This is a genomic window from Collinsella aerofaciens (assembly GCF_902501475.1).
GTDB lineage: Bacteria > Actinomycetota > Coriobacteriia > Coriobacteriales > Coriobacteriaceae > Collinsella > Collinsella aerofaciens_AL.
Genome location: NZ_CABWIF010000052.1, coordinates 57,672 through 115,342 on the forward strand (window position 1 = coordinate 57,672; position 57,671 = coordinate 115,342).

At 59.1% G+C, this 57,671-nt stretch carries 51 protein-coding genes and 1 riboswitch (2 of these 52 cut by a window edge); of the genes, 22 read left to right on the plus strand and 29 right to left on the minus strand.

Annotated elements, in window-relative coordinates; genetic code table 11:
* The 6 genes from GDJ93_RS08005 to GDJ93_RS08030 form a co-directional block, all read right to left on the minus strand.
* Nucleotides 1-1,364: the 5' portion of a DUF2130 domain-containing protein gene (locus GDJ93_RS08005; protein ID WP_152068391.1), read on the minus strand. The gene continues 394 nt to the left of window position 1, outside the view; only the first 1,364 of its 1,758 coding nucleotides appear in the window; its start codon is at nt 1,362-1,364; the stop codon falls past the left edge of the window.
* A 140-nt stretch (nt 1,365-1,504) separates the two neighbouring features.
* On the minus strand, nt 1,505-2,050 hold the full coding sequence (locus GDJ93_RS08010; protein WP_152068392.1) for a metallophosphoesterase: 546 nt from the start codon (nt 2,048-2,050) through the stop codon (nt 1,505-1,507).
* A 66-nt stretch (nt 2,051-2,116) separates the two neighbouring features.
* Nucleotides 2,117-2,296 (minus strand): hypothetical protein, encoded by a 180-nt coding sequence (locus GDJ93_RS08015; RefSeq protein ID WP_152068393.1) that lies wholly within the window; start codon nt 2,294-2,296, stop codon nt 2,117-2,119.
* 18 nt (nt 2,297-2,314) lie between these two features.
* Nucleotides 2,315-2,641: an HIRAN domain-containing protein gene (locus tag GDJ93_RS08020; RefSeq protein WP_152068394.1), complete on the minus strand. Its 327-nt coding sequence runs from the start codon at nt 2,639-2,641 to the stop codon at nt 2,315-2,317.
* Nucleotides 2,642-3,066: 425 nt separating this feature from the next.
* Nucleotides 3,067-4,446 carry an aldehyde dehydrogenase gene (locus GDJ93_RS08025; protein WP_152068395.1) on the minus strand — a complete coding sequence of 460 codons (1,380 nt, stop codon included), beginning with the start codon at nt 4,444-4,446 and terminating at the stop codon, nt 3,067-3,069.
* Between the two features lie 8 nt (nt 4,447-4,454).
* Entirely contained in the window at nt 4,455-5,675 is a 1,221-nt protein-coding gene (locus GDJ93_RS08030; protein WP_152068396.1) for an iron-containing alcohol dehydrogenase, read from the minus strand.
* 256 nt (nt 5,676-5,931) lie between these two features.
* On the opposite strand from GDJ93_RS08030, the gene GDJ93_RS08035 reads away from it, so the two are divergent.
* Nucleotides 5,932-6,492: a ferritin family protein gene (locus GDJ93_RS08035; protein ID WP_022094328.1), complete on the plus strand. Its 561-nt coding sequence runs from the start codon at nt 5,932-5,934 to the stop codon at nt 6,490-6,492.
* 242 nt (nt 6,493-6,734) lie between these two features.
* Here GDJ93_RS08035 and GDJ93_RS08040 read toward each other — a convergent pair whose 3' ends face one another.
* On the minus strand, nt 6,735-7,616 hold the full coding sequence (locus GDJ93_RS08040) for a hypothetical protein (RefSeq protein ID WP_152068397.1): 882 nt from the start codon (nt 7,614-7,616) through the stop codon (nt 6,735-6,737).
* A gap of 539 nt (nt 7,617-8,155) precedes the next feature.
* Nucleotides 8,156-9,595 carry a MocR-like pyridoxine biosynthesis transcription factor PdxR gene (gene pdxR / locus GDJ93_RS08045; protein WP_152068398.1) on the minus strand — a complete coding sequence of 480 codons (1,440 nt, stop codon included), beginning with the start codon at nt 9,593-9,595 and terminating at the stop codon, nt 8,156-8,158.
* Between the two features lie 145 nt (nt 9,596-9,740).
* Here pdxR and pdxS point away from each other — a divergent pair, with 145 nt between their 5' ends.
* Together pdxS and pdxT are read left to right on the plus strand one after the other, a co-directional pair.
* Nucleotides 9,741-10,631 carry a pyridoxal 5'-phosphate synthase lyase subunit PdxS gene (gene pdxS / locus GDJ93_RS08050; protein WP_022094325.1) on the plus strand — a complete coding sequence of 297 codons (891 nt, stop codon included), beginning with the start codon at nt 9,741-9,743 and terminating at the stop codon, nt 10,629-10,631.
* A gap of 20 nt (nt 10,632-10,651) precedes the next feature.
* The gene (gene pdxT, locus GDJ93_RS08055) at nt 10,652-11,239 is read left to right on the plus strand and encodes a pyridoxal 5'-phosphate synthase glutaminase subunit PdxT (protein WP_152068399.1); all 588 of its coding nucleotides are present in this window, start codon (nt 10,652-10,654) and stop codon (nt 11,237-11,239) included.
* 349 nt (nt 11,240-11,588) lie between these two features.
* Here pdxT and GDJ93_RS08060 read toward each other — a convergent pair whose 3' ends face one another.
* Nucleotides 11,589-12,500: a hypothetical protein gene (locus GDJ93_RS08060; protein WP_035137032.1), complete on the minus strand. Its 912-nt coding sequence runs from the start codon at nt 12,498-12,500 to the stop codon at nt 11,589-11,591.
* Between the two features lie 152 nt (nt 12,501-12,652).
* The gene (locus GDJ93_RS08065) at nt 12,653-14,068 is read right to left on the minus strand and encodes an MFS transporter (protein ID WP_152068400.1); all 1,416 of its coding nucleotides are present in this window, start codon (nt 14,066-14,068) and stop codon (nt 12,653-12,655) included.
* A gap of 205 nt (nt 14,069-14,273) precedes the next feature.
* Here GDJ93_RS08065 and GDJ93_RS08070 point away from each other — a divergent pair, with 205 nt between their 5' ends.
* Both GDJ93_RS08070 and GDJ93_RS08075 read left to right on the plus strand, forming a co-directional pair.
* Nucleotides 14,274-14,684, plus strand: coding sequence for a peptide deformylase (locus tag GDJ93_RS08070; RefSeq protein ID WP_035137030.1), 411 nt, complete (start codon nt 14,274-14,276; stop codon nt 14,682-14,684).
* A gap of 36 nt (nt 14,685-14,720) precedes the next feature.
* Complete coding sequence (locus GDJ93_RS08075; RefSeq protein WP_152068401.1) at nt 14,721-15,644, plus strand: LysR family transcriptional regulator; 924 nt, start codon at nt 14,721-14,723, stop codon at nt 15,642-15,644.
* Nucleotides 15,645-15,766: 122 nt separating this feature from the next.
* Here GDJ93_RS08075 and GDJ93_RS08080 read toward each other — a convergent pair whose 3' ends face one another.
* The 6 genes from GDJ93_RS08080 to GDJ93_RS08105 all read right to left on the minus strand — a co-directional run bounded on the left by GDJ93_RS08080 (nt 15,767) and on the right by GDJ93_RS08105 (nt 23,615).
* On the minus strand, nt 15,767-17,209 hold the full coding sequence (locus GDJ93_RS08080) for a PTS transporter subunit EIIC (protein WP_152068402.1): 1,443 nt from the start codon (nt 17,207-17,209) through the stop codon (nt 15,767-15,769).
* Between the two features lie 193 nt (nt 17,210-17,402).
* A complete protein-coding gene (locus GDJ93_RS08085) occupies nt 17,403-18,521 on the minus strand; it encodes a neutral/alkaline non-lysosomal ceramidase N-terminal domain-containing protein (protein WP_152068403.1) in 1,119 nt (372 codons plus the stop codon).
* 18 nt (nt 18,522-18,539) lie between these two features.
* Entirely contained in the window at nt 18,540-19,787 is a 1,248-nt protein-coding gene (locus tag GDJ93_RS08090; RefSeq protein WP_152068404.1) for a hypothetical protein, read from the minus strand.
* Nucleotides 19,788-19,813: 26 nt separating this feature from the next.
* Nucleotides 19,814-20,848, minus strand: a complete 1,035-nt coding sequence (locus GDJ93_RS08095; protein ID WP_152068405.1) for an amidohydrolase family protein — start codon at nt 20,846-20,848, stop codon at nt 19,814-19,816.
* Between the two features lie 226 nt (nt 20,849-21,074).
* Entirely contained in the window at nt 21,075-22,556 is a 1,482-nt protein-coding gene (locus tag GDJ93_RS08100; protein ID WP_152068440.1) for an aminotransferase class I/II-fold pyridoxal phosphate-dependent enzyme, read from the minus strand.
* Between the two features lie 201 nt (nt 22,557-22,757).
* On the minus strand, nt 22,758-23,615 hold the full coding sequence (locus tag GDJ93_RS08105) for a LysR family transcriptional regulator (protein ID WP_226812551.1): 858 nt from the start codon (nt 23,613-23,615) through the stop codon (nt 22,758-22,760).
* A gap of 118 nt (nt 23,616-23,733) precedes the next feature.
* Here GDJ93_RS08105 and GDJ93_RS08110 point away from each other — a divergent pair, with 118 nt between their 5' ends.
* Together GDJ93_RS08110 and GDJ93_RS08115 are read left to right on the plus strand one after the other, a co-directional pair.
* Complete coding sequence (locus GDJ93_RS08110) at nt 23,734-24,645, plus strand: DMT family transporter (RefSeq protein WP_152068407.1); 912 nt, start codon at nt 23,734-23,736, stop codon at nt 24,643-24,645.
* Nucleotides 24,646-24,784: 139 nt separating this feature from the next.
* Nucleotides 24,785-27,034, plus strand: coding sequence for a KUP/HAK/KT family potassium transporter (locus GDJ93_RS08115; protein ID WP_152068408.1), 2,250 nt, complete (start codon nt 24,785-24,787; stop codon nt 27,032-27,034).
* 79 nt (nt 27,035-27,113) lie between these two features.
* Here the strand turns inward: GDJ93_RS08115 and bsh are convergent, their stop codons facing one another.
* Together bsh and GDJ93_RS08125 are read right to left on the minus strand one after the other, a co-directional pair.
* Entirely contained in the window at nt 27,114-28,079 is a 966-nt protein-coding gene (gene bsh, locus GDJ93_RS08120; protein ID WP_035137018.1) for a choloylglycine hydrolase, read from the minus strand.
* 244 nt (nt 28,080-28,323) lie between these two features.
* On the minus strand, nt 28,324-28,743 hold the full coding sequence (locus GDJ93_RS08125; RefSeq protein ID WP_035137017.1) for a peptide deformylase: 420 nt from the start codon (nt 28,741-28,743) through the stop codon (nt 28,324-28,326).
* 193 nt (nt 28,744-28,936) lie between these two features.
* Here GDJ93_RS08125 and GDJ93_RS08130 point away from each other — a divergent pair, with 193 nt between their 5' ends.
* Both GDJ93_RS08130 and GDJ93_RS08135 read left to right on the plus strand, forming a co-directional pair.
* On the plus strand, nt 28,937-30,247 hold the full coding sequence (locus GDJ93_RS08130; protein ID WP_152068409.1) for an NCS2 family permease: 1,311 nt from the start codon (nt 28,937-28,939) through the stop codon (nt 30,245-30,247).
* Between the two features lie 137 nt (nt 30,248-30,384).
* Nucleotides 30,385-31,050 carry an alpha/beta hydrolase gene (locus GDJ93_RS08135; protein WP_152068410.1) on the plus strand — a complete coding sequence of 222 codons (666 nt, stop codon included), beginning with the start codon at nt 30,385-30,387 and terminating at the stop codon, nt 31,048-31,050.
* A 237-nt stretch (nt 31,051-31,287) separates the two neighbouring features.
* On the opposite strand, the gene GDJ93_RS08140 is transcribed toward GDJ93_RS08135, so the two are convergent.
* The 3 genes from GDJ93_RS08140 to GDJ93_RS08150 form a co-directional block, all read right to left on the minus strand.
* Complete coding sequence (locus tag GDJ93_RS08140) at nt 31,288-32,421, minus strand: 5-methyltetrahydropteroyltriglutamate--homocysteine S-methyltransferase (RefSeq protein WP_226812552.1); 1,134 nt, start codon at nt 32,419-32,421, stop codon at nt 31,288-31,290.
* Nucleotides 32,422-32,576: 155 nt separating this feature from the next.
* Complete coding sequence (locus tag GDJ93_RS08145) at nt 32,577-33,473, minus strand: LysR family transcriptional regulator (RefSeq protein WP_055286633.1); 897 nt, start codon at nt 33,471-33,473, stop codon at nt 32,577-32,579.
* Nucleotides 33,474-33,483: 10 nt separating this feature from the next.
* Nucleotides 33,484-34,392 carry an HAD-IIB family hydrolase gene (locus GDJ93_RS08150; RefSeq protein ID WP_152068412.1) on the minus strand — a complete coding sequence of 303 codons (909 nt, stop codon included), beginning with the start codon at nt 34,390-34,392 and terminating at the stop codon, nt 33,484-33,486.
* A gap of 61 nt (nt 34,393-34,453) precedes the next feature.
* Nucleotides 34,454-34,564, plus strand: a riboswitch (TPP riboswitch).
* Nucleotides 34,565-34,615: 51 nt separating this feature from the next.
* Between GDJ93_RS08150 and thiM the strand changes: the two genes are divergently transcribed.
* From thiM to GDJ93_RS08165, 3 genes are read left to right on the plus strand one after another with little or no spacing between them, the layout of a single operon-like run.
* The gene (thiM, locus tag GDJ93_RS08155) at nt 34,616-35,455 is read left to right on the plus strand and encodes a hydroxyethylthiazole kinase (RefSeq protein ID WP_055310018.1); all 840 of its coding nucleotides are present in this window, start codon (nt 34,616-34,618) and stop codon (nt 35,453-35,455) included.
* Between the two features lie 3 nt (nt 35,456-35,458).
* Complete coding sequence (locus tag GDJ93_RS08160; protein WP_225093307.1) at nt 35,459-35,800, plus strand: thiamine-binding protein; 342 nt, start codon at nt 35,459-35,461, stop codon at nt 35,798-35,800.
* Nucleotides 35,797-36,492, plus strand: a complete 696-nt coding sequence (locus GDJ93_RS08165; protein WP_006234517.1) for a thiamine phosphate synthase — start codon at nt 35,797-35,799, stop codon at nt 36,490-36,492. The genes GDJ93_RS08160 and GDJ93_RS08165 overlap by 4 nt, the downstream gene beginning before the upstream one ends.
* A 101-nt stretch (nt 36,493-36,593) precedes the next feature.
* Here the strand turns inward: GDJ93_RS08165 and GDJ93_RS08170 are convergent, their stop codons facing one another.
* Nucleotides 36,594-37,463 (minus strand): patatin-like phospholipase family protein, encoded by an 870-nt coding sequence (locus GDJ93_RS08170; protein WP_193221499.1) that lies wholly within the window; start codon nt 37,461-37,463, stop codon nt 36,594-36,596.
* 324 nt (nt 37,464-37,787) lie between these two features.
* On the opposite strand from GDJ93_RS08170, the gene GDJ93_RS08175 reads away from it, so the two are divergent.
* The 7 genes from GDJ93_RS08175 to GDJ93_RS08205 all read left to right on the plus strand — a co-directional run bounded on the left by GDJ93_RS08175 (nt 37,788) and on the right by GDJ93_RS08205 (nt 46,370).
* Complete coding sequence (locus tag GDJ93_RS08175; RefSeq protein WP_152068413.1) at nt 37,788-40,505, plus strand: bifunctional diguanylate cyclase/phosphodiesterase; 2,718 nt, start codon at nt 37,788-37,790, stop codon at nt 40,503-40,505.
* 127 nt (nt 40,506-40,632) lie between these two features.
* Complete coding sequence (locus GDJ93_RS08180; RefSeq protein WP_152068414.1) at nt 40,633-42,162, plus strand: diguanylate cyclase domain-containing protein; 1,530 nt, start codon at nt 40,633-40,635, stop codon at nt 42,160-42,162.
* A 74-nt stretch (nt 42,163-42,236) separates the two neighbouring features.
* Entirely contained in the window at nt 42,237-42,860 is a 624-nt protein-coding gene (locus GDJ93_RS08185) for a flavodoxin family protein (RefSeq protein ID WP_152068415.1), read from the plus strand.
* A gap of 11 nt (nt 42,861-42,871) precedes the next feature.
* Nucleotides 42,872-43,213 carry an arsenate reductase family protein gene (locus GDJ93_RS08190; RefSeq protein WP_117746163.1) on the plus strand — a complete coding sequence of 114 codons (342 nt, stop codon included), beginning with the start codon at nt 42,872-42,874 and terminating at the stop codon, nt 43,211-43,213.
* An 86-nt stretch (nt 43,214-43,299) separates the two neighbouring features.
* Nucleotides 43,300-44,430: a GTP-binding protein gene (locus GDJ93_RS08195; protein ID WP_152068416.1), complete on the plus strand. Its 1,131-nt coding sequence runs from the start codon at nt 43,300-43,302 to the stop codon at nt 44,428-44,430.
* Between the two features lie 95 nt (nt 44,431-44,525).
* Complete coding sequence (locus GDJ93_RS08200) at nt 44,526-45,125, plus strand: tRNA (cytidine(34)-2'-O)-methyltransferase (protein ID WP_152068417.1); 600 nt, start codon at nt 44,526-44,528, stop codon at nt 45,123-45,125.
* A gap of 144 nt (nt 45,126-45,269) precedes the next feature.
* Entirely contained in the window at nt 45,270-46,370 is a 1,101-nt protein-coding gene (locus tag GDJ93_RS08205) for a DUF8462 domain-containing protein (RefSeq protein ID WP_152068418.1), read from the plus strand.
* 40 nt (nt 46,371-46,410) lie between these two features.
* Here GDJ93_RS08205 and GDJ93_RS08210 read toward each other — a convergent pair whose 3' ends face one another.
* From GDJ93_RS08210 to GDJ93_RS08225, 4 genes are all read right to left on the minus strand, one after another.
* Complete coding sequence (locus GDJ93_RS08210) at nt 46,411-48,924, minus strand: excinuclease ABC subunit UvrA (RefSeq protein WP_193221500.1); 2,514 nt, start codon at nt 48,922-48,924, stop codon at nt 46,411-46,413.
* Nucleotides 48,917-50,035, minus strand: a complete 1,119-nt coding sequence (locus tag GDJ93_RS08215) for an ATP-binding protein (protein ID WP_152068419.1) — start codon at nt 50,033-50,035, stop codon at nt 48,917-48,919. Before GDJ93_RS08215 ends, GDJ93_RS08210 begins: the two co-directional genes overlap by 8 nt.
* A 93-nt stretch (nt 50,036-50,128) precedes the next feature.
* Nucleotides 50,129-52,132, minus strand: coding sequence for a GTP-binding protein (locus GDJ93_RS08220; protein WP_152068420.1), 2,004 nt, complete (start codon nt 52,130-52,132; stop codon nt 50,129-50,131).
* Between the two features lie 253 nt (nt 52,133-52,385).
* Nucleotides 52,386-52,874: a GNAT family N-acetyltransferase gene (locus tag GDJ93_RS08225; RefSeq protein ID WP_152068421.1), complete on the minus strand. Its 489-nt coding sequence runs from the start codon at nt 52,872-52,874 to the stop codon at nt 52,386-52,388.
* A gap of 77 nt (nt 52,875-52,951) precedes the next feature.
* Here GDJ93_RS08225 and GDJ93_RS08230 point away from each other — a divergent pair, with 77 nt between their 5' ends.
* Nucleotides 52,952-53,248 (plus strand): hypothetical protein, encoded by a 297-nt coding sequence (locus tag GDJ93_RS08230; RefSeq protein ID WP_006234539.1) that lies wholly within the window; start codon nt 52,952-52,954, stop codon nt 53,246-53,248.
* Nucleotides 53,249-53,296: 48 nt separating this feature from the next.
* Here the strand turns inward: GDJ93_RS08230 and GDJ93_RS08235 are convergent, their stop codons facing one another.
* Nucleotides 53,297-54,001: a class I SAM-dependent methyltransferase gene (locus GDJ93_RS08235; protein WP_152068422.1), complete on the minus strand. Its 705-nt coding sequence runs from the start codon at nt 53,999-54,001 to the stop codon at nt 53,297-53,299.
* Nucleotides 54,002-54,436: 435 nt separating this feature from the next.
* On the opposite strand from GDJ93_RS08235, the gene GDJ93_RS08240 reads away from it, so the two are divergent.
* Nucleotides 54,437-54,838, plus strand: a complete 402-nt coding sequence (locus tag GDJ93_RS08240) for a hypothetical protein (RefSeq protein ID WP_152068423.1) — start codon at nt 54,437-54,439, stop codon at nt 54,836-54,838.
* Nucleotides 54,839-54,963: 125 nt separating this feature from the next.
* Here the strand turns inward: GDJ93_RS08240 and GDJ93_RS08245 are convergent, their stop codons facing one another.
* Nucleotides 54,964-55,776, minus strand: coding sequence for a putative RNA methyltransferase (locus GDJ93_RS08245; RefSeq protein WP_152068424.1), 813 nt, complete (start codon nt 55,774-55,776; stop codon nt 54,964-54,966).
* 216 nt (nt 55,777-55,992) lie between these two features.
* Between GDJ93_RS08245 and GDJ93_RS08250 the strand changes: the two genes are divergently transcribed.
* Complete coding sequence (locus tag GDJ93_RS08250) at nt 55,993-57,375, plus strand: MATE family efflux transporter (RefSeq protein WP_152068425.1); 1,383 nt, start codon at nt 55,993-55,995, stop codon at nt 57,373-57,375.
* 27 nt (nt 57,376-57,402) lie between these two features.
* Here the strand turns inward: GDJ93_RS08250 and GDJ93_RS08255 are convergent, their stop codons facing one another.
* A protein-coding gene (locus tag GDJ93_RS08255) for a LysR family transcriptional regulator (RefSeq protein WP_118065642.1) crosses the window boundary here: on the minus strand, nt 57,403-57,671 show its 3' end. Its footprint extends 598 nt past the window's final position; only the last 269 of its 867 coding nucleotides appear in the window; its start codon lies off the right edge, out of view; its stop codon occupies nt 57,403-57,405.

Here is a 57,671-nt window from a genome sequence, read left to right on the forward strand (position 1 = left end):
AGCGTGATCATGGGAATAAAGAACTGTGGGCGAATCACGTACATCTTCTCGTAGCGATAGCTCACGTCCACGATGCCGGCGTTGTAAAGCTCGCTCTCGGGTTCGAGCAACGTGCAGAGCACCGCGTACTCACAGCCTTTCTGGCGACGATCGTGATCGAGTTTCTTAAAGAAGTCCTCGTTTTTATGCTTGGTCGCAGTCTCGTCGTTCTCGTTTTTCATCTCGAACATAATCGAAATGACCTCGTTGCCGCTCGCGTCGCACTCGCGGAAGATAAAGTCGCCCTTGGTGCCCTCGGACGCATCGTTATCTTTCTCGAAGTACGCGTTAGGAAACGCCGTCATGCGCAGACGGTTAAACTCGGTCTCGCAGTGCTGCTCGAGCGACTCGCCCACCATCTTGGTGGACAGGCGGACCTTCATGTCCTTAAGGCGCTCAATCTCTTCGTCCTTGTAGCGAATCAGGTCATCGCTCGCGCGCTTGGCCTGCGCAAGCTCGAGCTCGTGTGCCGCCTTGACCTGTTCCTCGCGAGAATCGCGCACCGCCAGCTCACTCGTCAGTTTGGCACGCGCCTCATCGCGCTCTCGCTCCGCCGCGGCGACCGCCTTCGACAGCTCCATTTTTGCAGAAAGTTCTTGCTCACGAAGCTGTGCACGAAGGCCCTCGGCCTCGCGCTCGGACTGAGTCTTAGCATTCGAGAACTTCTCACGCACTTCTGTCTGGTAATCGGAAAGCTTACGATTCGCTTCGTTTTGCGCAGCCTCGAGCTTACGCTGCGCCTCGGCCGCAGCAGTTGCGAGTGCCATTTCTTGAGCCTTATCTGCGGCGGCAAGCTTTGCCTGCAACCCCGCAATCTGAGCATCGCGCGCGGCGAGGTCATTTTGAGTCGCATTGCGTGCCGCCGCCTCGGCGAGTTTGGCTTCGTCATCCTTGCGCCCCAGCTGCGCACGCAAGTTGTCGATCTCGCGCTGCAGCTCGGCATTCTCCTTTTGAGCATCGGCGCGGGCCTCAACCGCCGCGCGCTGGCTTGCACTCTCGCGCTCTGCGGCAGCGCCCTCGAGCTTGGCGCGCAGCTCGGCAAGCTCGGCATCGCGCTTGGCAACCTCTTGTGCCAACTCCTGCGCCGCAGCGTTCTTCTGCTCGACAAGCTGAGCGTCGCGTTGAGACTCCGCCTCCTGCAGGGCAGACGCCGAACGCGAACGCTCAAGCTCCAGCGCCTGCTCGCCCTCGCGCTGGACTGCCTTCACACGCTCATCCAGGTCGCGCGAAAACTCGGCATCGCGTACTTGCTTGACGATATCCGCATAGCCAGACGCATCGACCTTAAACACTTCGCCGCAATGCGGGCACTTGATCTCGTTCATAGCAGCTCCTCGATGGACGCAAATTTCAACCGCCTACACTCTACCGCGCCGCACGGACAAAAAAGGCGCCGCCGCCATAATGGCAACGGCGCCAGAACCACCACAAAGGTGCCTGTCCCCTTTGTGGTGGTTCTGGCGCCCTATAACCCAAAGAAGCTAAGAATCTGATCGCGGCTTACGGGCTTGTACTCGTTGGCATCGAGACCGACATCGTAGCGAAAGATAGGGCGCTCGCGATCGCGGTTGCGCGCGTTGGTGCGGTCTCCCCTGCTGTGGATATGCCCGTGCAGCATGATGGCGCCACGCGCCTTGCCATTCCAGCTGAGCATGGGATAATGGCTCAACACCAGTCGATGGCCCTTGGCATAGCCGGGAGCAATCTCCAGGTAATCGCGCACGTCTTCCCAAATCTGCGGTACGTCGGGATCTTCCCAGTCGCCGTCATGGTTACCACGAATGAGCGTCACGTTCTGACATTCGATACGCTCGCGCAGGCGCACCGCCTCCGCCAGGGGCAAACGATAGGTAAAGTCTCCCAAGATATAGAGACGGTCGTCCGCCGCTACGCACTCATTGACGGCATCGATGACCTTGCGGTTCATCTCCTCGACCGAATCAAACGGCCGATCCATATCGTGCAAGATATTCGTATCGCCCAGGTGCAGGTCGGCGGTAAACCACATCATCGTCTATGTCCTCATTTCGCAACGTGTTCAACTCGTGCTAAGTATACAGACGTAGCGATGCGGCGGTTATCCAAAGAGCCCACCGAACAGTCCGCGGCGGCGCTTGTCTCGCTTTTTCGAAGCGTCACTCTGAGTTTTCTTGTCCTGCCGTTTCCTACGGTCCTGCTCCAACTCATCGTCATCGAGTAGCATATCCCACTCAAACGGATCATCTGTCAGATCGAACAGGTCATCGTCATCAAACATGGCAGCCTCCATTGCCGACTAGTGAGCATCCACCACATAGAGCCCAACGCGCACCTGATGCCACGGGCTGCGCTCGGGAGCAACCTGTTGCACACGGGCCTCAAATACGTCCTCGTGGCCGTAATACATCATCAGGGACAGTGGGCCGACCTCGTTTCCCGGAACGTAGCCAAGTTTGGTCTTGCCATAGTAGATCGCAACTGCCTCGGGGTCATGGGGATTATCGCGCTCGGCACACAGCGTCAGTTTATCGCCCGCTTTAAGATCGCCTAGGACCAAAGCGCCGTCGGCATATTGAAATCCTGCGATATGAAACGACAGAAGAACACGCGAAGGCTCGTACATAGCAGCTCCTCTAACGGCCGGATAAACCGGTGTGTAACCTTATTGAGAAGTCTACGGTCCCGTGCGGACACAAATACATCCTGTCTGCGTCCTTCAATCGTTTGCCTCAACGCTTGCGCGACAGAACGCTTGCAGATAAGATAGGAACACGGATGGCACCCGTTGCCGCGGGTCTTGCCAACTCCGATACACGTTTTCATCGTGAGAAGTGGCCGTCTTCGCTTACGCGGGGGCGGCTATTTCATTCGGCCGATAAACAGACCGAGTTCGATAGCCGCAATCAACAACGCCAATAACGAAATAACATCGCTTACGTTCATACCAAATCCCTTCTAAAGGGAGTTGGCCCATCCGTGCTCCATAACAGTAGTCTAACGCAAAATGCAGGTAATAGGAACACTTGTTCGTATTACCTGCGCCCTTTTCTAATGCACAAACATGCGCACGAACTTGTGCTTCCAGCTTGCGTAGGGCGCATACCGAAACGGCACGTCCAGCCAAGTTGCCTTGTTCACGATACTCTTCTTGTGGCTAAACGTATCGAAGCTCTCGCGTCCATGGTACTGCCCCATACCGCTCGCGCCCATGCCGCCAAAGCCCATATGGCTCGTAGCCAAGTGCATGATCGTGTCGTTGACACAGCCACCGCCAAAGGGCACGTAACGCACGAAGCGCTGCTGAACTGCGCGGTCCTGACTAAAGATATACAGGGCCAGCGGCGTCGGACGATCCGTAATAAACGCTTCGGCCTCGTCTAGGCTCTCAAACGTCAGCACCGGCAAGATGGGACCGAAGATCTCCTCCTGCATCACGGCGTCATCGGGGGTCACGCCGTCTAGGATCGTCGGCTCAATCTTGAGCGACGACTCGCGCGCCGTGCCTCCCAGCACGACCTTATCGGGATCGATCAGCCCGCGCACGCGCGCAAAATGCTTAGCATTGACGATATGCCCGTAATCCTCGTTATCGAGCGGATGCTCGCCAAACATACGGCGGACCTCTTCCTTGATGAGGCCCAGCAGCTCGTCGTGCACGCGCGTATCGACCAGCAGGTAGTCGGGCGCCACGCAGGTCTGCCCCACGTTGAGCCATTTGCCAAAGGCGATACGCCGTGCCGCGACCTTCAAATTTGCCGTCGCATCCACGATGCAGGGGCTCTTGCCGCCCAGCTCAAGCGTCACGGGCGTGAGGTTTTTGCTCGCGCGCTCCATAACGAGCTTGCCGACCGAAACGCTACCGGTAAAGAAGATCTTGTCCCAGCACTCATCGAGCAGCGCTTCGTTTTCGGCGCGCCCGCCCTCGACAACCGTCACCAGGCACGGATCAAATGCCTCTTCACAGATTTGCTTGAGCACCGCGCTCGATGCCGGAGCATAGGCACTCGGCTTGATGACCACGGTATTGCCCGCGGCAAGGGCGCCGGCGAGCGGCTCGAGTGTTAGCAAAAACGGGTAGTTCCACGGAGCCATGATGAGTGTGACGCCATAGGGCACGGCTTGCGTTTTGCACACGCTCACGGCGTTAGCGAGATCGCACGGACGCAGGCGCGGACGACTCCACCGAGCCACGTGAGCGATCTGATGTCGAATCTCGGAAAGCGACGTACCAATCTCGCACATATAGGCCTCGTCATGCGACTTCCCCAAATCGGTCTTGAGCGCATGGGCGATATCGGCCTCGTGGGCCCGCACCGCATCGCGTAAACTCACGAGCGCGCGACGTCGAACATCGACATCAAACGTGGCGTGCGTCTTAAAGTAGGCGCGCTGATCGCCGACGATGCGCGCAATTTCCTCGGTGTTCATGGACCCTCCTAATTCTCGTCCTCAAACATACCACCCGCAACGACTTCGTACATATGCTCGAGCTCCAAGCGGTCCATTAGAAGCGGAACGGGGTATAGCGGATTGGCCTCGGCATCGGCATGGGCCGCCATTTGCGGAATATCGGAGCGGCGAATACCCGAGACATATTTGGGGATTCCCAGGGCCTCGTTCATGCGGTCGACCCAATCGATAAAGGCCTCGGCCGCCAAGTTGTCTTGCGCGTTAGCCGGCGCGATACCGGCCATGCGGGCAAGATCGGCGAGCTTAGGAGCAGCAGCTTCGCCATAGGCGCGAAGCATATGCGGCAGGATGATAGCGTTGGCCAAGCCGTGCGGAATCCCGTAACGCCCACCCAAGCTGTGTGCGATGGCGTGAACGTATCCAACATAGGAGCGCGTAAAGGCAACACCCGCCTTATACGCCGCCGAAAGCATATTGCGACGAGCGTGCATGTCGTCGCCATGCTCATAGGCCTCGAGCAAATTGTCATGGATGAGCTGAACCGCCTGTCGCGCCATCTTACGTGTATAGGGCGTGGTGCTTCGCCCGATAAACGCCTCGACGGCATGCGTCAGGGCATCCATGCCCGTCTGCCCCGTAATGGAAGCGGGCAAGCCGCACGTAAACTCGGGGTCGTGCACCGCAAAGCGCGGGATGAGCACAAAGTCGTTAATGGGGTACTTGTAGTGCGTCTCGTCATCGGTGATAACCGCCGCGAGCGTGACTTCGCTTCCCGTACCGGCGGTAGTGGGAACCGCAATAAGCAGCGGTAGGCGACGATGAATCCTCAACAGGCCGCGCATCTTGTTGATGGGCTTGTTTGGCTGCGCGATGCGTGCGCCCACGCCCTTGGCGCAGTCCATGGCTGATCCTCCGCCAAAGCCGATAATGGCCCGGCAGTCGTTCTCGCGATACAGCGCCGCCGCTTCCTCCACGTTTGAGACCGTGGGGTTCGCACGCGTTTCGGCATAGACCGTAACGCCAATCCCCCTGGATGCGAGCGCCGTCTCGAGCGGTGCCGTGAGCCCCAGACGGGCAATGCCGGGATCCGTCACGATAAGGACCTTCTGGATCGAGCGCTTTTGAAGCACCGCGGGCACATCCTCGGCATGCTCTAAAATGCGCGGCTCGGTATAGGGCAGGATCGGCAATGCAATGCGAAAAACCGTCTGATATGTTCGGCACCAGGCACGACGGGCTAGATGCATAAAGGAAACTCCTTCATTTGTTGATAGGTCAACATTTGCTCGCCCGATTGTACGCAGCGGCGGTCAAAGACGGCCTGCCAATCGTTAATCAATCAACATCTTCATATCTCAAAATTGTTTTATTAAAAATCATTCCTAATAGGCTTCACATTTGGTTGCATTTATGGATAATAGAACTCGTCAAGACGCACGTCCGGAGAGGGCCCTTACGGGACCGGACGAGCGCGCAATCGCCATCGATCGAAAGGATCGAATCATGAAGTTTGTTTGCCCCGTTTGCGGTTATGTGGAAGAGTTCGACGGCGACCAGCTGCCCGAGGATTTTAAGTGCCCCCAGTGCGGCGTTCCCGGTTCTCGTTTCCTGAAGCAGGAGGAGGGCCAGCTCGAGTGGGCCGCCGAGCACGTCGTGGGCGTCGCCAAGATGGAGGGTGTCTCTGAGGACATCGTTGCCGACCTGCGCGCCAACTTTGAGGGCGAGTGCTCTGAGGTCGGTATGTACCTGGCCATGGCTCGCGTCGCTCATCGCGAGGGCTATCCCGAGATCGGCCTGTACTGGGAAAAGGCTGCCCACGAGGAGGCCGAGCATGCCGCCAAGTTCGCCGAGCTCCTGGGCGAGGTCGTGACCGACTCCACCAAGAAGAACCTCGAGATGCGCGTTGAGGCCGAGAACGGCGCCACCGCCGGCAAGACCGATCTTGCCAAGCGTGCCAAGGCCGCCGGCCTCGATGCCATCCACGACACCGTGCACGAGATGGCTCGCGACGAGGCCCGCCACGGCAAGGCTTTCGCCGGCCTGCTCAAGCGCTACTTTGGCTAAGCCAACCGCCTGAGACATAACCTCAAGCTCGATGAGGCCCGGACCGTATTGGTTCGGGCCTTTTTCGTGCCTCACGAACTTGTTAACGCCCTGAAATAGGACCGCCTTCGGCATCGGCTTCTCGTCAAAAACTAAGTGAGTAGACTTTTTGGAACTTGCCGAGCAGACCATCCATATCACTTTATAAAGCCGCAGGTAAATGCCTTGTTGCAAAACGACCTAGTCGCCAAAGTGCCAAAAGTCTACTCACTTAGATTCGCAGCCGTCCACGATCGAGCCATTTTGTGTCTAACGGGCATCTTTCCGTCGATTACTCCCAATTTTGTCCAGTCAATGAATAGTTCAGACCGGAGTAATGCCTCAGCCCTTTGCTCATCCGAGCTTTTATCACGATATTCAGCATCGAGCATCCTGCATACGGCCTTAACGATCGCGCGGAATCTATCCTCATCCGATATCTGTCTGTGTGTAAGGAGAAGCACATCGTAGCCCATGGCCTGAAGGGCCGTCATGCGGTCAGCGTCACGCAAGCCATCCCCTGCGCGTCCGTGCGAGGCCTTTCCCTGACATTCAATGGCCACCTGTCGCCTACCGTCCGGCGAAGAAAGAAGTAGGTCGATATATACACGGGACTTTCCCACAATCGCTCGAGCACTTGTGCTTAGTATCACTTCAACATTAAGCTCTATGCCACAAAAACCTTCGCCTCCCAGGGACCGCGGCAGTGCAAGCAACAAATTCGCCTCGACCTCAAAAGGCGATGCGGCACCCAATGGAACGAGTTGCGACACCTCCCTAAATCTATTGCCGTAACGTATCCCGCAAACATCTGAACAAAAACGGTGAAGGTCTCCGCCCAAAACCAAAGCGTCTCGACGCCATAAATTTGAGGCGGTGCCGTCCTCGGACGGACAGCGCACCCAACCGAACGTTGTCGAAATCGCGCCCGAATCAATTGCACGCGAAAGCTCCGCCTCAAGTGCCGCCGGCAGGGCACACACCGCAAACAAGCCACACATCTCCGCCAATACCAAAAGAAGCTGAAGATCCGTCAGATGCCGCGACATGATGAATGCCGTCAGTAGAGGAGACGTAATCAAAAACCCATGCTCCGTTTCCAGCACGGATTCCCTGGGAAGCTCACCAAGGAACAGCCGCTGCCTAATGCTGGCAGGACAAGTCCGTTTGTTTCTCGTCCGAACCAATGTATACAACGGAAAACCGAGCGCGACCGCAGCCGTCGGGTTGCGGGCGAGATCATATCGCTGCCGGTCTTCTTCCGGTCGTGGAAGCGGCGGACACAAAGCGCGGACTTGAGGAGGCAAACGCCAGTACCTAAAAGCCGATATGTCACAAAGTAGATCCTTCATAGGCACAGGAGAACACGAATTTCAACCCAGTCAGTCACGCATTGGCGCGAACGCACCAAAAATGGCGCCGAACGGACTGCCAAGTTTTCAACAGCCCTCCCCAACTGGCCAAAAGCTTGTCGAGAGCTGGACGAAGCCCTGTTGAAAACCCCATTTTTTTTCTCATGCAGAAGCTTTACGCGGCAAGTGAGTAGACTTTTTCGAACTTGCCGCGCAGGCCAGTCATCCTGCTTCTCAAAACCACAGGTAGATAGCTTGTTTCAAAACGACCCGGTCGCCAAAGCGCCAAAAGCCTACTCACTTAGATTGCAGAGCGCCCCCATTAGCTGCAATTCCAAGGTATTAAGCACTTCCGGACTCAGGTCGTCATACTGGACAAGAATTTGAGTTGAGTTTTCAGGGACAGATGCGCCATCGGCACACCAATAACAGTCGCTGATATCGATAAACGGAATACCCGAGCGCGTGAGAGCCTGCGCAAAAGAGCTTCCGCCCGTTCCACGCTCCGCAACCACGATACAGTAAAGGCCCGCGTCTGCATGCTCGATCGAGACCTCTCCTGCCGGAAATACCTTCCGCACAAGCGCCATCAGGCCATCACGCGCCTCGCGAGCACGAACGCGCACGCGGTTCACATGTCGCTCGTAATCACCCGATTCCAGCAAACGCGCCAAAGCGACCTGATCAACAGAGCTCACCGACGAGGCGTAGAAACCAAGGTTGCGCCTAAACCGCTCCATTAACTCATCGGGCAACACCATGTACGCCAAACGCAACGCCGATGAAAGGCTCTTCGAAAACGTGTTGGTGTAGATAACCGACTGGGCGGCATCGATCGACGCGAGCGCGGGAATCGGCTTCCCGGCAAGGCGAAACTCACAATCAAAGTCATCTTCGATGAGATACCGACCTGATCGCTCGGCGGCCCAGCTCAGCAACGCATAGCGACGCGCAATGCTCGTCACAAGACCGGTGGGATACTGATGGGACGGCATAAGGTGAAGGACATCGGTCCCAGCTTTCTGCAGAGCGCTCAGGTCCACGCCGTCATCATCCAACGGGATATGTCGAACTTTGCAACCCATAGCCTGATAGATGCGCGTCAGACGCAAATAGCCCGGATCCTCAACCGCATACACCTTGTCCGCGCCAAGCAACTGAACCAACATGGTATCGAGCAGCTGGGCGCCCGCACCGATAACGATGTTGTTGGGGTCGATATTCATACCCCTTGTCCCGTGCAGATGGTGAGCAATTGCGCGTCGCAGCCGAGCAGTGCCCTGCGCCGGTGCGGGCGAAAAGATTTCGCGCTCGTCTTCGGATGCCAGCGTCGCCCGTAGCGCGCTTTGCCAAAGCCGCGCCGCCTCCAAAGCGGAAGGAGAAAGTGCGTCGAATTGCTCGACCCGCCCGCGGACATCATGCGCGCTGGGGTCCACAGAGACGGCATCTCGGTCGATGCCCTCCGAAGCCAAAGGCAAAACCGGTGCATCCGGAAGCTTGCAAGCGTAGTAGCCACGCCGCGGCTTTGAGCAAATATAGCCCTCGGCAAGTAGCTGGCTATATGCATTCTCGATAGTAATGACACTGATTCCCAGATGACTGGCAAAGGCGCGCTTAGACGGCAGATGCTCCCCCGCCGCAATACGGCCAGCAACAATATCATCTCGAATTTGCTGGTAAACATACTCATAGAGCGATGCTTCGCCGCGTTTTTCCAAATTGTAGTCAAGCATGAGTTTATCACCTGACCTTATTAAGCCATTCAATCTGGTATTAGTCTGACCTTGTTATTATCTCGAAAACTGAGTATTTTGCCATACCCAGCTCCCCGATAGGATGTTCCGTCAAGCAATGCACATGCCAACCAAGGGAGCAACCATGGCAGAACAGACCAGCAAGGCAGATCGCGTCAAACTCAATCGCGAGCTCGCGCAGATGCTCAAGGGCGGCGTCATCATGGACGTCACCACGCCCGAGCAGGCACGCATCGCCGAGGAGGCAGGCGCCTGCGCCGTCATGGCTCTCGAGCGCATCCCGGCCGACATCCGTGCCGCGGGCGGCGTCTCGCGCATGAGCGACCCCAAGATGATCAAGGGCATCCAAGAGGCCGTCTCCATCCCTGTTATGGCCAAGTGCCGCATCGGTCACATCGTCGAGGCGCAGGTCCTTCAGGCTATCGAGATCGACTACATCGACGAGTCCGAGGTTCTCTCCCCCGCCGATGACGTCTATCACATCGACAAGACCCAGTTTGACGTGCCGTTTGTCTGCGGCGCCCGCGATCTGGGCGAGGCGCTGCGCCGTGTTGCCGAGGGCGCCACGATGATCCGCACCAAGGGCGAGCCGGGCACGGGCGACGTCGTTCAGGCCGTGCGTCACATGCGCAAAATCCAAAAGCAGATCCGCGACGTTGTTGCCCTGCGCGACGACGAGCTCTTTGAGGCAGCCAAGCAACTGCAGGTTCCGGTCGAGCTGGTGCGCGAGGTCCATGCCACGGGTAAGCTTCCCGTCGTGAACTTTGCCGCCGGCGGCGTAGCGACCCCCGCCGACGCCGCGCTGATGATGCAGCTGGGCGCCGAAGGCGTCTTTGTCGGCTCGGGCATCTTTAAGAGCGGCGACCCCGCCAAGCGCGCAGCCGCCATCGTCAAGGCCGTGGCAAACTTCACCGATGCCAAACTCATTGCCGAGCTTTCGGAGGACCTGGGCGAGGCTATGGTGGGCATCAACGCCGACGAGATCGAGATCATCATGGAAGAGCGCGGACGCTAGTCCAGCAGAAAGGATCGCACATGAGCGATTACGCAGACCAGACGGTCGCCGTGCTGGCGGTCCAAGGTGCTTTTGCCGAGCACGAGGCGAGGCTGTCCGAGCTGGGCGCACACTGTATTGAGCTGAGGCAGGCGGCTGATTTGAAGCAGGACTTTGACCGTCTGGTACTTCCCGGCGGTGAGTCTACCGTTCAAGGGAAGCTGCTTGATGAGTTGGGCATGCTCGAGGAGCTTCGCACCCGCATTGTTGAAGGCATGCCCGTCCTGGGCACCTGCGCCGGCCTGATTCTGCTGGCTCACGACCTTGCCGCCCATGACGATAAGGGCACGCCGCGCCTGGCAACCATGGATGTGCTCGTTGAGCGCAATGCCTACGGCAGGCAGCTCGGCAGTTTTCGAACCAAGGGGCAGGTAGCTGGCATCGACGGTGAAGTGCCGCTGACGTTTATCCGCGCGCCCCGCATCGTCGAGGTCCACGGCGATGCCAAGGCCCTGGCCGAAGTCGATGGCCGCATCGTCGCCGCCCGCCAGGGCAACCAGCTCGGCGTAACCTTCCACCCCGAACTCGACGAAGACACCCGCCTCCACGAAATGTTTCTACAAATGTAGGCATCGAAATCAACAAACGAAACGAGAGTGGATAATCTCCCACTTTAAGCTTGAATGCAGGCTCAAACTGGGAGATTATCCACTCTCATGCTATGTAGTCGTTGGGGACGTTCTTAAACGACTAGTCAAACAAGAACGTCCCCAACGACTATCTTTTAGCAGGTCTGGATCAAGGCAATGCCGATGTTTTGGCACCGGCAGCGAGCGCCCACCAGAGCGAACAAATTGACATGAAAAGAGGACGGCATAGACCTTCTGGTCATGCCGTCCTCTTTGAATGACAAGTTGTCGCTCTGGTGGGCGCGCAGCGTCAACTAGTTACGCGGTTTGGTAAAACCGCGTAACCCAACTAGAAGCGGTTGCCGCGGAAGCCGCCGCCGTTGCGGCCGCCACGATCGCCACCGCGACCGCCGCGGTCGTTACCACGGTTGCCGCCAAAGCCGCCACGGTTGCCACCGCGATCGCCATAGCCACCACGGTTGCCGCCAAAGCCGCCGCGACCGCCACGGTCGCCGCCACGGTCACCAAAGCCGCCACGGCCGCCACGATCGCCACCGCGACCGCCGCGGTCGCCACCACGGCCACCACGATCGCCAAAGCCGCCGCGACCGCCACGGTCGCCGCCACGGCCACCGCGATCGTCACGACCGCCGCGAGGACCGCGATCCTCGTCCAGACCCATGGCGACGAGCGGAGCGATAACCTTATCGAGAGCGGCCATCAGCTCGGTGGCCTCCTCGTAAGAAAGCTCGGGCAGGAGCTTCTCCTTCTTGTTGGCAAGCTCGACCAGGCCCTCAGCGGCATCCTCGGCAGCGAAGACAACGATCTTGCGCATATCGCCCTCGGCGTCGTCGATGCGGCCGACCAGATCGGCAGCCTCGGCCTCGGCCATCAGGCCATCGAGCTCACGAAGGCGCATGCCCAGCAGGTCGGACATTTCCTTCTGCTCCATCTTGGGCTTGAGGTCAAGAAGCTTGATGGCGCGCTCGATGTTCGCCATGCGCTCGGCCTTGGCCTCCTCCTCCTTAGAAATAGCAAAGCGACGGCTACGCAGCAGGCGGGCGGCCTTCTGCATCTTGTCCATCAGCTCTTCGTCATCGTAATCAACGGCGGCCTCGACAACCTCGGCCTCCTCCTCGGCGGAAACCTCGTCAGCAGCCTCAACCTCGGCAGCTTCGGTCTCCACGGTCTCGACTGCCTCGACCTCAGCAGCCATGGTCTCGTTCTCGGTCTCGTTCATGATCTCTTCGTTCTCGGACATGAGACTCCTTCTTAGCCCTCTCGGGCATCATCGCCCCATTCGCGGGGCCCGTCGCGCACTCTTTGCGCTTTAAACATTCATGCCTCTCGGCAAAACGTCCATTAGTTTATGGTGTCGCCATCCAATCTAGCTGCAGAATCTATGTGCACACATTAATGCGACATGTGTGACACGCGACGAGCGTACACCAGCGACGCCACGAACCCGACCACGGCAATTGCAGCCGCCACACGCACGGCAGCTGCAAATCCAATCGCCTGGGCAACGTCCGTCGCAGCGCCAGCGGCGCCGGCGGTCGCAGCAGAACTCGAGAGCAGGCCGATAAACAGCGACGGGCCAAACGATGCGGCAATCATATTCCACGTGTTAAGCAATGCCGTTCCGTGAGGATGTTCAGCGGCGGGTAGCGTCTCCAAGCCGGCCGTTTGCGAGGGGCTCAGCACCAAACCGACTCCGGCATACACCACAACGGTCAGCGCCACGACGATGCCGATGTTCATGCTTGCCGCCGTCATCGAGATGGCAGTCTGCCCCACGGCAATCAGGGCAAAGCCGACCGGCAGCAGCGGCCATGCGCCACGGGCGTCCATCACACGTCCGCCTACAATCGAGGTCACGGCGTTGCAGGCAATCGCCGGCAAAATGAGTAAGCCCGCAATAAGTGCGGTCATGCCGTATGCGCCCTCAAAATAGAGCGGCAACAAAACACTCATCGAGAACGTTGTCATCATCGACACCACCACAAGCAGGCACGCAGGCCAAAAACGAACGCTCGTCATGGGGCGCACGTTGAGCACCGGATGCTCGAGCTTGAGCTGGCGGACCGCAAACAGGCCGAGCAGCACAATGGCGGCGAAGAGCGTCACGATGCCGGCAATCAGATTGGTCGAGAACTCGCCTACGGAATACACAAATGCCGTAATACCGGCAGCGAGCAAAACAACCGACAGAATATCAAGCGTGGCGTTCAAACGCTCTCCGACATTCTGAACAAGCTTTACGCCCGCCGCAGCGACCACAATGCCGCCCACCAGCGGCACTACGAACACCGCCCTCCAGCCAAACAACGTGCACATAAGACCGCTGATCACGGGTCCAAACGCCGGCCCCAGCGTAATGCAGGCACCGCCCAGGCTCAGATACAGACCAAGCTTCTCGCGCGGGGCGCAAGACAGCACCACGTTCATCATGAGCGGGAACAAAATGCCCGATCCTGCAGCCTGCAAAATACGGCTTGGCAGCAAAACGCTAAATGACGGAGCGAACAGGCACAGGACTTCGCCGGCGACCATGCATCCGCATGCGAAAAACAGCAGCTTGCGCGTCGAGAAACGGCCGGACAGGAAGGCCATGATGGCCGTAAAGATCGACGTCACGATCATGTAGCCCGAGACGAGCCACTGTGCCGTGGTGGCACTCACCGAAAAGGCTGCCATAATGTCGTGCAACGCCACGTTAATGATGTTCTCGTTAAACGCGGCAACAAAGGCTGCAATATACATTACGACGAGAATCGCCGCAGAGGCCGATGGCGTTACTTGAACTTGTTGCTGAGATTTGCTCCCCATGCATTTCCTTCCTCTTGGAACGACAGTCGCATCGCCCCAGAGGAACGGTCCAGGGCGAAAAATGAGCCCTAGACTTACGCCAGACGCCGTACACGACGAATCTGGCAACATGGTCCAACATCGAAAGATTGTAACGCGGACGCACAGCTTTCCTTCCGCGCTATTATTAAAAGTCCACGAAAGCATAAGACATGAGGAGCCCGCCATGATTAAGCCCATCATGAAATCCGAGTTCTTTTTGCGTCTGCCTTCCGAAGACGCGGGACCCGACGATGCCGCGACCGGGCAGGATCTCCTAGATACACTCCACGAGCATGAGCGCGAGTGCGTGGGCCTCGCCGCCAACATGATCGGCGTGCGCAAACGCATCATCTGCGTAAAGGACGGCAACAGGACACTCCTGATGTACAACCCTCAAATTCTTGAGCAGGTCAATGCCTATCAGACGAGCGAAGGATGTCTCTCGCTGATCGGCGAGCGTCCCTGTACCCGCTATCGCCGCATTAAGGTTGAGTATTTGGACGAGAACTTCGTCCACCGCATCAAAAACTTCTCGGGCTACACCGCCGAGATCATCCAGCACGAAATCGACCACTGCAATGGCGTCGTGGTTTAGGCCACCTGCCAAAATGAGGGTACCGGAGGCCTCCCTATGGATATCAGCCGCTTTGGCGAATTCGCCATCTTAGCGCAGTCACGCACGTTTCTTGATGCGGCGGAACTGCTTTTCATGTCGCAATCAACCCTCTCCAAGCACATCATGGCAATGGAGCACGAACTCGGCTGCAAGCTCATCGATCGAAGCCAGCGCCACGTAACACTCACCGCGCAAGGTGAAGCGCTCCTCCCCTATGCGCAAAAAATTGCGACGCTTCAGCACCGCTATCTTGCCGCCATTCAAATAGGCGCAGGTGAGCCGCTCGAGCACCTCACCGTCGGTTCTATCCCCATTATGGCCCCTTATGGGATCACGGACGCCGTCATCGATTTTCAGCAGGCGAACCCCTCATATTCTGTCGAGCTCATCGAGGGCGAGGGCGACACACTCAAGCGCATGCTCCTGCACGAGGACATTGACCTGGCCTTCATCCGTGACGGCGGCGCCATCGAGCCGGAGTTCAAAAAGATTCCCTTTACGACCGACCGGCTCGTGGCCGTCCTTCCGCTCGACCATCCGCTCGCCGAACGTGACGCCGTCGAGATAGACGACCTTATCGACGAGAATTTCCTCATGCTTCCCCAAGGCTCGTTCGTAAGCGAGCTCGTCCTTTCCCTTTGTCGCGAAGCTGAATTTGGCCCACGTGTTACGTTCACCGGCAAACGAGCCGAGAACATCATCTCCCTTGTCGCGCGCGGCGCCGGCGTCTCATTCCTCATGCGCAAGCCGGCGGAATCGCTCGCCAGCGGAAAGGTAGCCTTGGTGCCGCTTGAGCCCGCGACGACCTCCGAGGTCAGGCTCTACCTCAAGCGAAACGCCGCGCACTCGCAGGCGGTCGTCTCGTTCATTGGCTTCCTCCCCTACCGTCAGCTCCTGCAGGGCGACCGTGCGTCTTCCATCCCGGCACGACCGTCATAATCCCGCTGCCCCACAACGGCAGACTTATGTCCGCAAACACGCTGGCAGCGGCACGAAACACAAATATGCCTCGGGCGGCACGTCGCCGTCCGAGGCATATTTAATCAAAGTGCGCAAAAAGACTAGTCCACCGAGATGTTGAGCGCCTTACCGCCCTCGTCCTTCCTGGTACCGATCACCATAGCGGCGACAAGAGCCAGAACGAAAGCGACCACACCGGAGATGACAAGGCCGATAAAGCCCGTGTCGATGCCGGCAGGGTTAATAAAGCTCGGGAAACCGAGCGGGCCGGAGGCACCGAAGGCATAGAGTTTGGCACCCATGAGGCCGGCGATGGCGCCGCCTACACCAGCGGAAATAAAGGTTGCCCACATAAGGCGCTTACGCGGCAGCAAGATGGCGTAAAGCGCAGGCTCGTTGACACCGAAAATCGAAGAGACAAGGGCGGGAATGTTGACGGCAGCATTTTCCTCGGAGTCCTTGGTTCGGATGATCATGCCAAGCACAGCGCCGGCGATGGCACAACCGCCTGCATACACGAGCGGGTTAATGAGGTCATAGCCGTAGGTTGCGACATCGAGAAACCACAGCGGGATGATACCCCAGTGCAGGCCGAACATGACGAGCAGGCTCCAGAACGTGCCGATGACGAAGCCGGCGATGGCGGGCTGGAAGTTGATGAGCATCAAGATGATCTGGGCAACGATATTGGAGAGGACCGTCATGACCGGACCGACCACAAGCAGGCCAAGGATGCCGCAAATGAGGAGCGTCAGGATGTTGGAGAAGAACGAGCTCACAAGCGCGGGCAGCGCGTTAGAAAGGGCCTTGTGCACCTTGGAGGCAATCCAGACGATAAAGATCGCAGGCAGAATCGTCGATGAGTAATTCTGCATGATCAGCGGGATGCCAAAAATATCACCGTAGACATTGGACTCGAAGACCGTACCGGCGCCGAGCGTGTAGAGCGGATCTCCGCCCATAAGGGCAACGAGCGTCGGATAGACGAGGATACCGCCGAGCGCCATTCCCATAACGGGCTTAAGTCCGAACTTCTTGGCCGACGTCCAGCCAATGATTAGCGGAAAGTAATAGAAGACCGAATCTCCGATTGCCGAGAGCGTCACATACGTATTGCTGTCCTTAGCGAGCCAACCGGCAACCGTACAGAGCGCAAGCATCGACTTGATGAAGCCACCGGCCATAAGCACACCAAGAACCGGCTGCAGAATCTCGGAGATGATGGCAAGCAGACGCGAGAATGGATCGCCCTTTTTGACGTCGTCGCCCTCATCGATATCGAGTGCGGGTTTGGAGTCGAACCCGCCAATCTGAACAAGGTCGTTGTAGACGGCCTCGACAGTGGCACCAATCACGACCTGATACTGTCCGCCGGCCTGGATGACGTCAACGACACCCTTCGTCGCCTTAAGCTCATTGGTCTGGGCGAGCGATTCATCCTTGAGGTGGAAGCGGAGACGCGTAATGCAGTGGCTCACGTCTAACACATTGTCTCGACCACCAACCTTTGTGATGATTTCATCGCAAAGCTTCTGGTATTTCATGGAATTCTCCTTTTTCTGAGCGGGGTATAGCATCGATTTCATGCCTCCGTAGTCGACGTGGGAGAGCAAGGAACCCGCTTCCCCCTTTGAAATCCGCGGACGCACGTACGCCCGGGATGGGAAACGGCAGAGAAGATGGAAGATGCCGATCACATGGCAGCGAGCCTCATTGGCCCATGTCACGCAATCAGGTCTACAGACGCGAATCTGCTGCGCCGAGAAGTCTCGTCGTCTGGCAGAACTTGTCACACAGACGTTCTGGTTCGCCCTGGGGAATCTGAGTACGCTCGGTCTCAAAGGAGAGGCCGTACTCGCGTGCCGGAAGGAAATACTCGAAATAGCCGTTGGTGTAACCGCAAACTATTCCCTCGACTGGGCATTCGCGCTTCATGCGAATACCCAGGTCGCTGCCGAGCTCACTCGGGAACACAAAGAGATGCAGGCCGCCCAGACTGATGACGGCACACTTAAGCGTGAGCGAAAAGTCGCCATGGGCAACGGTGTGATAGAACGTCTGAGGCTCGATGCGGTCGAGAACGACCTCGCGATCGAGCTTGATCTGGGAAATCGCCTCGGCAAGACCGGTCGAAACACGCTCGACCTCGGGAATGCCGCGTCCCTGGCGAAAATTGCGGTCGCTACAGTCGCCAGCAGCACCGACGACCATGGCCGGATAGTAGCCAAGACTCTGAGCGAGCTTTTTGCCGGTAAGACCGGCGAGTTCGCTCGTGAGCTCCGTGCAGTCGGGTCCGACGCAGGCGGAATGCACCGCCCAGTTCACAAAGCCCGCAAATGGATTGCCTTCGGTATCGAAGAACGATACGACAATGACCTCATTGTCGGCGAGTTCACCTGGGATGATGCGGTTGTCGTAGAAACCGGTGATGACCTGCTTGCCCAAGCGACAAATCGCGGGCTGTGCGTTGGCGCGGCACTCCTCAAAGCATTGGCAAATGGTATCGAGGAACCAGCGGTAGTAGTCCTCGTCGAATTTTCCCGTCCACCAGCTGCGGTGGTAAGCGACGATTGAAGTATGGTCGTGCGTCGCCGAGAGCAGAACGCAATCACGGTCAATGCCGTAGCGCTCGGCGAGCATTGTCTTGACTTCCTCGGCCATGCTTTCCTCGAACTCGAGGACATCGGCATTAAAGAGAAACACTTCACGTTCGCCTTGCTGGAAGAGGATGGCGTTGGCGAAGACGTCATCATGGACGCCCGTCGCAGGTTCAAGACGGTTGGGAAGATTGCGGTAGCCAATCAGGTAGATGTCGCCCTGTGGGGTAATTTTGCGGCGCGCGTGTCCAATGTTCATGCACGTTCTCCTTCTGTGTCACGCCGCATTCAAGGCGGCAATGATGATTTCGACGAGGCGCTCATGGGATCCGGCGGCAAAACCGGAGTTCATAGCCTCATAGGTGATTTTTTCGTACGCGTCGGGAGCCGGTAGGTACTTCTGTCCGCCGTTGACGAGCGTGGCAAAGAACACAGAGCCGGACCGAGCGGCGCGCACAGTGGCGCCGAATGCACTCGAGACCTCGGGTTGTACGCCGACAAGCTCGACGTTTCCCAGCCGGAGCAGATAGACCCTCGTGCGCTGCTCGCCAGCGGCATGAAACTCATACGTTCGGTGCGGAGCCAAAGAGTGAAAATCGGCGCGTGTCTGAGCAGGCAGGAGAACGTCGACCGTGCGGGCATCGATGCCAGTAGCGTCATCCTCACGCGCCATGCGAGCGGCCTCGACTAAAGCATCGCCCAAAGCCTGCCCCTGCTGGTGCAGCATGCGGTATCCGTCCTCATGGGCATCGACCGTCTGCTTAACGCCGGCCGCATCGAACAAGACGTTCATGGCGCGCTCTGCCGGACCTTGGTCGCCCGCGGCGCCTGGCAGCAACAGGGCAACGCCGCCCAGCTCGCGCTCGAGTGACATGGCGGCAAAACCAAAGAGGTCTCCGCTCGCCATGTGCCTCCCCTCGGAGTCGCGCGACCCGTCGAGCACGGAGGACTGAACGTCCGCCGTCGCGAGCACGGCAACATACTCGCCCCCGGCATCCCTTATGGCGAGTACGGGCATCGTGTGGTCGGCAAACCCCCCGGGATTCGAGCCCAACCACCAGCCGGCAGGCGTCTCAATGTCGCGATTAACGTTCACGGGGCATTCGCCCTCCACAGTGGCGAGCGTGGCAGAGCGAATGCCCGCAACAGCGCGCTCGACAGCCGTGCGGGCGGCAGCGACGAGCGCTGCGCGATAGCGCTCGTTGCGATTGCGGGTAGCATCGTCGGCAAGATGCCCGGGAGTGCGGACGTGAGGCATGGAAAACGTGTGGGTAGGAACCACCCAAGAATAAGCACCGCTGCAATTGGCGGCATCCTCAACAACCTCACGCAGATCGGCGAGTAGAGCCGGAGCGATCGAGGTGACCTCAAGCGAAAGGACGCAGGCGCGTCGCCCCGTCCCCTCGATGATAAGGGCACGGGCGAAGACCTCATGACGGAGTTCGTCGAAACCGTCGAACGGCAACACGTCACCAAGATCGATGGCCACACGAGCGGCCCCAGCCCTCATCTCTCCTTCGTCCATGGCAGATACTCCCCTCTGATTGCCGCTCACTCGACACCGTACAGTTGCTGCGCCGTACCGCCAAGCACACGGTCGCTGTCTGTATCGCTCAGATTTGCAGCGCGAACGCAGGCGACACCCTCGGTGAGCCACTCGCGTTTAACGGGATAGCTCGTGCCAAAAACAATATGGTCTGCACCCAGCACGTCAACCGCGCAGGCGAGGAGTGTCTTGCCCCAAGGCTGAGCATGGGACATGTCGAAATAGATGTTGTTCTCGAGGCGCCTGGAAACGGTCTCGGTATCGACCTGAAAACGGCCAGAAGCATCAGGGCGCTTGGGACCATGAGGCAACAGCATCTCCTTGAACGCAAAGTATGCGCCGCCGAGCATGGAGTGGACCATCTTGATATTGGGGTAGCGCTCAAAGAAATCACCAAAGATCTCTCGGCCGATCGCCGTAGTTTGGTCGACGCAGCGGCCATAAGAGCGGCGAAGGTTGTCGTACGCGAGAAGCGACTCGTTCTCGACCGGCACGGGAACATGGTGCACGTAAACGGTGACATGGCGTTCGTTCAGGTGCTCGAAAAAGCTCGAGAAGACCTGATCATCGAGATAGCGCTTGCCGTAGTGAGCGCAGAGCTGCACACCCGCAAAACCATCGTCGAGCCTGCGGTCGAGCTCCTCCAAATTCGCTTTGGTGCCAAAGGGCGGCACGGCGACAAGCGGAATCAGACGGCCATTTGACGCCTTCGCGTCAGCAGCCATACCGTCGTTGAAACGCCGGCACATCTCGAGCGACATCCACTCGTGGCAGCCGGGGAGCTTGAGGATCGCCTTGTCGACCCCCGCCTCATCCATATCGGCCAAGCGCTTCTCGAGGGTGTAGTCGCCCTCAATGTAGTTAAGACCCGGAGAACCGGCGGGCATCTCGATCACGATCTGTCGTTTGCCGGCGGAATTCATGGTCAGATAGCCTTCGGTGTCATAGGCGCGGGGTACCTCGGCCAAAAACTGTTCGCAGAGCGTCTCGTCATGAAAGATACGCTCGTCGAACCAGTAGGAATTTGCATCGATAATCATTGGTTGGAACCGCCTTTCATCTTGTTGAAAACATTCTAGAAAAGCAGGTACCCGGACATCAATTCCAGCTTAAGCCCACTGTATTCCATTTTGGAATAGAACTAGCCGCTCACGCGCGAACCTCGCCCGCTCAACGAGACAAGCGCTAACAGCACGGGCTTAGACAGAAAACGGTCGGCCCGCATCCGTTGCGGGCCGACCGTTTCATTACAGGCTACCCTTGCCGTTACGCCTGGCGGTAATGATCGAAGAAGTCGGCGAGGTCTTCGAGGGACTCTTTGAGTACTTCCATGCGCGGCAGGTACACGATGCGGAAGTGGTCGGGCTCAGCCCAGTTGAAGCCGCCGCCGCGCGTGATCAGGATCTTCTTCTCATGCAGCAGGTCGAGGGCAAACTGCTCGTCATCGGTGATGTTGAACTTCTTCACATCCATCTTGGGGAAGATGTAGAACGCCGCGCGCGGCTTAACCACCGAGATGCCGTCAATCTTGTTGAGCGCCTCATACACAAAGTTGCGCTGCTCGTAGACACGGCCGCCGGGACGGATGTAGTCGTTAACGGACTGATGGCCACCGAGTGCCGTCTGAACGATCGACTGAGCCGGCACGTTGGAGCACAGGCGCATGTTGGAGAGCATGTTGATACCCATGATGAAGTCGCTCATGCAGCGCTGGTTGCCCGAAAGCACCATCCAGCCAATACGATAGCCCGCAATCATGTGAGACTTGGACAGACCGCTAAAGGTAACGCAGGGCAGGTCGGGGGCGAGCGAGGCAATCGAGACGTGCTCGTAGCCGTCCATGCACAGGCGGTCGTAGATCTCATCGGCAAAGATCATCAGCTGATGCCTGCGCGCAATCTCGACGATGCCCTCGAGCACCTCGCGCGGATAGACAGAACCCGTGGGGTTGTTGGGGTTGATGATGACGAGGGCTTTGGTCGCACTCGTAATCTTGGACTCCATATCCTCCAAGTCGGGATACCAATCCGCCTGCTCATCACACAGATAATGTACGGGATGACCGCCGGCAAGGGTTGCGCACGCCGTCCAGAGCGGATAGTCGGGGCTGGGGATCAGAATCTCGTCGCCGTTGTCGAGCAGCGCGTTCATCGAAAGCTGAATGAGCTCGGACACGCCGTTGCCCGTGTAGATATGCTCCATCTGAACGTTGGGCAGGCCCTTGATCTGCGAATACTGCATGATCGCCTTGCGCGCGGAGAACAGGCCACGCGAGTTGGAATAGCCTTCGCAGTCGGGCAGCTGCTGGCGCATGTCCTTGATGACCTCATCGGGTGTGCGGAAACCGAAGGGCGCCGGGTTGCCGATATTGAGCTTGAGGATGCGCTCGCCCTCGTCCTCCATACGGGCGGCCTCGTCGACGACGGGACCGCGCACGTCATACAGGACGTTGTCGAGTTTGGTGGATTTAGAAAAAGTACGCATGGTGGTGCTCCTTGCAATTTGAGCTGAGGGATGGGGTTCGGGCTTGGAATCGTTGCGGGGTGATGATGCCTCGCCTTGATCGGCGTCGCCGGCGAGCAGCCAGGTAACATCGACCTCCAAAATACGGGCGAGCAGCTCAGCCACATCGCGCCGCGGAATCGTCTTGCCGCTCACATATTGGCTCATCTGACTCTTGCCGAGTTTTTTGCCGAGCATCTCCGATGCGCGGATTACGTCCGACTGGCGAACGTCGCGATTGGACATAGTCTGTCGCAGGCGATCGCTAAACGTCTCTTGGGCCACTAGAACCTCCTTGCTGGCAAAGTTCAATTTATAGAACACGAATTGAACCTGGGTTCAATTTAGGCAGCAGTATAGCGCGGCGCATTATCGGGAAGTTCAATTTCATAAGAAAATGCGCCGGACTCTGAGATTTGCCCAAAGCGGACAATGACACGCACACGTTTAGAGGTATTCGAGGAAACGGGCGGCAGCAAGCGAAACATCGGCCGTTCGATATATGGCGTTGATCTGCCGATGGGGATGCCCCTCGAGTGGGCGCACGGCAACATCGAACTGGCAGCGGCGCAAGATGAGCGCGGGAAGAATGCTCACGCCCAGGCCGTCCTCGACCATAGCCATAATCGCATAGTCATCCCAGGTCGACAGCTTAGAGCGCACCGCCAGGCCCGCGCGGCGAAACAGCGGCGTAATCTCATCATCGGTGCCTCGTTCTAGCAGAATAAACTGCTCGTTGGCTAAATCGGCAAGAGAAACGACCTCCGCCGTGGCAAGCAAAGAGTCCGCCGGCACTACCGCCATCAACTCGTCGCGCACCAAAGACCGCGATGCCATGCCGTTTTCTCGGGGTTCACGCGGGATAAAGCCCAGATCGCAGCGGCCCTCTGCCACCCATTGTTCAATCTCTGAGTAATCGCCCATCAGCAACTCGTAATCGACGTCCGGGTGATCGGCGCGAAAGCGCGCAATCACCGGCGGCAGCACGTGGGTCGCCACGCTCGAAAACGTACCGATGCAGATTTTGCCGCGCATGAGCCCACGCATCTCATCCACCCGTCGCTGCAAACGAACAAATTCCTCGCATAACGCCTCGACCGCCGGCATGACTTGCCGCCCATCGGCAGAAAGTACTACGCCCTCGCGGCTTCTATCGAGCACTTTAAAGCCCCAGTCTGCCTCAAGATCGGCCACCATACGGCTCACGCCCGACTGCGAATAGCTCAGCCGCTCGGCGGCGCGCGTAAAACTGCCGGCGCGCACGGTCTCGAGCAGCACCTGCATCTTTTGAATATTCGTTTCCACGGCACCCCTCCACCTTTGCATGAGTTTTTGTCATGTTATCCATGCATTATATTCGCTTTTCTTCTAAAGCCAGTTCACCCATAGTGAACATGCTCGGATATAGAAGGGATGTCAGCGCATGGACAACGGACTGTTTACGTACTTAGCAGCATTGCTATTGTTTGGCTCCAACGGCATCATCGCCGCTGCCATCGCGCTGTCGAGCTCCGATATCGTGCTCCTGCGCACGTTTTTGGGCGCGCTCTCGCTTGTCACCATCCTCGCCATCACCCAACGCCATAAACTGCAGGCACCATCTCGTCCCCGCGAAGCCGCAGCACTCCTTCTCTCGGGAGCCGCACTGGGCGCCAGCTGGATTTTCCTGTTCCGCGCCTATCAGACGATCGGCGTCGGCGTATCCTCGCTGCTGTACTACTGCGGCCCCATCATTGTCATGGCGCTCTCCCCGCTCATCTTTGGCGAAAAGCTGACCGGCGGCAAAATCGCCGGCTTTATCGCCGTTGCTTGCGGTGCTTTTCTCATTGCAGCACAAGGTCTAGGCGGCAATATGCCCATTGCGGGTATCGCCTGCGGTATCGCCTCGGCATTTTGCTATGCGCTGATGGTCATCGCTAGCAAGGGTGCGCCACACATCGAAGGCCTCGAGAACTCCACGCTCCAGGTGAGCGCCGCCTTTGTGACCGCGCTGGTCCTCACGCTCATCACGCAGGGCGCTCCCTCATTCCTGTCCGCCGGCGTCGCCGCCAGTATTGATTGGCGCGCCGTCGTCATGCTCGGCGTCGTCAACACCGGCATCGGTTGCCTGCTCTACTTTAGTGCCGTCGCCAAGCTGCCCGTCCAGACCGTCGCGGTCGTCGGCTACCTCGAGCCGCTTTCGGCCGTCGTGTTCTCGGCCGTCCTTTTGGGCGAAGCCATAACACCGGTCCGCCTGATGGGCGCCGCGCTTATCATCGGCGGCGCGATTTTTTGCGAACTCGCCGGCAAACGCGCAAACGCCAAGGCTGGCATCGCCCAGACAGTACGTGCTTAAAAGCCCCTGCTTTGAAATACTACCTGCGTAGATAAATAATCCCCAGCTGAGGATTATTGTCTAAAATAACCCGATGTGCCAAACTGCTCTTGTATGTATAAAGACGGCATAAAGTTTTTTGTCCTAGACAGATAACCGGATGTCTAAGGGAGTCCTCGTGGCACACAATAAACTGGAGGCAAACCTCCAAGACCAGCACGGGCAAGGCGGGCACGGAGCCATCCCCCTCTCCGCTGGCATGCTGCTCGTAACGCTCGGCGTCGTCTATGGTGACATCGGCACGAGCCCCATGTACACCATGAAATCAATCGTCGCCAACAACGGCGGCATCGGTACCGTCAGCGAGGACATGATCCTGGGCGCGCTTTCGCTCGTCATCTGGACCATAACGCTCGTGACCACGGTCAAGTACGTGGTAATCGCCATGAAGGCCGACAACCACAACGAAGGCGGCATCTTCGCCCTGTTCAGCCTCGTACGCAAGGTGGCACCATGGCTGATTCTGCCCGCCATGATCGGCGGTGCGGCACTGCTTGCCGACGGCATCCTCACCCCCGCCGTCACGGTCACCACAGCCATCGAGGGTCTGCGCACCATCGAATGGGGCCATGCGCTGCTGGGCGACGGCCAGACCAACGTCATCATCATCACAATCATCATTATCTGCGGCCTATTTGCCATGCAGCGCGCCGGCACCTCGTCAATCGGCAAGCTCTTCGGCCCGCTCATGACGCTGTGGTTCCTGTTCCTGGCAGGCGCCGGTCTGTTCAACATGCTCGGCAACCTGTCCATCTTGCGCGCGCTCAACCCCATCCGCGGCATTATGTTCCTGTTCTCGCCCATCAACCATTCGGGCATTATGGTGCTCGGCTTTGTCTTCCTGTCGACAACCGGTGCCGAGGCACTCTACTCGGACATGGGCCACGTGGGCAAGGCAAACATCTATGCATCCTGGCCATTTGTTAAGGCGGCCCTTATCCTCAACTATCTGAGTCAGGGAGCTTGGCTACTCGCCAATAACTCCAACCCCCAGATGCTCGCGATGGATATCGTTAACCCGTTCTATATGATGCTTCCCGAGCCCCTGCGCCCCTTTGCCATTGTGCTTTCGGCCGTGGCGGCCATCATCGCCTCGCAGGCGCTCATCACCGGCTCGTTCTCGCTGGTATCCGAGGCAACGCGCCTCAACCTTATGCCGCACCTGCGCATCCACTACCCCAGCGACACCAAGGGTCAGCTCTATATTCCGCTCGTCAACAACATCATGTGGGTCGGCTGCATCTTCATCGTGCTGTTGTTCCAAAACTCCGAGCGCATGGAAAGCGCCTATGGCCTCGCCATCACCGTGACCATGCTCATGACCACCACGCTGCTGACGAGCTATATCGCCGGCATCCTCAAGCACAAGCTGGGCGCCTGCATCTTTGCCCTGCTCTTTGGTGCCATTGAGCTGTGCTTCTTCGCTTCGTGCCTCACCATGTTCTTTGACGGCGGCTACGTCATGATCTTCCTGGCCGCACTGCTGTTTGGCCTTATGTATGTGTGGCGTCGCGGCACCGCCATCGAGCGTACGCAGACGATTCTGCTGCCCGTCTCCAAGTACATCGACCAGCTCAATCGCCTGCGCAATGACGAGACCTACCCCGTGCTCGCCGACAATCTGGTGTTCCTCACCAACAGCCCCGACCCGCTCACACTCGACCGCGACGTGCTCTATTCCATCCTAGACAAGCACCCCAAGCGCGCCAAGGCATATTGGTTCATCAACGTACACGTTACCGACGAGCCCTATACGCACGAGTATTCCGTTGAGACCTTTGGCACGGACTTCCTGTTCCGCGTGCGCTTGGACCTGGGCTTTAAGGTCAATCAGCGCATCAACGCCTACCTGCGCCAGATCGTTGGCGACCTGATGGCCTCGGGTGAGTTGCCGCCGCAGCACCACACCTACTCCATCTACGAGACGCGCGGCAACGTGGGCGACTTCCGTTTTTGCATGCTGCGCAAGATGCTTGCCCCCGAAACGGACATCAACCGCAATGACCACCGCGTGATGGCCATCAAGTACGCCGTCCGCCGCGCTTGCGGAAGCCCGGCGCGCTGGTACGGTCTCGAGAACTCTGCCATCATCATCGAGTACGTGCCGCTGTTTGCCCGCATGCGCCCGGCCGTTAAGCTCGTGCGCACCCAGGTGCCGCTCGAGGTTCAGATTGAAGAGGCCGAGGAAATGGAAGTCGACATCTTCTCGGACGACTTGGTCAACGGCAACGAGGCCGGTAGGGACATGAACGTCGATCCCACCGAGCTGCTCGAGAGCGTCGCCGATACGCCCGAACAGCAACAGCTCGACGGCCTCGAAAGTGAACAACTCAACGACGCCAAATTCTAGCGACGTCACAAATCAACGAAAGCGGCCCTGCACCTCACGGGAGATGCAGGGCCGTTTTGCATTGCGGTAAAGCTATCGGCTACGAACGGCGCGGCTCGGGAACCACGAGCCTATCGGGGCTCGCGCCCTCGGCATCCATCAGGCTCACGTAGCGAATCGACGGATCCCCATACATCGCGTAGTAATAATTGCCCGTGCGCGCGCTAAAGCATCCGGTGTAGATAGTCTTCTCGAACTTGCCATCGCCCATCCTGGACGCTCCCTCGATCATCACCACGCCCTCGAGCGAGCGGAACATGCGAACGACGTTTTCGGTCTCGCTCTCCTTTTGCGGGTAATTGGCATTGAGGTACGCCGCCTTTACAAAACGGCTCGGCGAATAGCAATCGCCCGGAATGCCGCGCATGCCGGCACCGGCTCCATAGGGCTTGAGCTCGGCGCCACGCCATGTCGCCGTCTGCGGAAAATCGCTTGTGGCGGTGATATAGGTGCGCAGGTTTTCCATGTGCCACGGAAAGGTCGGCTGGTTGGCAAGGGTGTCGACCGGATCGTCGTATACATGCAGGCCGTCAGCCATCATCTCGACCACGATGCTGCGCTGGCTGTCGCCGATAATCCAATGGAGCAGCGACACGCCCAGCCCCTCTCCGGCAGATTTGGCGACAATCACCGTGTCGCGCAGCGCGGCCTCGACCTCATCGACCGTCGAGAACGTCGCTGCCACCCACAGGGGGAACTCATAGGCCGCGATATTGGTCTTGCCGTCGACAGGGTCCTCGGCATACTCGGCATAACCCGGGAAATTGAGACCCGCCACGGCGAGGCCCGCATCGTTGCCGCAATCGAAGAACATAGGGTAGTTCCTGTAATCGATGCACATGCCGATTACCGCGTGCGCCGCCGTCGCGTCGTCGATAAACGAATACGGAATGTGAAACCCGCGCGGCATCACGCGAACCTGTTGGCCGTAGTCAAAGCTCCAGTCGAGATTGCGGCCCAGATACATGTGGCCAGAATTATCGGTAAATCGAATACTCGTACACATAGCGCCTCCTAGCTTTACGTTCTTGCTAATTTCATTGTCTCCAAACAAAAAGGCGCTAAACACAAAAGCCCGGACATGACAACAATGTCACGCCCGGACTATTCAAGCAGGATAAACTCAACCAAGTTAACCCCGCAGGTCGTCTAAGGGGTCAAAGTGCCGCAGATTGCCAAGAAAGAGGAGCGAAGCGTACTTAAGGTACGCGAGCGACGATTGAGCGGCAAGGTGCGGTGCTTTGGTCCCCTTAGACCAACTTTCCTAGACAGTGATCGATCATATGCTGGATCATCTGTGCCTCAAAGCCCGCGTAGTCGCGGCGGCACTCCTTCATCTTGCCGTCGACAATCTGGTCAAAGGCAACCTTGCACTTGATATAGCGCGTGGACTTGGTGACCTCCTCGTGCGTCAGGCAGCTCTCCTCCATCTTGCTGGCGCCCAGGCCAAACACCAGACGGGGGTTGTAGAGCACGTGGGGCTCGCCGGCATCGTCCAGGTAGACGCAAACCTTCTTGGTAACGCCAATCTGGTTAGCGGCAAGGCAGCCGGCATCATCGAGCGACTTGATGGTATCGATCAGGTCCTGTGCGACCGACTCGTCCTCGACGGTCGCAACCTCGCAACGCTGGGACAGGATAGCCTCGTCGTGGCAAAGCTCTTTAATCATACGTTCCTCCATAGGGGTCGTTGTAACCGCTTAAGTATACGGTACCCACACATTTTCATGCGAAAAATACCGTCCGTCTGCTACAAAGCGCCGAACATCAACATGCGAGGAACAACAGCGTCGTAAAGGGGCTATAGTGGGTGAGTTCGTGTCAATCGGCCTAAACTCGGGGCCGAACAAGGAAAGGGTATGCATGGACGAACTTTTTCACGTCAGCGAGCGCAAGTCCACAATCGGGACCGAACTCCGCGCTGGACTGACAACATTCCTGGCGATGGCCTACATCATCGCCGTCAACCCCGCGGTGCTCTCGGGCGCTGGCATCGATGCGGGAGCGCTCGCCTGCGCCACCTGCCTGGGCGCCGGCATCATGACCATCTGCATGGGCATCTTCGCCAACCGTCCGCTCGCCTGCGCGTCGGGCTTAGGCGTCAACGCGATGATCGCCGGAATCGCCACCACCGTCTGCGGCGGTGACTGGCACGTGGCCATGAGCGTCATCTTCCTTGAGGGCGTCGTCATCTTGCTGCTCGTGCTTTGTGGCCTGCGCGAGGCCATCATGGACGCCATCCCGGTTGTCCTGCGTCACGCCATCTCGGTGGGTCTGGGCCTGTTCATCGCCATGATTGGCCTGTGCGATGCCGGCATTATCACCGCTGGCGCCGGTACACTCGTCGGTCTGGGCGACATCACCTCCCCCACCTTCATCGTCGGCATCATCTCCATCCTGGTGACGGTCGCCCTCGCCTGCCGCAACGTCCCCGGCTCGCTGCTCATCGGCATCGTCGTCGCCGTCATCGCCGGTATCCCCCTAGGTGTGACCCAGGCTCCGACCGGCATCATCGCCCCGCTCGACTTCTCGAGCATCGGTGGCCCCATCGCCGACGCCGGCGGCGTGCCCGCCATCGTCAAGGTCCTTACCGACCCCACGCTCCTCGTCATCTCGTTCTCGCTGCTCATGAGTGACTTCTTCGACACCATGGGCACCGCGATGGCCGTAGCCAAGCAGGGTGAGTTCCTCACCGACGACGGCAACGTCGAGAATATCAAGGAGATCCTGATCGTCGACTCCGCCGCCGCCGCTGTGGGCGGTTTCATGGGTGTCTCCTCCATCACCACTTTCGTCGAGTCCACTTCCGGCGCTGCCGACGGTGGCCGCACGGGTCTCACCTCCGTCACCACCGGCGTGCTGTTCATTCTCGCCGCGTTCTTCTCCCCCATCGTCACCATCGTTTCCAGCGCCGCCACCTGCGGTGCCCTGGTCTACGTCGGCTACCTCATGATGAGCGAGGCCTCCGAGATCGACTGGTCCGACGTGTCGCAGGGTTTCCCGGCGTTCATGATTGTCGCCGGCGTGCCCTTCACCTACTCCATCTCTGCCGGCATTGGCCTGGGCTTTATCGCCTACGTGGTCGTCGCGCTCTTTAAGGGCGAGGCCTCCAAGATCAAGCCGCTCATGTGGATCGCAGCCCTCGCCTTCCTCGTCTACTTCTTCGTGGCGTAACGGCATAGTCTGCTAAAGCAAAACAACAAGGCGCGGAATCGCATCGAGCGGCTCCGCGCCTTTCTTTTAGCGTCTGCCCCCGTGTCAGCGTGCGACAATTGAGGCTGTCAATATCACAACACTGAGAGAAGCCTGCCTTGGAAGCGCATCATAAGCAGATAACCGTTTATTCAGAGTGTGCGGAAGGCGCGCCCGTCATCTATCTCCCCGTGGTTATGGGCAACGGTAGTGAAGTCTACGAGCGCTGCCGAGAGCTCGACTGCCCGCCGTTCACCCTTGTCGCCATTGGAGGGCTCGATTGGAATCGCGAGCTGAGCCCCTGGGAATGCGACGGAACTATACGAGATGCCGAGCCCTTTGGCGGACAGGCTGCTGGTTTTCTTGACGAGTTGTTGAAGCAGATAATCCCCCAGGCCGAATCATCGCTCCCGCAACCGCCCGCCTGGCGCAGCGTTGCCGGCTACTCGTTGGCGGGTCTTTTTGCACTGTGGGCACTTTGGCAAACAGATGTCTTTGAGCGCGTGGCGAGTGCATCGGGGTCGCTGTGGTTCCCCGGCTTTATCGACTACGCGCGCGAGCGCACGATGACGGCTACGCCCGACGCCGCCTATCTGTCGCTCGGTAAAAAGGAAACCAAGACGCCCAACCGCATGATGCGGCACGTACTCGACGATACGCGCGCGATGGAAAAGCTGTTTATCGAGCGCGACATCCCAACAACGCTGGAGCTCAACCCCGGCAATCATTTTGCCCAAACTGACCTGCGCATGGCGCGCGGCATCCACTGGATACTGACGCATTAAAAATGGCGTCCACGCGTACACACGCATGGACGCCATTTTTAATTTGGCTGAACGCAGCTACTATGCGACAGTCTCCTCGAGTTCAGATACGGTGGGCGTCGAGAACTGGGGCATGGATGTCCTTTCATGATGGAAGGGCGATCAGGCATATCGGATAACCTGCCCGAACGATACGATCCGAACCATTGTACGCGATACGCAATGCCTCGCACGCGCCGCCACCTGCAAACGGTAGCGTTACTTCCAAACGCGCTCGGCAATGCGCTTGACCAGCGCGATCTTTGCCCACTGCTCGTCCTCGGTCAGCTTGTTGCCAATCTCGCAGCTGGCAAAGCCGCACTGGGGCGACAGGTACAGATTCTCGAGCGGCACGTACTTTGCGGCTTCGCGGATGCGCTCGACGATAACATCCTCGTTCTCGAGCTCTGCCGCCTTGGTGGTTACCAAGCCCAGCACGACCTTCTTGCCGGGAGCGACGTACTTGAGCGGCTCAAAGCCGCCGGCGCGCGGCGTGTCGAACTCCAGATAGAACGCATCGACATTCTCATGTGCGAACAGGTACGGTGCGATGGGATCGTAGCCGCCTTCAAAAGCGTAGGTGGAGTGGTAGTTGCCGCGGCACACGTGCGTGTTGATAACCAGATCGTCGGGCTTGCCCTCGATGGCGGCGTTGTTGAGCGCCACGCCCAGCTCGCTTACCTTTTGCAGGTCAACCGGGCTCATGCCGGTTTTGGCGACAAAATCGGTGTCGCAGTAGATGCCCCAGGTGCAGTCATCAAACTGGATGTTGCGGCAGCCTGCTGCGTACAGGTCGGCGATCACCGTGCGATAAGCGGCTGCAATGGCGTCGGCAAGTTCCTCATCGGTCTTATAGACAGCGCGCAGGCTCTCCTGCTGGCCGTCGCAGCGGTCGAGCGTGACTTCGGAGAACGTCTGGATCGGCGCCGGAATGGTTTGCCGCGCGACCTGGCCCTCCCCCTCGAGCGCCTTGACAAATTTAAAGTGCTCGACGAACGGATGGTTCTCGCCGCTAATGGGGCCGGTTACCACGGCGGTGTCGGCTGTGGTCTCCTCGTCGTGGAACATATAGCCCGTACGCGAGGTACGGCGTTCAATGCCGTTGAGCCCCCACATAAAGTCGAGGTGCCAGTAACTGCGGCGAAACTCGCCATCGGTAATCACCTGCAGGCCAGCGGACTTTTGCTTGTCCACCAGGTCGCGAATGGCCTCATCCTCGACGGCCTTAAGGCCGGCGGCGTCGAGTGTACCCGCAGCATAGGCGGCACGGGCGTCCTTCACGGCCTGCGGACGAAGAAAGCTGCCGACGATATCGGCGCGAAACGGCGCGTTCGGTTGAATCGAAGTGCTCATAGATATCTCCCTTTGCATTGGTTGCTTTGCTGGGACAGAGTATGAGCGCTCATATGACCATCGTAAGATATACGTTTATAACAGTTTGATATAGATGTTTCCTATATCAGTCTGGACTGTCATAAAGAGACTTGAACCGTGCGGAGCACAGCAGTCTAGATATGCTGACGAATCGCGTCGATATAGGCCCGACCGTAGCGCGTAAGCGTCGTGTTCTTGCGCGTGATGATGCCAATCTCCATGTACTCGTCCACGTCGAGCGGAATCGAGATAATGCCGGGGCCGTTGAGCTCGTGGCTGATCACGCCCGAGCATACCGTGTAGCCGTTGAGGCCCATGGCCAAATTGAACAACGTCGCACGGTCGCGCACGCGGATATTTTTGCGACGCTCGAACGTCGAGGTCAGCTCCTCGGAATAGTAAAACGAGTTGTAGCTGCCCTGCTCGTAGGACAGGAACGGGTAGTCTTCCAGATCCTCGAGCGTCACGCTGGAGCGGTCCGCCAGCGGATGGTCGGCGCAGACGAAGACATGCGGCGTGGCGCAGAAGAGTCCTTCGAACACGAGCTCGTTGGCCACCAGCATGCGCTCGATGACCTCGCGGTTATGCTCGGATAAGTACAGGATGCCCAGTTCGCTTTTCATATGCGCGACATCCTCGATAATCTCGTGAGTCTGTTCCTCGCGCAGGGTAAAGTCGTAGCGCGCGGCATCGAACTCACGGATCACATCGACAAACGCGTTAACGGCAAAGGAATAATGCTGGCAGCTCACACTAAAGTGCGGCACCTGCTCGGACGCGCCCTTGTACTTGCCTTCGAGCAGATCGGCCTGGTCGAGCACCTGTCGCGCGTAGCCCAAGAAGGTCTCGCCTTCCTCGGACACAATGACGCCCTTGTTGGTGCGCTCAAAGATGTGCACACCCATCTCGTTTTCGAGATCGCGAATCGATGCGGTAATCGAAGGCTGCGACACAAAGAGACGGCGCGAGGCCTCGGTAATGCTGCCGCATTCGGCAACTTTGACGACATATCTGAGCTGCTGGAGCTTCATGGCTGTCTCCTTAGCTGTTCGCGAGATTCGCGTCGGCTGCACCCTCCTGACGCATAAACGGCGGCATCTCCCCCGTCGCGGCGCAGGCGGCAATCTGATGCAGAGCCCCGGCGACCGCATCATCTGCCGCGGCGCCGATATGCCAGCGCGCGGCAGCCGTGACGGCCTCGTTGGCATTGGCGACTGCAACGGAGTTGGGAACGGCATCGATCATGGGCAGATCGTTATCGGAATCGCCAAATACGGCCACCTCGTCGGGCGTCAGGCCCAAGGCGCGCGCCAGCTCCAGCGCAGCGCAGCCCTTGTCCCAACCATCCGGAAGGATGTCGAACAGGCGCACTCGGTTGTTGGGAAACACAAGCGAGAGTTCCGGCATCTCAACGGCAACGCGCTCGCGTAGCTCCGCGAGCTCCTCACGCGAACGGGCACTCCAGATATTCGCCTTAAACACCGGCGCGTCATCGACGACGGGACGGCACGGGGCCTCTTCGCCTTTGAGCCACGCATTGCCGCCCGACTCCATAGCGCGACGTACACGCTCGGGATTGCTCGTCACGCAATAGGCATCGTTACCCCAAAAGTCATCGCCCAGGCTGTAGACTTTTAGAAATGTATCGTCGGTTTCTTGCTCCAGATAGTCAGCCAAACGTATCAGAGCATCGTTGTCGATTGCGCGCGAAGCGACTACTTCGCCGTCGACAAACATCACCTGGCCGTTACAGAACGCACCGGTCGAAAAACACTCGGAACGGTTTTTGAACATCCAGCCCATCGCGGACGGCTGACGACCCGAAACCGGCCCAAAGTGCAGACCCGCCGCCTGCATGGCATGAATACCCTCAATGGCGTAGTCGCTGGCGCCGTCATGCCCGGCTGGAATCAGCGTATCGTCCATATCGGTCAGCACAAGTTTGATCATAGAGTCCCCCAGTCATTTTCACCGCAACCATTGTAACGGTGCGCTAGTATAGGGAACAACAGATTCGATGCGGGAGTGCCGGCGGTGCAAACCACAAGGCTGAGAGGGCATGGGGCCCAATCCTTTGAACCTGTCAGTTAATGCTGGCGTAGGGAGCATGCCGCCTTTACAGGGGCGCTGTCTATGCACAGCGCCCCTTTTCTATGCCAAGGAGGCATGTGCAGTGATTGATTCGGAACAGCTTAAGCAACATATGGTCAAGGCCGTAGAGGAAATTCGCGCCACCAATCCGATGGCCGGCTCCATCACCAACACGGTGACGATCGACTTTGTCGCCAACGCACAGCTCGCCGTGGGCGGATCGGCCGCCATGGTCTATCTGCCCGACGAGGGCGAAGCGCTCGTTGCCGGCGGCGGCGCCATCTATCTCAACATGGGCACGCTCTTCCCTATCTACGAGCAGACGATTCCCCGCGCGGCGAAGGCGGCACACGACGCCGGCAAGCCCTGGGTGCTCGATCCGGTGGGCCTGGGTATCGGCAGCCTGCGCACCCAGCTGGTAAACGAGCTCAAGCAGTACAAGCCCGCCATCGTGCGCGGCAACGCCTCCGAGATTATCGCACTCGCCGGCCTGTGGGGTCTTGAGGGCGAGGCGGCTGATCTGAGCCGCGTGCGTGGTGTCGATACCACCGACACGGTCGACGCCGCCCGCGATGCCGCCGTGGCGCTCGCTCGCCACACCGGTGGCGCCGTTGTGGTCTCGGGCGAAGTCGACCTGATCACCGACGGCACGACGGTGGCCAAGTCCCACGGTGGCAGCCCGCTCATGTCCAAGATCACCGGCTGCGGCTGCTCGCAGGGCGGCGTGCTGGCCGTGTACGCCTGCGCCGCCGACCCGTTTACGGCAGCCGTCTGCGGCACCGCCGTCTACAACGTGGCCGGCACGCGTGCCGCCGCTGTCGCCGACGCCCCGGCAAGCTTTAAGGTCGCCTTTATCGACGAGCTCTACCGCGCGACCGCCCAAGACATCGCCGATAACCGACTCGAGCTCGAGGAGGCATAGGCCATGTCCGAGCCCGCAACCAATGCCGGCATGAACACGCTCGTCGCCGTGGCCATCGCCCCGTGCGGCACCGGCGATGAGCTATCCGCCGAGGTCGCCGAGGTCGTGCGTGTCATTCGCGAGAGCGGCCTGCCCAACCGCACCACCTCCATGTTCACCGAGATCGAGGGCGACTGGGACGAGGTCATGCAGGTCGTGCGCGACGCAACCTTTGTGTTGGCGAGCAAGGGCATCCGCACCGAAGTCGTGCTCAAAGCCGATATTCGACCCGGATTTACCGACACCATGACCGGCAAACTCGAGCGCATGGAAGCACAGATCAAAAAGCAGGAGGAAGCACGATGAGCATCCGCGACAACCTTGATATCTCGGCCTATCTGGTACTCGGCCCCGAAAACACGCTCGGGCGCCCCGTGGGCGATGTGGTGGCCCAGGCGCTCGACGCCGGCTTTACCTGCATCCAGGTGCGCTCCAAGGTGGCAAGCGCCCGCGAGATCATTGCGCTGACCGGCGACGCCGCGCAGGCAATCGCTCAGGCCGGCAAGACCGGTCAGGTCGCCTTGCTGATCGACGACCGTCTGGACTGTGTGCTTGCCGCACGCGAGCAGGGTATTGCTGTCGACGGTGTGCACGTGGGCCAAAGCGATATTCCCGTCGAGGTCTGTCGCAAGTTGCTGGGCCCCGACGCCATCGTGGGCCTTTCGGCCCGTTGCGAGGAGATGCTCGAGTACGTCAAGACCGCCGATATGAGTTTGGTCGACTACCTTGGCATCGGCCCACTCCACGAGACCGAGACCAAGCGCGACTGCGGACGCGCGGCCGACGGCTCTATCATCACCAAGAGCTTTGAGGACCTGGCCGCGCTCCATGCGGCAAGCCCCGTGCCCATCGTGGTGGGCGGCGGCGTCAAGACGGCCGACCTTCCGCAGCTCAAGGCTACCGGCGTCGACGGCTTCTTTGTGGTGAGCGCCGTCTGCAGTGCCGACGACCCCTACGCCGCGGCCAAGGAGCTCGTCGATACCTGGCAGCAGGCATAGGCTCAGGCCGAGCAGCTGATCCGCAGCCTCATATCTTCAGCAATGGAAAGCGCATCCCAGTTTGGACCTCCATTCCGGGATGCGCTTTCCACATGCGACCCTTACCCCGCCAGATACGCTTCCAACGCCGGCAAAGTCGCCTCCGCATCGCGGCGACCAATCTGGTAGATGCGCTCAAGTTCATCGGGCTCACGACACAGCGACGGCACCTTCACCGATTCGCTCGGACGCACCACAAAGATATCGCCGGCGGCCTCACGACGCGCCAAATCATCGAGCGTGGCATTGTAGACCTCATGCCGATGCTCGAGCGCTGCGACAAACTCCGGATAGTGATGGAACACGCGACGCAGCATGGGCATCACGCTGTTGGGCTGCTTCACAAAGCCCGCCGGCTGCGTGAGCACCACGATATTGCGGTCATACCCCTGCGCAAACAGCCATGAACTGGGAATAGAATCAGCAACGCCACCATCCAGATACTTATGCCCGTCAATAGCAACGGGACGCGTCGCCACAGGAATAGCAGACGACGCCCGGATCCACTCGATATCGTGCTCATCGCCATAGGGCAGGTCGTGGTAGACGGCCTTGCCCGTCTCGATATCGGTACACACGCACGTAAACCGCATGGGGCAGGCGCGATATGTCTCCAAATCGATGGGATCGCGCTCGATGGGCACCTCGTGATAGGCAAAATCGGCATTGAACATATCGCCGGTCCGCAGCCAGCTTGCTACACCCGCATAGCGCTTATCGGCACAATAGGCCTTGTTATAGCGAATGGCGCGGCCGATCTGGCGCGATTTAAAGTTGTAGCCAAACGCCGCGCCCGCCGAGACACCCACCATATGGTCGCAAGTTAAGCCGTGCTCCATCCAAACGTCGAGCACGCCCGCCGTATACATACCGCGGTAGCCGCCTCCCTCGAGTGCCAGCCCCACCGTGCGCGTCGTATTTGACTGTACCATGCGACCATCTCCGTCCCCACAAATTCAAACGGGACAAGTATACCCGTCAACATATATCGTCCCAGTCGCATTTTTATCGAACATCGCATCGTCGCGCTACCGCTTGTCGAACAATAGCCGCCCACAGCATGTGCACCCATATATAATTGTGCACTATTGTTTACACTACTCAGCTGTTATCAACAGCGAACATTAGCCGGCAAATTAACTCAACAACGCGGCAAGGCGGGGGCCTGGATACATGCAAAGCGCTGAGCAACGACGCGTGTACACAACGAGCTCGCCCGACGCAATCCGCCCCGACCTCAGAAAGCCACTTAGAACATGGAAACTGTCAGCAATTACACCGAAACGCTCGAAAAGACCGTCCGCGACCTTCTCGAGCGGCAGGAGGATCTGATCAGGACCGCCTTTACCGACCAGCTTACCGGGCTTGGCAACCGTGGCGGCTTTGCCCGTTCCCTCGAGGAGCTCTGGGAGCAGGACGCCCCCGTTACCATGGCGTTCATCGATATCGACAATCTCAAGCACTGCAACGACGTCTTTGGACATGACGAGGGCAACCGCTATATCTTGCAGGTAAGTCTCTATCTTAAGCTGTATATGAAGGTGGGCGAAGCGGCGTTTCGCATAGGCGGCGACGAGTTTGCCATCCTATCTACGATTGCAACCGAGGACGACCTCGCCGAACGTCTGAAACACTGCCGAACGGTTCTGCTCAAAAACAACGATTCCGAGATGCCCCACTCGTTTAGCTACGGAGTGTCACATGCCGACCCCGCCCTGGGCGAAGCTTCCAATCGCATGACGCTCGATGCCGACCATCGCATGTACGACTACAAGCTACGTCATGCCATGCACCTCGATCGACGCAATATCACGCAAGTTCACGCCGACGACTTCGAAATAAGCGATCGAATTTTTGACGCCTTTTCGATGCTCAACGAGGGCCGTTATTTCTTTATCGAGAACTTGGACAAACATCGCACCCTTTGGTCACAAGGTGCCTTGCGCGATCTTGGCCTTCCCTCGGAGCACATAGACAACTGTCGCGATTACTGGAAAACGCGTGTCCATCCCGACGACCTTGAGGCCTGCATCAACGACATCGACCAAGTCTACAACGGCACCAAGCACCGTCGCGTCATGCAGTATCGTGTGCGCAACGCCGTCGGCGACTACGTCCTTTGCCGTGCTCGCGGGTTTCGTATCGACGGCGACGGAAATGTCCCCTCGCTCTATGTCGGCGAGCTCGTCAACCACTCACTTGCCGAAACCGTCGACGCTGCCACAGGCCTCGGAACGCAGCGCATGCTGGCCAACGCCATCGACGTCTGCCGCCGCGATCGTTGCGAGACAGGGCTTATAGCGGTGCGCGTTCGTGGCACGACAAAGCTCAACGAGCTCTACGGGGCCGAGGCTGTCGACAACATGCTTGCCGAATACGCAGGCCGCATGCTGTCGATCACTCGCGGCAGGAGCCGGGTCTACCGTTCACGAAGCGTCCAGTTTGTCGTGCTCAGCAACGACCTAGACCACGAGGCATTCGAGCAACTGACCCGCCACCTTAAAGAGGCCGTTTTCGCTCCTGTTCGAATCGCAGGCGACACCATTACTCCCGTCTGCCTTGTCGTCCCGGCCTTTTACGAGCACTTAACCCATCAAGCGACCGCCGTTTTAGGCGAACTCGACCGTCGCCTTCGCACGGCCGGCGGGCTTGTTCCCAACGACAGCCTCCCCATACCCGAGGCGGAGCGCAAAAGCGCCATAGCCGAACGTATCGACTCGCTCACGGGTCTCTATCGACCCAGCGAGTTTATGCGGCGCGCCAACGCATTTCTCGAGGCAAGGCGCAACGGCACCTGGTGCATCGCCACGGTCGACATGGGCCACATGCGCCTGTTTAATGAATGGCACGGCCAGGCCGAGGGCGACCGCGTACTCGCCGATGTGGGCACGGTCCTCAAGGACATCGAGAATGCCGATATGGGCGTCGCAGGGTACTGGGGCCAAGATGACTTTTGTGTACTCATCCCCTTTAAGCACATCACCGTCCATCAAATCTACAACCGCGTTCGCGAGGCCGTAGCCAGACATGATGACGGCGTAGGTTTTTGGCCGTCCATGGGCGTTTACCCCATCGACTCCAATGAGGAGATCGCCATCGATGCGCAGGCAAAGGCCATGTTTACCAATCGACGCGCCAAAAACGACTTTAAGGAGCGCATTGCCATTTTCCGCCCCGCGGAGTACGAGCGCGAAGTCGCGTTCCACCGCACGCTGACCGAATTCCAGTACGCGCTGTCAAATGGTCGAATCACGTACTATCTTCAGCCCCAGGTCGATATGGAAACCGGCGAGATTATTGGCGCCGAAGCACTCACCCGCTGGATTGACAAGGACGGCTCTCTCATTTCGCCCGCAACGTTTATCCCCACACTCGAGGAAAGCGGCTTTGTAGTGACGCTCGACAAGTACATTTGGCAGGGTGTCGCCATATGGCTTCGCGAGCGTCTCGATCGCCGTCTTCGCGTGGTTCCGGTCTCGCTTAATGTGTCGCGCGTGGATATCCTTGCCTGCGACGTTGCCGAACATATGGGGGCGCTCGCCGCCCAATACAACCTACCGCCCGAGCTCATGCGTATCGAGATCACCGAGACGGCTTATACGGGAGAATCCGAAGCCGTGGATAAGCTGACCGCAGATCTGCACACCCGCGGCTTCTCGACCTATATGGACGATTTTGGCACCGGCCAGTCCACGCTCGCGATGCTCAAGAACGTCAACGTCGACGTCATCAAGCTCGACCGCACCTTTGTGCCCACCGACCGCGATCAAGGCCGCAGCACGCAAATCATTTCATCGATGCTCGAAATGGCGCAGTCGCTCCATCTGCCCGTCGTGGTCGAAGGCGTCGAGACAAATGAGCAGGCGAACATGCTACGACAAATGGGCGCCCGCTACGCTCAGGGCTTCCTCTACTACCGCCCCATGCAGGCGAAGGATTTTGAGGCATTGCTCGATGGCGGCAATAACAACTGATACGCTCGCGCGCAAAACGCCACCGTCGAAGGGGATATTTGTCTCCATTAGCTAACTTATATCCCCAATTCAAACCGAATTGGGGATATGATACAAACCGTTGTTCCGCCCAAGGAGGTTATCCATCATGAACGAGTCGTATCGCCTGGGCGAGCAATCGATTATTGCCTATCTTCAGCGACTTGCGAACGGCGTCTCGACCGCCGAACTCGATGTTGCCGCGCTGCCTGCTGGGCTACGCGCCGTTGGCGAGCAACTGCAAAAGACGCATGCCATCCTGCAACAAGAGCGCCAGCTGCTTGAGCGCAACGCCTATATCGATCCGCTCACCAACTTGGGCAACCGCAACGGATTCGACCGTCACGTCGAGCAACTCTGGCGCAAAGGCGACCCCTTCACCTGCGCCTATATTGACATCGACCATCTCAAGCATTGCAATGATAGGTTTGGCCACGCCGAAGGCAATCGCTATATTCTGAGCATCTGCCGCACGCTCTCCGAAACCATGGAGCACGATGAGATGCTGTTCCGTATCGGTGGAGACGAGTTTGTGCTCATCTCGCTCTCCGCAAACGAGATTGAACTCGAGCAGCGCTTGGAGCAGGTACGTACCAGGCTGATCGAGGCGAGCTCAGGTGGCAAGGCGCCCATGATCGGCAGCTTTAGCTTTGGCTGCTCGCGCGTCGATCCACTTGCTGGCGACACGCGTCGCCAGATGACAATGGATGCCGATCGCAAGATGTATCGCTATAAGCTTATGCATCGTGTGCAGCAACCGAAAGACGATGACGCGCCGCAACGCCCAATCGTCGATCAGCTTCCCTGCAACGACCGGGTGTTCCAAGCGATCTCCATGAGCTCCGAGACGCGCTATCCGTTTATCCTCAATCTCGATACGGGAGAATCGCAATGGTCGGTTAACGCCGTGCGCGATTTTGACCTGCCCTCCCAGCACCCTTTTAACTCACTCGACATGTGGCTCGCCCGCGTTCATCCCGAGGACCGCGACAACGTACGTGTCGAGCTCGACATGGTGATAAACGGCACGTGGCACTTCCACTACATGCAGTATCGCGTAATGGATGCCACCGGAAAATACGTGCTTTGCGACTGCACGGGCTACCGCTTGGACGGCACCGATACCGAGCCCGGCATGTATGTGGGCATTATCATCAACCGAAGCTTGGCAGATACGACCGATTCCGTGACCGGCTTGGGCGATATTCACGCCCTGGTCAACGCCATTGGCGAAATGCGTCGCGTGGCGCGCAAGGCTGGTTTGATCGCCATCAAAATCGACGATATCGCTCAGGTCAATGCCCGCTTTGGCTTTGATGCGGGCGACCGCGTTTTGGCAGAATGTGCCGCCTGTCTGGTGGAATGCTCGCGCGGTAAGGGTCGTATGTTCCGCTCGACGGGGCCGATGTTCGTGGCTCTTTTCGACGACTTTGATCCCGAAGAAACCGATGCGATTGCAGAGGAAATCGAGCGGTTCCTGGGTTCGCCCGTGCTCTTTGGCCCATTTGAATATCAGCCACCCATTCGCGTGGCCACGCTCCATCTGGACGGCGTCGACCGTCAGCCCGTTTCCATTTTGAACGAGCTCAAAGCGTTGCTCGGGAAAGCCGTGCAGGTGCCAGGCACCAAACTGGATTAGCGCCGCGCCCGCGCCGCCTCCCCCATCGTGCGATAATCCTCTGCAGAAGTCACCAAAAGCAGAGGGAGTTTGTGATGAAGGTTCTTTTGGTCAATGGCAGCCCCAAGGCAAACGGCAACACCGCCCGCGCACTCGCCGAGGTCGCCGAGCAGCTCAATACCGAAGGCATTGATACCGAGGTGTTTCAGCTGGGCGCCAAGCCCATTCGCGATTGCATCGGTTGCGGCCAGTGCGGCAAGCTTGGCGGTCGCTGCACCTTTGACGACGACGTGGTGAACGAGCTCATCGCTGCCGCCGAGCAGGCAGACGGCTTTGTCTTTGGCTCGCCCGTCTACTATGCGCACCCCAGCGGCCGCATCCTTTCGGCCCTCGATCGCGCCTTCTATGCCGGCAGCAAGGCCTTTGCGCACAAGCCGGGCGCTGCCGTCGCCGTCGCCCGTCGCGGCGGTACGTCGACGACCTTCGACGTGCTCAACAAATACTTCACCATCAACCAGATGCCCGTGGTTGCCTCAACGTACTGGAACAACGTGTTTGGCGCCATGCCGGGCGAGGCCGCCCAGGACGCTGAGGGCCTAGCCACCATGCGCAACATCGGCAAGAACATGGCCTGGCTCCTTCGTTGCATCGAGGCAGGACAGGCCGCCGGCATCAACGCGCCCGAAGCCAATCGCGAGCGCACCAACTTCATCAGGTAGAACGGCGGAACATGAATATCCAGATTTTTGGCACCAAAAAGTCTTTCGATACCAAGAAAGCACAGCGCTTCTTCAAAGAGCGCCGCATTAAGGTGCAGTTTATTGACCTTAAGGAAAAGGAGATGAGCAAGGGCGAGCTCACGAGCGTGATGCAGGCGGTCGGCGGTATCGACAAGCTGCTCAACCCCAAGGCCAAGGACGAGGAGACGCTCGCGCTCATCCAGCACCTCACCCCCAGCCAGCGCTTCGACAAGTTGCTCGAGAACCAGCAGGTTCTAGCCGAGCCCATCGTGCGTAACGGCAAAAAGGCCACCGTCGGTTATTGCCCCGATGTATGGGGAGCCTGGGAGTAGCCTGTGTTATTTGCCAGCGCGTGGGTATAAGAGCAGGCGTTTGGCATATGATTCAACTGTAAGCCATGTCTAACAAAGGAGGGCACATGCCCAACAAACCCGTGAAAATCATCATGCTTACCGGATACCTCGGTGCCGGCAAGACCACGCTGCTCAACCACATCCTCGCTAACGATGGCGGTATCCGCGCCGCCGTAATCGTCAACGATATCGGCGAGATCAATGTGGACGCCAGCCTCATCGCCGACGGCGGCCTTTCCGAGACCGACGACCTCATCCCGCTCACCAACGGCTGCATCTGCTGCACGCTTTCGGATGACCTGGCCAACCAGCTGCAGGGCATCGCCGATTCGGGCAACTTCGATTACATCATCATCGAGGCATCGGGTATCTGCGAACCTATCCCCATCGCCTACACCATCTCAAGCTTCTGCGACGAGGCCAAGGTGGGCGGCGAGCCCAAACTCGCGCTCGACAACATCGTGGCCGTGGTCGACTGCGCCCGCATGTACGACGAGTTCAACGGCGGTCGCGACCTGCTGGCCGAGGATATCGACGAGGACGACATCGAGAGCCTGCTCATCCAGCAGATCGAGTTCTGTTCCACGCTGATCCTCAACAAGACCGATACCGTGAGCCCTGAGCAGATCGCCGAGCTTAAGGCCATCGTGCGCAGCCTGCAGAAAGACGCCGTGATCGTCGAGGCCCAAAACGGCGAGGTCCCCATGGATGAGCTGCTCGACACCGACCGCTTCGACTTTATGCGCGCCTACAACTCCGCCGCCTGGATCGAGGCCATGGAGCATCCCGAGGAGCACGACGACCCCGAGGTGCTCGAGTACGACATCGAGACCTTTGTGTACTCGCGCCGCAAGCCGTTTGATCTGCAGAAGTTCACCAATTTTGTTGAGCAGGAGTGGCCCGACGAGGTCATTCGCGTCAAGGGCCCGCTGTGGCAGACCGGCGATCCGGACATGTGCTACATGTTTGAGCAGGCCGGCCACCAGATGCGCCTGATGGAGAACGGCCTGTTTGTCGACTCGGCGCCCGAGGGCGAGAAGCAGAAGATCATCGACGAGAACCCCGAGATCATGCAGATTTGGGACGACGAGACGGGCGACCGTATGACGAGCCTGTGCATCATCGGCCGTCACATGGACAAGGATGCGCTCATCGCCTCCCTCGATGCCTGCCTGACCGACTGGCACCGCGCCTAGGTTTATCCAAGCGGGCATTTGTCCGCCTACGTAACCGCCAAACCACCACGAAGGTGCCCTTCGTGGTGGTTTTTCGTTCTGAGCCAAGGAGATTCATGTTCAACATTGTGCTGTATGCGCCCGAGATTCCGGCCAATACGGGCAATATCGGCCGCACCTGCGTGGTTGCCGGCGCCCGCCTGCATCTGGTGGAGCCGCTGGGGTTTTCGCTCGACGACAAGACGGTGCGTCGCGCCGGACTGGGCTACTGGCAAAACTTGGACGTGACGACCTATGCCAGCTGGGAGGATTTCCTTGCGCGTAACGGCCTCTCCCCTACCGACGAGCGTCTGCATCTGCTGACCAAAAAGGCGCGCAGGACCTATGCGCATAGCACCTACCGCGACGGTGACTATTTGGTCTTTGGCAGCGAGAGCTCGGGTATTCCCGAGCCACTGCTTGCCACGGCGCCCGAGCGCTGCGAGCGCATCCCGATGCTGCGCGATTGCGATTCGCTTGACAACGCCGAGGCATGGGAAGCTCACGAGGAATCGCTCGGGCATACCGAGGACAGCCACGAGGTCATCCTTCAACAGGACATCTGCGGCAACTTCGTCGACCCGGACGACTACCGCATCAGCGCACTCAACCTCTCCAACAGTGCCGCCATCGTCCTCTACGAAGCCCTGCGCCAAACAGGCTTTCCGGGAATGTGACAAAGGGACTATCCTTTTGTCACATTCGAGCGCCACGTCGATGGCACACACGCCTAATTGATGCTCTAGATAAAGAGCCCTCACTTTTAATCAGAATTAACTAAAGTAAAATGAAGTTAAACGGCGGTGTGAAAGGAGAGCCTTGTGAAATATCTCGAGAACCCGTTTACCCCCAGTTTTGGTGAGGTTCCTGCCCATCTCGCTGGCAGACAACAGATTATTCGGGATTTGGACCGTGCCTTCTTGAGCCAGCGCAGGCGCCCAGAATTGACCTCGATCTTCTCAGGCGCGCGTGGAACCGGTAAAACCGCTCTCATGTCGTCGCTCGCGACAAGGGCGGAATCCCACGGCTGGATAGCCGTAAAGACGACCGCGCTCCCGGGAATGCTTGAGGAAATCGAGTTCGGGACGAAACGCGCCGCAGCCCATCTCATCGACTCGTCCAACCACTTCGAAGTCACCGGTCTCGGAATTGCACCGCTCGGCAGCATCGAGGTCAATCGCGTTCACGATGCCTCAACCTGGCGTTATCGCATGAGCGACATCATCGACCAGCTCAACGAGGCGGGCACCGGTCTGCTCGTCACGGTTGACGAGGTGGACCCGACACTCGACGAGATGATTCAGCTCGCAGCAACGTATCAGCACTTTGTGACCGATGGGAAACGCGTCGCCCTGCTCATGGCGGGACTTCCCAACAACGTCTCGACGTTGCTGAACCACAAGACGGTCTCGTTCCTTCGCCGCGCCCAACAATATCATCTGGGTCGCATTGCCGACTATGACGTGCGCGAGGCCTTGATTCGCACAATCCAGGAAAACGATCGCCTGGCAGATGCTGAGGGAATCGATAGAGCCGTTCGCTCGATCTCTGGTTTTCCCTTCCTATTGCAACTCGTAGGCTACCATGCCTGGGATCTCACAAGCGATTCGAAGGAAATCTCGTCACGCGACTTTGACCTGGGAATCAAAATCGCGCGCGACGAGATGGACGACCGAATCCTCGCGGCAACCTATCGGGAACTCACTGCAGAGGACAAGCGATTCCTCATCGCCATGCTCGATGACGAGGAAGAGTCCACCACCGCCGACCTTGTCGAGCGCCTTAAGCGTTCGCCGCAGCAGGTCTCCCGCTACCGACGCCGCATGATAGATGCCGGCATCATCGGGGAACGAGGACGAGGGCTCGTCGCATTTGAATTGCCATTCTTCCGCGACTATCTCGCAGCTCAATGCGTGAAATAGAAATCAATGTGACAAAGAGGCAGTCCCTTTGTCACATTGCCTATAGGTAGCGACCGGTAATGCTCTTGGAGCAAGCCGCGATGTCGCTCGGCGTGCCGGCGCAGACGATTTGCCCGCCCGCATCGCCACCGCCCGGGCCCATGTCGATCACGTAATCAGCGTTACGGATAAGGTCGAGATCGTGTTCGATCACGATAACTGTGGCGCCCTTGGCAACGAGGCCGTCAAACACGTTCAACAGCACCTGAACATCGAGCGGATGCAGGCCAATCGTAGGCTCGTCGAATACGAATACGGCATCGTCCTGCACGCGGCCCATCTCGCTCGCAAGCTTAAGACGCTGCGCCTCGCCGCCCGAGAGCGCCGGCGTGGGCTCACCAAGCGTGAGATAGCCCAAGCCCAGGTCGTGCAAGGTCTGCAAACGCGTCTGAACTTTCTTGAGCCCCAGTGTGGCGTCGATGGCCTCGTCCACGCTCATGTCCATGAGCTGCGGCAACGTCAGCAAGCTCCCGTCCCTACCCTCGCGATGGATATGCGAAGCCGCGTCTGCATAACGTGAGCCGCGACATGCCGGGCAGACGATCTCGACATCGGGCAAAAACTGCACGTCGAGCGATATCGAGCCCGTGCCATCGCACGTAGGGCAACGCAAGGCGCCGGTGTTGTAGCTGAAGGCGCCCGCTTTGTAGCCGGCTGCCTTGGCTTCGGGCGTACGGGCGAAGGCGCGGCGCAGCTCATCATGGATGTCGGCATAGGTCGCCACCGTCGAGCGCACGTTGGCGCCGATGGGCGTAGCGTCAATCAGGTTTGCGCGGGCAATACCTTCGGCATCGACCCAACGCACGTGTCCCGGCAGGCGCTCGCCAGCTGCCCGAGCCTTGAGCGCCGGGATGAGCGTCTCGAGCACCAACGTCGTCTTGCCCGAACCCGAAACACCCGTCACCGCGACGAGACGACCGCGCGGGATATCGACTTCGAGCGGCTTGACGGTATGGATGGTATCGGTCGCCATGCGGATATGGCCCTGGTCGAACATTTCGTCGTCAGTCACCTGTGGGCGCAAGCGCTTGGGCTCGGCGCGCAAAAACGGAGCGATGCGGCTGTCCCGCGATTGCTCGACCTCGTCTACCGTACCAGCAGCGATTACACTGCCGCCGCCTGCTCCGGCAACAGGGCCCATCTCGACCAGATAGTCGGCTTCCGCCAGTACGCGCGTATCGTGGTCGACAACAACCACGGTGTTGCCGTCATCCACCAGATCGCGCATCACGCCCACCAAGCCGTCGACATTGGCAGGATGCAAGCCAATCGAGGGCTCGTCCAGCACATAAAGCACACCCGTCGACCGGTTGCGCACCACGCGGGCGAGCTGCACACGCTGGCGCTCACCCGTGGAGAGCGTGGCACCGGCGCGATCGAGTGAAAGGTAATCGAGACCCAGGTCGACCAGACGACGGGCCGCGCTCAAAAACGAATCGCAGATATCCGTCGCCATGGGCCGCATCTCGGGCGGCAAGGATGCGGGCACTCCGCGCACCCACTCAATCGCCTCGCCCAGCGTCATGGCTGCGGCCTGCGCCAGATTGATACCGCACACCTGGGGCTGGCGCGCAGCCTCGGAGAGACGCGTGCCACCACAGTCACGGCATGGACCCTCGCGCAAAAAGCGCGCAACGCGTTTGAGGCCCTTGTCGTCCTTAACCTTGGCGAGCGCATTCTCAACGGTATATACGGCGTTGTAATAGGTAAAGTCGAGCGGCGTGGCGCCCTCGCCGTTTTTGGGAACGTAGAGAATGTGCTTCTTAACCGCCGGGCCGTGGAACACGATATCGCGCTCTTGAGGTGTGAGTTGGCTAAACGGCACGTCGGTGCGTACGCCCATCTCGCCTGCCACCTGCTTCATCAGATCCCACATGAGCGTGCCCCAGGGAAGGACTGCGCCCTCGTTGATGGTCTTTGACTCATCTGGCACCAGGCTCGCCTCGTCCACCTCGCGCATGACACCGGTGCCGCCACAGGTGGGGCATGCGCCGCCGCTATTGAAAGCCAAATCCTCGGCACTCGGCGCGTAGAACTCGCGGCCGCATGCGGGGCACGTGAGCGACAGGCCCGCAGCCACGTTAAGGCTCGGCTCCACACGCGCCCCGCAATGCGGGCACACGTGATGGGCGCAGCGGCTAAAGAGTAGACGCAGGCTATTGTTGAGCTCGGTCATGGTGCCAAATGTGGAACGCACACCCGGCACGCTCGGACGCTGGTGTAGCGCGAGCGCCGCCGGTACGTGCAATACCTCATCCACCTGAGCGTGCTCGGCCTGCGTCAGGCGACGTCGAGTATAGGTGCTGAGCGCCTCCAAGTAGCGACGCGAGCCCTCGGCATAAAGAACCCCCAGCGCCAGCGAGCTCTTGCCCGAACCCGACACGCCGGCAATACCCACGAGCTTTCCCAGCGGAATGTCGATATCGATGTCCTTGAGGTTATGGACGCGCGCGCCACGCACCTCGATAGCCTGCGGGCTCATCTTTTGTTCCGTCACCTTTATCACCCTACTCATGCCATAAAATGCGGTCGCGGATATACTCGCCCAGCATGGGCACGGTAAACCGGACGAGGCCGTATCCGGCAGCCTCGATGACGCGCTCGCGAATCAGACTTGCGCGATATTTACTCGCCCAACTCTGAGTACGGTCGCAGCGCTCAATGATATCCGCCATGCGCGTCGGCTCACCCTCGTCAGCAGCCATGGCCTCGATAAAGAGGCGCTGTGGACTGCGCAGCCCGTAATACAGAGGCGCGTCAACCGCTTCGTAGAACTCGGAGACGGCATCCGCATGGCCATCCTCGACATCGCGCCTTTCGATGACCTGCGAGCCACGCCGGACAGCAGACCGCCACATGTAATATCCCACCAGCTGAACCATGTAGGGATGCCCCATGCTCTTGCGCGCCGCAAGGTCCGCCGTCTCCGCGTCAACGTAAAGACCAGCGTCTTTGACCGTCTGGATATACGAATCGCGCACCTTGGGCAAAGATATCGCCCCCAACGTACGCTGCTGGGCACGCCGCAAAAACGTCACGCTCGGCTCTTCGAGCAGATCGTCAACCATACTGGGCAAGCCGGCGAACGCCAGCGCAAGACCGCGCTGGTCGCTATCGGGCAAGCCCGTGGCATCCTGGTCTCCGAGCACCTGCTGATAGAGAACGGCAAGAGCCGCCAGTTCCTCGATAGACGCCGATTGCGCCTCATCAATCGCAAACAGTATGCCCTTGCCTGGACCGAGCCTCTTGAGGCGCTCGTTGACCAGCCCTCGCAACGTCTCGCCCTTTGCCCGCGCCGCCTCGACCGACATCCGGCCAAACGACGGACAGAACTCCATTGACGTCACAACGGGTTTATTCGAGCGAAGCGCGTCGGCCAAGCGGTCGCACAAGCCAAGCGAAGCGGAATCGGAGACAACCGCCCATCCGCGCTCATTGGCTAGACGTTGCAGCTCCCGTAGGAGAACCGTCTTGCCACAGCCGCGGTTTCCCGTAATGAGCATGAGCCTACCCGGCGCTCCGGCGCCGTTATCGAGCCCTTCCTCGAAATCTTCGATGACCGACTCGCGGCCGATGAGTATCGGAGGCCGCTTGCCAGCCGTGGGCCTAAAGGGATTTGGATTCATGTCGGCCTCCTCGGATTGGCAAACCCTGGCAATAGTTATACCAACTTATACCGAGTTATACCAATAGCATATGACAAAGGAGCTGTCCCTTTGTCACATGTGGTCGAAAAACTCGGCGTCTGCTGCTCGCCAGGGGCGGAAGGTGGCGGGATCGATCTTTACGTGCGCCGCGGCGGGTACGTCGTACCATTTGAGCGTGTAACCGGCGCCGTGAGAGCAAAAGACCGAATCGGGCGTGTTGGGCAGATCGGCCTCGGGCTCATAGGCGGCCGTCTCGATTACACGCTCGGCATCATGGCAAGCCGCATAGCCGGCGAACTCTAGGTACAGATGCCCGCGACCGCTCGTGTAGGCGGCCACCTCCAGCGCGTAATCCTGCACCTCGGATGCCGGCACGCGACCCACAAGCTTCGCCCGGTCTCCCGCCATCGCCGGCGGCTCGTACTCAGCGCCCATGCGCGTGGCATCCGAGAGCGCCCGGCCCACGCACTCCCCCGGCACCTCGAGCTCAAAGTGGTACCACGGCTCCAACAGCACCGCCGCGCCAGCCTCACGCGCCTGCATGAGCCCCTGACGAATCGCGCGGTACGTGGCCTGGCGAAAATCGCCGCCCTCGGTATGTTTGGCATGCGCACGGCCGCCCGTGAGCGTAATGCGCACATCGGTGATGGGCGAGCCGGTCAGCACGCCCAGGTGATCGCGCTCCATGGCGTTGGTGAGTGCCAGACGCTGCCAGTTAAGATCGAGCTCGTCGGTCGAGGTCACGGTGCCAAACTGCACGCCCGAACCCGCCGGCAACGGCTCCAGACGCAGATGCACCTCGGCATAGTGGCGCAGTGGCTCAAAGTGGCCCACGCCCTCGACCGGCTGCGAAATGGTCTCCTTATAGAGAATGCCGCCGGGCTCAAACGCAATCGAAAGACCGAAGCGATCGGCCAGCACCCGCTGCACGACCTCGAGCTGCACGGCGCCCATCAACTGCAAGTGAATCTGCTCAAGATGCGTATTCCAGCTTACGCCGAGCATGGGATCTTCGTCCGCCAGCTCAGTCAACGCTTTGAACACCGCATGGACGTCGTATTCGCCCGGCAGCACCGTATAGGTGAGGACCGGCGCAATGACGGGCGCATCGCCCGCGGGCTCCGCGCCCAGGGCGTCCCCCGGGCGAACGTGCGCAAGACCCGTCACGGCACAAATACCGCCAGCAGCAACTTCTTGGGCAAGCTCATACTTCTCGCCGTTATAGATGCGCACCTGGTCGATCTTTTGCTCCCAAGTGGAGGCGCTAGAGCATCCCTCGACAACTTGCTTTGCACGCAGTACACCGCCGGTCACTTTAACCCAAGCCAAGCGCTCGCCGCGATCTCCGCGGCTGACACGATAGACGCGCGCGGCAAACTCCGGGCGCCATGCCTGTTCGCGCATCAGCACGCATATGCCATCTAGCAGCTCGTCCACACCCTGGTCCTTGAGCGCCGAGCCGGCAAAGCAGGGAAAGAGCTTGCGCTCAGCAACCATGCGCGACAGGGTTGCGACAGAAAGCTCACCCGCCTCAAGAAACTCCTCGAGCGCTTCCTCGTCTAACGCAGCAGCGTCCTCCTGAACGGCGCCGCCCGCCAGCAGTTCGTTGGCATCCAGGCAGCCCTCGGAAAGACGTTGCCCAAGTTGTGCCAGCAAAACATCGCGGCCGGGATTCTCCAAATCGATCTTGTTGATGAAGATGAACGTCGGGATGTCATAGCGTGCAAGCAGGCGCCACAGAGTTTCGGTATGCCCCTGCACGCCATCGTTGGCACCCACGACTAAAATCGCGTAGTCCAGCGCGCGCAATGTGCGCTCCGCCTCGGCAGAAAAATCGACATGCCCCGGCGCATCCACGAGCATGACATGGGTATCACCATGGTCGAGCACAGCCTGCGACGAGAAAATCGTAATGCCGCGCTCGCGCTCGATCGCGTTAGTGTCCAGATGCGAATCGCCATCGTCCACGCGGCCGCGCTTGCGAATACGACCCGCGTTGAACAGCATGGCCTCGGCCAACGTGGTCTTGCCGGCATCGACATGCGCCAAGATTCCAACGACCGCTTGCTTCGACATGGCTCTCCTCTTATTACAAGCCCATCGCACGCGGCAACGGGCGTTCACGCTCCACACTGGATGATACAATTTACGAGCCGGCGGGCGAAGCGGGCCCTATCCCCCGACCGAGCTCATCGCCCCGCGTTGCCGCGCGGCGATTTTCGTAGGTTCGCGCCTTGCGAAAGCCGGCTTGCAAAACAGCGCAGCGAACGAAAATGGCCCCACCCGGGCCAGTTTCGTTCGCATGAATTATTGATATGAGGCGTCGCTCTTACGCCTCGCGCAGCCAATCGAACGCGACACGCGCCGTGCCGTCGGACACATAGACGATACCAGTGCGCTCAAAGCCGGCCTTTATGATGGCACCCTGCATGGGCAGGTTGTCCTGATGCGTGTCGATACGCAGGTGATCGGCACGCTCTTTGGCAAAGGCAAACATCGCAGCCGTGATACCGTGCACGGTGCCGTCGGATGCCACGCGGTGCAGCACGGCGTATGGAGTGTCGCTGCGCCATTGACCGTCCTCAATTACGTCATAGCACTCGTCCGGGCCCGGTAAAAAGGCAAACGTCGCCACCACGCGACCGTCGACTTCGCACACATAGCTGCCACCGGCAGCGATATCGGCAGCCAGCTGCTCGGCAGAAGGCGTGCCCTCGGGCCACTGCGTGGCGTTGCCATGCGCGCGCATAAAGGCGCGGGCCGCGTCATAGATAGCCATGACGGCGGGAATGTCGGTATCGAGGGTTTTTCTGATCATCACGCGGCGACCTCACGTTTATTGGTATCACTTTGATTGGGCAATGATACCAGCGTTTGGAGAGGGGCACGAAGCAGATGGGGAGCAAAAAGCGAGCCGCTTGGTCAAAAGCCAAAAGCGAGTTTTTGGGCGCTGCCACGGGCGGCGATATGAGCGACCTGTTTGCGCGCGAAGACGAGCGCCGCGACGCCCTGAACGCCGAGCGCGATGAGGCCTGGCGCTACAAGTCGTGCGAACGCAAAAACCGTTACGACACGCGCGCCGAGGCCGAAGCAGTTATGGCCGACTGCGAAAACCGCGGGCGGCGCGGCTTAGCCTGCTACAAATGCGAATACTGCGGCGGCTGGCACCTGACGTCGCACCCTTGGAAATAGACCCCGCATCGGCACGGCACTGACGGAGCGCCAACCATCGCACGCAAGCTACGGGCGCGGCGGCACCAAAACATCGTAGCGAACGGCCTTGCCCGCAAGTTGATAGCTCGGCTTAACGCCGGCAAGCAGTGGCCCCTTCACCGGTCGCTTGATAACCACCTTGCGCGGATGCACCGCAAGCGCAGCTTCGACCAGCGTCTCCTCATCGGCGCACGGCCGTTCCAGATGATGCAAGAGTTGGAACTTCTTTTTAACCGCCGCGCTCTTGGTGCGCCCGGGAAACATGGGGTCCAGATACACCACGTCGGGAGCGGTGAGCTCGCTCTGCCCGATCAGCTCAGCTGTATGGCGAAGGCCGGCAATGCTGTCCTCGCCCGCATGTAAGCGCATGCGCGCCACGGCTGTCGCAAGCGCCGGATCATCTGCCGCGCGATCCAAGGCATCCTTGAGGAGCGCCGCGATCACGCAATCCTGTTCATACAGATCGACGGTAAAGCCCGCGGCCGCCAACAGCAGCGAATCCTCGCCAAAGCCTGCCGTGGCATCAATCGCCCATGGGCGCTCGATGCCTTTTACGCGCGCGGCCTTTACCAGCAGCTCTTGCTGCAGACGGCCTTGCTTGAGTCGTGGCAGCATGCGGCCAAAATCGGCACGCAGCTCCATCGTACTGTCGGTGAGTGTGAGGCCCTCGGACTTCCCGGTCAGCTCAAGCCCCGCGGCCCGAGCAACAGAAAAGGGATCGACGACGCCCATGGGTACTCCTTAGCAAGCAAAACGAATACGCGAGCGCCGTTCATGACGACACCCAACCGTCCGTTATTGTCCCACATGCGACATGGCCCACAGCATCCCAATGCAAAGCACCGCCATCAATCCCGTGCACACGGCAGCGATCACGGAATCACTCATGCGCCTTCCCAACGACCGCGGCTCACGCACTTGCCCTGCTCCGTACATCATGGCTCCTCCTTGAGACCAACTCCTTGTTACGGCCTCATCATCTCAGCGCCGCACATGAGCTGCCATCGATTTGGCTTACGTCCAGCTTTCCTTTTTGAAAGGTTGGACCGTGCGGGCAAGAGACGCTTTCAAACGCATGCATCGCCCCGTTGAACTACAATGTGCTTCACCATATGTGCAGCACATGAGGTGCGCCAGGTTGGCGTACTCGTATCGAAAGGACCAGCCATGAGCTTCACTCGCAAGACTCTCAAAATCCTTGCCCTCATCTATTTTGTTCTGGGCATCGCCAGTCTCGTCATTGGAATCGCCGGCATCGCGACCGGCAAGCTCGAGTCCACCTACGGATCGAACGCCATGCTCGCCGCGGCCGTGGTTATCGCCAAGGGCCTCATCGATCTCGCCGCGGGCGTTGCGGGCATCAAGGGCGCCAACAAGCCTTCGCAGGTGGATGGCGCGTTTAAGCTCGGCATCGTCGCTGCAATCGCCACGATTGCGCAGGCCGTGCTCACGCTTCCCGCGTTTGGCGGCGACGCCATCAACTATGGCGCCTTTGTCATCGTGGTGTACGACCTGTTCTTTGTTCAGCAGGCACACGCCATTAAGGCCGAAAACAAGGACCGCCTGTAGGCACCTGTCTCCCATAGCCCCTGCTATCAAGCAGCTAAAAAGGGCCGATCGCGCATCTCCGCGGTCGGCCCTTTACGTTTGCCTAGATAAAACCTACCAAAATAAACCTGTCCCTTTTTGGTAGGTTAGTGGCGGTACTCAGCGATGATGAAGTCGATGTCGGTTTGAAGGGTGTCCAAGTTTGCCAGGCGCTCTTTGTCGGCAGGGCGCGTGCGGTAGTAGTACGGCGTCATCTGGAAAACCGCCTCGATGTCGGCCTGGGTCTGGAGCGTAATGTTCGCAGACACCCGCTGCGTTCCGACCAACTCGAGCTCGGTGGTCTTCGGCAGCTTCTCATCGTTAAGGTACGGCGTGTCGTAGAGCACCTCTTTGAGCCCAAACAGATGACGGGCGCCCGGCACCACGGTGTAGAGCGAGCCCTCGGGCGCCAGCACGCGAGCAAACTCGCGCTCGTTAAAGGGGGCAAAGAGCTCGGTCACCATATCGAAGGCGCCATCGGCCACGGGGATATCCTTCATGTTGGCCACAAAATAGGTCGCATCGCCGCGCTTGGCGGCCAGGCGCACCATCTCTTTGCCCAAGTCGAACCCGTAAGCGTCCACGCCCGGCACCGCGCCCAGGGCACTCGTGTAATAGCCCTCACCGCAGCAAATATCGAGCAGCGTCATGGGGTCTTTCGTAGACGCGGCGTGCCCAGACACCCGCTCGCGCACCAGCTCGACCATTGCATCGCGCAACGGCGCGTAGTATCCGCGGTTCAGAAAGTCACGACGGCTACGCGCCTGCGACTTGGGATCGCCCATGGAGTCGCCGCTCTTGGATGAGCGCAGCAGATATAGATAGCCCTCGCGCGCACGGTCAAACCGGTGTCCGCCCGCGCATGCAGCACCGCGCTCATCGTCCACCAACGGTTCATGGCAAACGGGACACAACAACATGGCAACTCCTTAGCGCGGACTACACAACGCCCACCATTGTCGCACGCCTTCCCCACCTAGTCATTGGGGACGTTCTTGAATGACTAGTTAGAAGAGATAAGGAGTGTCCCCAGCTGCCGACAGAAAAGGAACGTCCCTAAGTGCCGACTGGTTGCATTAGGAGTATCATCGTCTGCGCAAATGAGCACGAAGGAGCATATTAGAGATTGAGAGCGTATGGCTGATACCGCATCTAAGCACATTGACATGACCACCGGCTCGCTGTGGCGCAATATTCCCCTGTTCGCCTTCCCCGTGGCCGCCACGAGCATCTTGGAGCAGCTGTCGAACCTCATCGCCACGGTCATTATCGGTAACTTCTCGGGCGACCAGGGAACCCTCGCCATGGCGGCGGTCGGCTCCAATGTTCCGCTTACCAGTCTTATGCTCAACCTGTTTATTGGCATGTCGCTTGGCTCCAACGTGGTCATCGCCAACGCTATCGGCCGCAACGATCAGAACATGGTCAAACGCGCCGTCCATACCTCGATTTTAATGGCGCTCGTGGGCTTTGTCGTCATCGCGCTGGGTGAGATCTTTGCCGAGCCCATGCTCGCCGCGCTCAACGTTCCCGCCGAAACCATGCCGCTCGCTTCGCTCTACCTACGCGTCTTTTTGCTCAGCCTGCCCTCGATCTTGCTTTACAACTTTGAGGCCGCGATCTTCCGCTCCGTCGGCATCACCCGCATGCCGCTACAGGCGCTTGCCGTGTCCACCGTCCTCAACATTGGCCTGGACCTCATCTTTGTCCCCGTACTCCACTGGGGCGTCGCGGGCGTCGCTATCGCCACCGCCATCGCCTACACCGTCAGCGCCGCCACGCTTTTTATCCGCCTGCTCAAGACCGACTCCGTCGTCCGCGTCACCCCACGCGACCTGGCTATCGACCCCGTCGCCCTCAAGCGCATCGTCAAGATCGGCCTGCCCGCCGGCATCCAAAGCGCCGTCTTTGCCGTCGCCAACATCATCATTCAGTCTGCCATCAACAGCCTGGGCACCGAGGTCATGGCAGCCTCGAGCGCCGCCATGAGCCTGGAGTACGTGTGCTACAACCTACTCAACAGCTTTAGCCAGGCTTGCACCACCTTTGTGGGACAAAACCACGGTGCCCGCCAGATCGACCGCTGCACCAAAACGCTCAAGGTCTGCCTGGTCGAAGGCGGTATCGTCGCGCTCACCACAATTATCGTTATTGTCGGCCTGGGGCGCGAGATCTTGTCGCTCTTTAACAGCGATCCCAACATCGTCTCGATCGGATATATCCGCGTGTGCTCGATCTTCCCGGCGTACGCCTTTAGCATGTTCTACGAAAACATGTCCGGCTACCTGCGCGGCTTTGGTATCTCGCTCACACCCGCCCTCATCACCATGATCTGCGTCTGCGGCATCCGCTTCTATTGGGTGTTCTGCGTGTTCCCGCACTTCCGCACCTTTGCGAACATCATGATGGTCTACCCCATCAGCCTGGGCACCACGGCGTTCTTTATGGTCGTAGCGGTACTACTTTGCCACCCGGCACGCACCTATCGCGCCACCCAAGCCAAAGCGACAGCCCGCTAAACACCGCACCCAACGCCACGCCAGTCATTAATTGACAATATGCGAGCTCATATAGTCGATAAAGCGCCTCGTGGCGATAGGCATGGTGTCCCAGCTGCGCCAGGCCGCCACTACGTCGCGCGAGGGGGCGTGCACGATGGGACGTACGCGAATATCGGCACGCATGCCCTCCACAGTACGACGGTAGAGCATACTCACGCCTAGGCCCTCCTCCACCATCGCCATGATGGTGTAGTCGTCGGTGACCTCGCTCGTCACGTGCGGCGACAGGCCATGCGCCGCGAATGCATCGAGCA

Coding starts and splice junctions, on each gene's coding strand:
- GDJ93_RS08130 (WP_152068409.1), top strand. CDS start 28,937: ATGGACGAACTTTTTCACGTCAGCGAGCGCAAGTCCACAATCGGGACC.
- GDJ93_RS08230 (WP_006234539.1), top strand. CDS start 52,952: ATGGGGAGCAAAAAGCGAGCCGCTTGGTCAAAAGCCAAAAGCGAGTTT.
- GDJ93_RS08200 (WP_152068417.1), top strand. CDS start 44,526: ATGTTCAACATTGTGCTGTATGCGCCCGAGATTCCGGCCAATACGGGC.
- GDJ93_RS08100 (WP_152068440.1), bottom strand. CDS start 22,556: ATGTCCAATCGCGACGTTCGCCAGTCGGACGTAATCCGCGCATCGGAG.
- GDJ93_RS08160 (WP_225093307.1), top strand. CDS start 35,459: ATGTCCGAGCCCGCAACCAATGCCGGCATGAACACGCTCGTCGCCGTG.
- GDJ93_RS08110 (WP_152068407.1), top strand. CDS start 23,734: ATGGACAACGGACTGTTTACGTACTTAGCAGCATTGCTATTGTTTGGC.
- GDJ93_RS08225 (WP_152068421.1), bottom strand. CDS start 52,874: ATGATCAGAAAAACCCTCGATACCGACATTCCCGCCGTCATGGCTATC.
- GDJ93_RS08210 (WP_193221500.1), bottom strand. CDS start 48,924: ATGAGTAGGGTGATAAAGGTGACGGAACAAAAGATGAGCCCGCAGGCT.
- GDJ93_RS08150 (WP_152068412.1), bottom strand. CDS start 34,392: ATGATCAAACTTGTGCTGACCGATATGGACGATACGCTGATTCCAGCC.
- GDJ93_RS08215 (WP_152068419.1), bottom strand. CDS start 50,035: ATGAATCCAAATCCCTTTAGGCCCACGGCTGGCAAGCGGCCTCCGATA.
- GDJ93_RS08065 (WP_152068400.1), bottom strand. CDS start 14,068: ATGGGGAGCAAATCTCAGCAACAAGTTCAAGTAACGCCATCGGCCTCT.
- GDJ93_RS08015 (WP_152068393.1), bottom strand. CDS start 2,296: ATGTTTGATGACGATGACCTGTTCGATCTGACAGATGATCCGTTTGAG.
- GDJ93_RS08075 (WP_152068401.1), top strand. CDS start 14,721: ATGGATATCAGCCGCTTTGGCGAATTCGCCATCTTAGCGCAGTCACGC.
- pdxR (WP_152068398.1), bottom strand. CDS start 9,595: ATGCTTGACTACAATTTGGAAAAACGCGGCGAAGCATCGCTCTATGAG.
- GDJ93_RS08085 (WP_152068403.1), bottom strand. CDS start 18,521: ATGAACATTGGACACGCGCGCCGCAAAATTACCCCACAGGGCGACATC.
- GDJ93_RS08245 (WP_152068424.1), bottom strand. CDS start 55,776: ATGTTGTTGTGTCCCGTTTGCCATGAACCGTTGGTGGACGATGAGCGC.
- GDJ93_RS08025 (WP_152068395.1), bottom strand. CDS start 4,446: ATGAACACCGAGGAAATTGCGCGCATCGTCGGCGATCAGCGCGCCTAC.
- pdxS (WP_022094325.1), top strand. CDS start 9,741: ATGGCAGAACAGACCAGCAAGGCAGATCGCGTCAAACTCAATCGCGAG.
- GDJ93_RS08170 (WP_193221499.1), bottom strand. CDS start 37,463: ATGGTACAGTCAAATACGACGCGCACGGTGGGGCTGGCACTCGAGGGA.
- GDJ93_RS08185 (WP_152068415.1), top strand. CDS start 42,237: ATGAAGGTTCTTTTGGTCAATGGCAGCCCCAAGGCAAACGGCAACACC.
- GDJ93_RS08125 (WP_035137017.1), bottom strand. CDS start 28,743: ATGATTAAAGAGCTTTGCCACGACGAGGCTATCCTGTCCCAGCGTTGC.
- GDJ93_RS08070 (WP_035137030.1), top strand. CDS start 14,274: ATGATTAAGCCCATCATGAAATCCGAGTTCTTTTTGCGTCTGCCTTCC.
- GDJ93_RS08190 (WP_117746163.1), top strand. CDS start 42,872: ATGAATATCCAGATTTTTGGCACCAAAAAGTCTTTCGATACCAAGAAA.
- GDJ93_RS08235 (WP_152068422.1), bottom strand. CDS start 54,001: ATGGGCGTCGTCGATCCCTTTTCTGTTGCTCGGGCCGCGGGGCTTGAG.
- GDJ93_RS08240 (WP_152068423.1), top strand. CDS start 54,437: ATGAGCTTCACTCGCAAGACTCTCAAAATCCTTGCCCTCATCTATTTT.
- GDJ93_RS08010 (WP_152068392.1), bottom strand. CDS start 2,050: ATGATGTGGTTTACCGCCGACCTGCACCTGGGCGATACGAATATCTTG.
- GDJ93_RS08080 (WP_152068402.1), bottom strand. CDS start 17,209: ATGAAATACCAGAAGCTTTGCGATGAAATCATCACAAAGGTTGGTGGT.
- pdxT (WP_152068399.1), top strand. CDS start 10,652: ATGAGCGATTACGCAGACCAGACGGTCGCCGTGCTGGCGGTCCAAGGT.
- GDJ93_RS08220 (WP_152068420.1), bottom strand. CDS start 52,132: ATGTCGAAGCAAGCGGTCGTTGGAATCTTGGCGCATGTCGATGCCGGC.
- GDJ93_RS08020 (WP_152068394.1), bottom strand. CDS start 2,641: ATGTACGAGCCTTCGCGTGTTCTTCTGTCGTTTCATATCGCAGGATTT.
- GDJ93_RS08165 (WP_006234517.1), top strand. CDS start 35,797: ATGAGCATCCGCGACAACCTTGATATCTCGGCCTATCTGGTACTCGGC.
- GDJ93_RS08175 (WP_152068413.1), top strand. CDS start 37,788: ATGGAAACTGTCAGCAATTACACCGAAACGCTCGAAAAGACCGTCCGC.
- GDJ93_RS08090 (WP_152068404.1), bottom strand. CDS start 19,787: ATGGACGAAGGAGAGATGAGGGCTGGGGCCGCTCGTGTGGCCATCGAT.
- GDJ93_RS08060 (WP_035137032.1), bottom strand. CDS start 12,500: ATGTCCGAGAACGAAGAGATCATGAACGAGACCGAGAACGAGACCATG.
- GDJ93_RS08115 (WP_152068408.1), top strand. CDS start 24,785: ATGTCTAAGGGAGTCCTCGTGGCACACAATAAACTGGAGGCAAACCTC.
- GDJ93_RS08030 (WP_152068396.1), bottom strand. CDS start 5,675: ATGCATCTAGCCCGTCGTGCCTGGTGCCGAACATATCAGACGGTTTTT.
- GDJ93_RS08095 (WP_152068405.1), bottom strand. CDS start 20,848: ATGATTATCGATGCAAATTCCTACTGGTTCGACGAGCGTATCTTTCAT.
- GDJ93_RS08195 (WP_152068416.1), top strand. CDS start 43,300: ATGCCCAACAAACCCGTGAAAATCATCATGCTTACCGGATACCTCGGT.
- GDJ93_RS08140 (WP_226812552.1), bottom strand. CDS start 32,421: ATGAGCACTTCGATTCAACCGAACGCGCCGTTTCGCGCCGATATCGTC.
- GDJ93_RS08250 (WP_152068425.1), top strand. CDS start 55,993: ATGGCTGATACCGCATCTAAGCACATTGACATGACCACCGGCTCGCTG.
- GDJ93_RS08180 (WP_152068414.1), top strand. CDS start 40,633: ATGAACGAGTCGTATCGCCTGGGCGAGCAATCGATTATTGCCTATCTT.
- GDJ93_RS08035 (WP_022094328.1), top strand. CDS start 5,932: ATGAAGTTTGTTTGCCCCGTTTGCGGTTATGTGGAAGAGTTCGACGGC.
- bsh (WP_035137018.1), bottom strand. CDS start 28,079: ATGTGTACGAGTATTCGATTTACCGATAATTCTGGCCACATGTATCTG.
- GDJ93_RS08145 (WP_055286633.1), bottom strand. CDS start 33,473: ATGAAGCTCCAGCAGCTCAGATATGTCGTCAAAGTTGCCGAATGCGGC.